Here is a 57,167-nt window from a genome sequence, read left to right on the forward strand (position 1 = left end):
TTGGTGCGTCGCGCCCGCATCATCCGCAGGCGCATCCACCAATGGATCGGCATCCCGACCTGCATCGGCATCGGCCCCACCAAGACCCTCGCCAAGCTGGCCAACGCCATCGCCAAGAGCGCCGAGCGCAAGCCCGGCAGCTACCCCCCGGAATTCGCCCAAATCTGCCACCTAGGCGCGTGCAAACCCGAAGAACTGGCCCAGCTGCTCCAAGCCACCGAAGTCGGTGACGTCTGGGGCGTGGGTCCGAGGATCGGCGCTCAGCTCAGAGCGCAAGGCGTGCACACCGCGCTGGACTTGCAGCGCATGGACCCGGCCGCAGCCAAAGCGGGCTGGTCAGTCGTGCTGGAAAAGACTGTGCGCGAACTCAACGGCGTGCCCTGCATCGAGTTTGAAGACGAGCCCCCGGCCAAACAACAAATCGCGTGCACCCGCAGCTTCGGCCACCCGGTCACAGAGCTGATTGAGCTGCAAGAAGCCATCACCGAATTCGCCTGCCGCGCTGCAGAAAAACTGCGCAAGCAAGACAGCCACACCGGCCACATCATGGCTTTCATCCGCACGAGCTCATTCAGAAAACAAGACCCGCAATACAGCCGCAGCGCAAGCATCCCCCTGCCCTCGCCTACCAGCGACAGCGCGCACATCACGCAAGCGGCCAACGCCATCATCCAACGCATCTACCGCCCCGGTTTCAAGTACGCCAAAGCGGGCGTGATGCTCATGGACCTGCAGCCGGCCACCCGTCACCAGCTGACGCTGGACTTTGACGAAGCCATGCCCGAAAACCGCATGCGCCTGATGACCGCCATGGACCAGCTCAACCAGCGCTATGGACGTGGCACCCTGAAGCTGGCCAGTGCGGGTGTACCGCGTGCACGCAAACTGTGGGCGATGAAGCAAGAGAGGATGTCGACGGGGTTTACGACGGATTGGGAAGGGTTGGCTGAGGCGACCTAGTCTCCGCTGCAAAGGTTTATGTTTCAAAAAATCCAACCTCTTTGCTAGCCTTATTAAGCTGCACTTGCCAAAAACGAACATCTGCAGCCAAAGAGTCAAGAACGTACTGAAGTTCTTCACGCTCATTTTTCCGAATCCTTGCTCGAGCGTACTGGCTTGCTCGACTGCGCAGCTCTTTGTTCTTCAGTTCAATTACCCTGACCAGGTCTTGGTGCTTCAATTCCAACTCTTGATAGTTTACTTGCAGCACACAGCTTGGATCAAACTCAGCTGAAGCAACGTAGGTGGCCGGATCAACACGAGCCCGCAAAGAATCGATCATTTCAAACGCTCGCTTTGGAAGATTATTGCAACCGCTAACCCCACCCTTAAAAGTAATTAAACCCCAATCGCTGGCGTAAGCTTCAGCAGTTCTTGCTGCCTCTTGTGCATGGTGTTTCATTAGTCTGATTGCTTCAGGGTCACCCCAACCTAAGTCAGTAGTGATATCAATTTCTTGAATTCGATGGCGAGTAATTGCAGCTGTCGTGGTATTGATCAGCTCTGGCGCACGCGGCTCGGGGAGCTCCTCCAATATGCGCGCCACCTTGGCTGCATTACGCTCTGCTTTATGTCTGGCGATTTCATCATCGGTGTGGTAATTGCGACGGAATAGTGAAGTCATTTTTTATCTCCTGAAAATCTCCAAAAGCGCTTGTTGCGGCCAGCAACAGTCCAGTCGCGGCAAGGTTGAAATCCCACGACTCGGAGTGCCTGAGCGATGTGATGGTGTGCGGCACGGCCACCGTTCTTGCCTTTGAGTCCGGCAAGACACTCGACCTCTTCGGTTGTGAACGAGCGCCTTTTCTGCTCTGGAGCCATTGTCTCGAGCCAGAATGCAATTTTTTCAACAAGTGGATTTACGCGCCCCGAATAACACTGCCTGGGTGTGTACTGTATGGTTGTTTGGACCTGTGCCTTAAGCAGTAAAAGTCGTTGTCTCAATGGTGTGTATGTGGCCATACCGTTTCCCCTAGGTTGGTGGCTGCAGCGGATGTTTTTCAATTGGTGCACTTGCGCAGTTTTACCCCCTGTTTCGGCAACTTTTCCTTATGAACTTCTCGCATGGAGAAGTTACATAAAAGGGGTGTCAAAGTGCGTAAGTGCACCAATTTCGTTAGTACGCCAGTGAGGCCTTAACACCTTCAGCATTGAGCTCAAATCCTTGGTAGCTCCTGCGCCCAAGGATTTGGTTGATGTTCGCTGTCTTCAGCCGACGCGTTAAGGTCGTCTTGGAAGGTTGCCCATGTCCGTTATCACGGCACCAGCGTTGGAAGGCCTTGTAGGCAGGAGTGCATTCGCATTTGAGTTCTGCACCAAGAGTGCAGTGGTCACTGATCCACTCGCCGACCATGTCCTGCTCCTCCCGGTATGCAGTTGTGGCGCCCTCAAGGGTGGACGAAATAGAAAGCCCAGACTCAAGGTACTTGGCCAGTCCAGCAAGCATCCAATTGAGGATACCGGAGCCCTCATTTTTGAGCTTGTCCAACAACTGACGATCACGCCGCTCCTTGGGTATGACCACGTCGAATGGGATCAGAACGATACGACTCCACATGCCACTTGAGGTATCGGTAATGACAGGCTTGTGGTTACCAACCAACATGAGCTTGTGTGTGGGGTCAAACGTTATGGCTGCCTTACCGTAGGGCACACGCCCGGTCAGTGTGTCACCGCCGGTAAGATCCTTAATGCGCGCATCAGCAAGGCGCTGACCTTCGCTGGTTTCATTGGCATACACCAAGCGCTTGCCTTGTAGAGCAACGATGTCCGGACTTGGCCCTTGAGGGCTACGTGGGTGGTTCATCAGCATTTCGGTATCGATCTTGGTGGCATATGACCCGAGCAGCCAATTCAAGACTTCTAGCAAGATTGACTTGCCGTTGTCGCCTACACCAAGAAGCATCACAAACTTTTTCTCGGACGAACGACCGGTTAGGCAGTAGCCCATCCAGCGCTGTACGAAGTCACGAACATCCCTGCAAGGCAACACCTCTTCCATAAACTGTTCAAACCGTGGGCAAGCAGCTTCCGAGTCGAACTTCACCGCACACCGCTTGGAAACGCGGATGTAGACCTGAGGTGACAACAACCGACCAGTTTTGAGATCCAATATGCCGTTCTGAACACCAAGTTGCATTGGGTCTGCATCAAACTCGTTTGCCGAAAGGCTCATGCCAGGCTCAGACTTACCCATCTCCACCATGGCACACATTGATTGCAGGTTACTTGCTTTCAATGCTCTTGACATGCGTTTGCTACGGCCGTTCCACTCTGGGTGTGACAGAACTTCCGCCGATGCCTCGTGCAACAGCTTGGCTACAACGTTTTTGGCTGCGCGCGCGATGTCGTTTTGTGTAGCATGTTTCCAACCGATGGCCGGATCAAACTGAAGCCACCGATCAGTCTCGATTAAGTAAACCGATCGCCCCCGATTTTCTTGAGCGAATGCATAGCCTGTGGCAATGTCGCCTTCGCGAAGCGTTATGTCGTCATCGTCTTTTTGTGTTGCACCAGCGTGTTGGTTATGCGTCGACTTGCGACCCAAAACCAGAGGGGCTTTGATCTTTCCCTTAACGGTACAGCCTTCGCAAACGCCAGTATTGCAGCCCTGGAAGAACTCGCAGGTTGTTGGGCCAGCGCCCCATGTGTCGTAGCGGATGTCCCAGTCAAGGCTAGAGTGGCCGGTGGATTCGCGCTCGGATGTCCACTCCTCGGCCAGCGCCCTACCGTTTTCGCAAAAAGTGAGCAAACCGATAACGCCGCGCCAGTGATCGTACCCAACGTCGCCTTTGCTGTCGCGCATAGCGGCTACCTGAGCGCACCTATTAGCCATGAGGTCGGCGTCTACGGGGATGTCCAGGTACTGCGGTAGGTGCCCCGTCAGGTCAGCGTTCAAGTCATTGGCCTGGTACTCGTTCGGGGGCGATTCCTTGACGACTTTGACACCGTGCGTAGTCGTGTATTCCTGTAGCAGTGCCGCAAGTTCTTCATAGTCTGTCGGAGTGCCTTCGGTCATGACCACGACTGGCTTGGCGGCGCTGTTCTTACGGTTGACTGAGCCAACAGGGCGCAGGATGGAAGCGAAGTCCGCGGTTCGTGTCGGGTCGGCCCGCACACCCTCGTGGGCCAGTGTGGCTTTGAGCGCGTTTGCGACTTTGCGCCATGCAGTGTGGGATATCTCCTTGGTCAGCGGCCAGTACAGGTGAATGCCGTTGCCAGAATCCACGATAAGGGGCTTGGGCCAGCCGATAGTGCCAGCGAACTTGTAGGCCGCCACGACAGCGTCCTTCTTGGTCAGGTAGCCCTGCCCCTTGTCGAACTTGTCTTGGCCGCAGTCAACGTCCACCCAGAACGCCTTGGCGCAGTCCCAGTTTTCCGGGATGCGGTACTTACGCTTGGGGTTGCCCTTGAAGTCCAGCTCGTCCAACTCGATGACGGCTTTTTGATAGGACGCACAGGCGTGGTACACCGACAACTGCTTGCTGTCAGCCATACCTTCAATGGCTTCGGCCATTGTCTCAAGATCGGTATAGACCTTGTGAGCTGGGAATTTGTAGCCCTCTTTGAACAGGGCTAGGTAATGGATGCCGAACTCCGGCAGTATTGTTTTGAGGAACTGATGCGTATTCATGGAGCGCGCTTTTTTTGTGAGTTGCTCGTACGCGTTTTCCACAGTAATTGAATTTGCTTCAAGATCAAGCATGGTCCCCCCTGCGCTTCGTTTCCAGCCATGAATCCAGTGCGTCCGCGTCAACGACGGTCACTCGCGCAGAAAGAGCAAAGGGTTTGGGGAAAGTTGGGTCGTTATTAATAGCCCGCCAAGCGGTGGCCTGGCTAAATGGCAGGTAACCCGGACGGTTCGGGCTGCTGCCCAGTCTACTAACTCGGATAAATCGAGCCATCGTGTACTCCTGAGATGTCGTTGCATTCACAGCAACGTCCCGGAGTACACCCCACTACCCATGTGGGGTTAAAAATGCGCGCTAATTCTTCTGGGAGTTTTTCAAAAACAATGACTGCTGCATTAACCAAGCCAAACCATCAGGGTCGATAGTGGCTTGAGCAATTTCTCCGGTAGCCATATCGATGACACCAAGAAAAGAGGGTGCAAGCTTAGGAGGGATCAAACCGCCCCAAATGTTGTTAATGGCCTCTTTGCTTTTCACCACCATTGTCCGTCTTTTATCAAGCCGGAGTTGCTTCCTTATGTTGTCAGAGGATTTCAAACCAAACATTTTGGTGGCTTCAAGCGCTGCTGACCTTTTAGAACGCCCCTGTATGTCAACTAGGTCTTGAGTGACAGCCAGCGCTCCTTGTGTTGGAGACGCAAGATTCCGCGGCCTACCTGGCTTGTAGCGCCCAGTGAACTCGGCTCTCGCATTGCGCTCCAGTTTATTGCGCGGTCGCGATGGTGCGGCACCTAAAGCCGCATAGAAAAATGCTTCGTCTTCACACACTGGAACTGGATACACACTTTTTCTGCCCATCTTATGCCCCCGGCTTCATCGCGTAATTGGCCCACGCATTCATCATGGAAAGCCGCTTGCCCAGCATGTCTCCGCGCCGATAAGCGGCTTCAACTTTATTGCCGACCGCGTGTGCAAGTGCCATTTCAGCAAGCTCATGCGGGTAGTTCGTTGCTTCGGCAGCCCAGTCCCTGAACGTTGACCGGAAGCCATGGGCTGTGATGTCGCCACGGTCCATTCGTCGCAGTACAGCAGTCAGCGTCATGTCCGACATGGGTCGCTTTGGCTTGGCCCCAGGAAATACAAAATCACAGTCATCAAGCCGTGGTAACGACTTGAGCAGGGCCACAGCAGCATCGGACAAAGCTACCCTGTGCTCCCGCTGCATCTTCATGCGCTCTGCCGGAACAGTCCAGATTTTTTCCTCAAGATCCATCTCGGCCCATACTGCCCCGCGTACTTCTCCAGAGCGTGCGGCGGTCAAGATCAGGAACTCAAGCGCGCGTGGACCAATACCCTCACGAGTTCGCAGGTCGGTCATGAAGTTGCCGATTTCTGTGTAGGTCAACGCCGGATGATGTACAACCTGTGTCACCTTGCTTGGTTTTGCGAGTGAGTGCTCAAGGTGACCCTTCCAGCGCGCTGGATTTTCACCAACTCTGTATTTATTGAAGGTCGCCCAGTCCAAGACAGTTTCAATGCGTCCCCTCAACCGTTTAGCTGTTTCAGTTTTTTCCTTCCAGATCGGCAACAGAACCTTCAACACCAACGCTTCGTCAACTTGCTCGACAATGAGATCACCCAGAACTGGGTACGCGTACACATCAAGGGTGTTTTCCCATTGTTGAACGTGCTTTTCGCTCTTCCACTCTGCGCGGTGTGCCTCGATGTAGGCTTCTGCGCAAGCTTTGAACGTCATACGCCGTCGAGCAGCCAATGTGGTTTCTTGACGGTGCATTTGGCGGGCCACCAGGGGATCCACTGGGGAGACCGGATGCCTGAGTTGTTCACGAAGCAGCCCAGCAGCTTTTCGTGCATCTGCTAATCCGACCGCATGCACAGGGCCCAGCCCCATGTTTTTGCGCCTGCCGTCTTCGCCCACATATCTGAAGACCCACGCTCGGCTGGTGCCGCGCACATGCAGGTAAAGATTGCCACCGTCCGCGTGCCATCCGTCTCGCAAGGATTTCAGGGCAACTGCTGCCAGCCGCCCCGGCTGTCGTCGATTCTTCAAAGTAGCCCCCATTCCCGTATGCCATGCCGTATGCCAACTTGGGGGAGATGTCCTGAAACTTCAAGACACCTTATGAAAACTTTATTACATAAAAACATGTGTTCAGCTAAGATGCCGTAACTACATGAAACGCCCTGAAACGATCTGATTCTGATTTGTGGATGACGCCTGCTCCGCCAAAACAAAAAAGCCTGCACAGTGTGCAGGCTTTTTTTCGTCTGTGGGTTTCAAGTACAGCGCTCTGCCGCCCTTGAAACCTGGCCCTCCACTCGGCAGGGCCAACAGATCAGCGAACCACAGCGATCTGTGAACGCTCGCCACCTTTGTAGGTGTACAAGGTCAAGGCACCATTTTTGATGTCGCCTTTTTCGTCAAACGCGATGTTGCCCGTCACGCCTTTGTAGTTGATGGCCTTCAGAGCTGGCAAGTACTTGGCTGGATCGGCAGAACCGGCCGTCACCATGGCCGTGGCCATGACTTTCACAGCGTCATAAACGTAAGGTGCATAGACCTGCACGTCGGCGTTGTACTTGGCTTTGAAGTCTGCACGGAACTTGTCCATGCCGGCTTTTTGCTCGCCTTCAACACCGCCAGCTTCGGCGCAGAACACCGACTCGTCCTTCATGGCGTCGCCAGCCAGCTTGGCCAGCTCGGAAGTGCAGATGCCGTCACCGCCCAGGAACTTGGCGTTGATGCCCAGAGACTTCATCTGGCGCAGCATGGGGCCGGCCACAGCGTCCATGCCACCGAAGAAGACGACGTCGGGCTTCTTGGCCTTCAGTGTGGTCAGGATGGCGTTGAAGTCAGAAGCTTTGTCGGTGGTGAACTCGTGACCCACGATGGTGCCGCCAGCAGCGGTAGCGCCCTTCTTGAACTCTTCAGCCACGCCCTGGCCGTAAGCGGTACGGTCATCGATGACAGCGATGTTTTTGCCTTTGAGGGTTTCCACAGCGTATTTGCCGAGGGTGCCGCCCAAGTGAACGTCGTCAGCCACCACGCGGAACGCGCCAGCGTAACCTTGACGGGTGTACTTGGGGTTGGTGGCCGAGGGAGAAATCTGGGGAATGCCAGCGCTGTTGTAGATCTGCGAGGCTGGAATGGTGGTGCCGGAGTTCAGGTGACCGATCACGCCATTGACTTTGGCGTCCACCAGCTTCTGGGCAGCAGCGGTACCTTGCTTGGGATCGGCGGCGTCGTCTTCGGCCAGCAATTCAAATTTGACGGGCTTGTCACCGATTTTCAGGCCAGCCGCATTCAGCTCTTCAATGGCCATGCGGCCACCGTTTTCATTGTCTTTACCCAAGTGGGCGATGGCACCGCTGACGGGACCCACGTGACCAATTTTGATCACTTGCACGTCAGAAGCGGCTTCTTTTTTGCCGCAAGCTGCCAAAACCACTGCAGCAACAGCCACAGACACCACGGTCAAAGTACGCGTACCAGAAAATTTCATGGAAACTCCGAAGAATAAATTGCTTCAATCAAGCAAGCCGCAAAGATACTGCAAAACAGACCCTTTGGGGCCTAGGGAAAACCAAAATTCTCGCAAACAGTCAGGGGGTATCCATACCGACGACACCCTCGCCAAGGCCTGAACGCGCACGCCAGGCCCGTTGCAGGCTTTTGTGCACCAGTTCGGCAGCCAAACGCTCCATTTCAGGGCGCAAAGCATGCAGCAACTCGTCCGACAAGGCCATGAATGCCGCTTTTTCTTGGGCACGGGCGTCCAGCGCAGCCCGCAAAGCCTCGGGGATGTCGGATTCGGGCATCGCCGCGCTCAAAACAGGCAAGACCGTATCCGGCACGCCGGATGTGGACTCTGAGCGGGGAAAACTCATGATGCAGCCGCCTTGGATAAATCGTGCTGCACCAGGGCATAGCCTTGCGCGGTGTAGTGCCGCCAGCGCTGCCTGGCCGTCATGCGGCCGTGGTCGTCGGTGGCCACGATCTCGATCAGACGTTTGAACGACTCAAACCCGGCGGGGACCTCATCCCCCAGGTTCACCAGCACATCCAGCCCGGAAAGCTGCAAGGGGTCAGGGTTCAGCCGGATCGGAGATGCGGCCTGAATCTGCGGGGCATCGGCCGCGGTGCTGTGCGGCAGAAAGTCAACCTCCGAAAAAGCCCACAAGGCGGCGTCGAGCTGGCGCAAGCTGGCCTCGGAGCCAACCACACCCACTCGCAAATAACGGCCATGGGCCTTGCGCAGCAGCCGACAAACGTATTGCAGCCGCTCCGTGGTGTTGAAGTGGAACTCGATTTGGGTCATCGCCCACCCGTCAGCGACGGCGGCTGGACGCGGCCTTGGCTGCGGCTGGACCCGCCTGGGCCAACAAATAGGCCAGCAGCAAGCCCACAGGCCTGCCTGTCGCGCCCTTGGCGGCACCACTGCGCCAGGCCGTCCCGGCGATGTCCAGGTGCGCCCACGGGTAACGCGACGCGAACCGCTGCAAGAACTTGGCCGCTGTGACCGAGCCCGCCTGACGCCCAGCCACGTTGGCCACATCGGCGTAGCGTGACTTCAGGCCTTCGGCATAGTCTTCGTCCAATGGCATCCGCCAGCAGGCGTCGCCAGAAGCATCTCCCGCCAACTGCAGGGCTTGCGCCAAAGCATCGTCGCTGGAGAACAGCCCGGACCGAACTCCGCCCAGTGCAATGACACAGGCGCCCGTCAAAGTGGCAATGTCAATCACCGCCCTGGGCTTGAAGCGCTCGGCATACGTCAAGGCATCGCACAGCACCAGCCGCCCTTCGGCATCGGTGTTCAGAATCTCAATGGTCTGCCCGCTCATGCTGGTGACCACATCACCCGGCTTGACCGCCTGGCCGTCAGGCATGTTCTCGGTGGCCGGAATCAAACCGACCACGTTGATGGCCGGCTTGAGCTCACCCAAAGCCTTGAAAACGCCCAGGACACTGGCCGCACCGCTCATGTCGTACTTCATCTCGTCCATTTCGGCGGCGGGCTTGATGGAAATGCCCCCGGTGTCAAACGTGATGCCCTTGCCCACCAGCACCACCGGGGCCTGAGCAGCAGGCGCGCCGCTGTAGCGCATGACGATGAAGCGCAAGGGCTCTGCGGCCCCACGCGCCACCGCCAAAAAAGCCCCCATGCCCAGTTTGGTCACTTCTTTGGGGCCCATCACCTCGCATTTGAAGGTGGACCCTTTGGCGATCGCCTTGGCCGCATCGGCCAGCAAGCTTGGCGTGGCATGGTTGGCCGGCCGATTGGCCCATTCTTTGGCCACCTCGATGCCGACCACCAAGGCCTGCGCGTGGGCCAAGGCGTCACGCAGCTCGGCGTTCACCGTCTCGGCACTGAAAACCACCTGTTTGAGCGTTCTGGGTTTGGGTTTGCTCAGGGTGCTGGTGTAGCTGTAACTGGCATCGGCCAGCGCGCAGGCCGCCACCTGCAGGGTTTTGCCTGAAATCTCGGTAGCGGCGTGCAGCCCCAAGCGTTTGATCTTGGCGGACTTGAGTGCGCCCCAAGCTGCATTGACGGCGCTTCGAACCTGGGCAGCACTGCCTTCGCAGATGCACGTAACCACCACATGGCGGGCTTGGATGCCCGGATGCGCATACAAAGTCAGCACCGCACCCGGCTTGTGCTCAAAGTCGCCATGCCCAGCGGCCGCTCGCACCACCACCGAAATCGGGTCTTTGTCGGAGCCCTCGACACCGCCCTGTGAAGGCCACAAGACCACCAGGGCATCCAGATCATCACGAATCACGCGGGACAGGGCACGTTTTTGGATTTCGAAGTTCATAATTCAGCTTTTCCTTCGCACCGATGTTATTCCATTCCTCTTTACGCAAAGACTTGGCCCGCAATTTCGGGGCTACGTTGGTGGTTTTGGTCACCATTGTGATCACCATCATCCTGATCCGGACGCTGGGTCAAGCCAGCCGGGGCAGCGTTAACCCGTCCGAGGTCTTGCTGGTCATGGGTTTCAGCGTGCTGAGCCAGCTCACCACCATCATCACCCTGAGCCTGTTCATCGCGGTGGTGGCTACCCTCTCGCGCATGTACGGCGACAGCGAAATGGTGATCTGGTTTTCAAGCGGACAGGGATTGGGGCAATTTGTGCGCCCTCTATTCCGGTTTGCCTGGCCCGTTTTGCTCGTTGTGACTTTGCTGGCCCTGTTCGCCTGGCCCTGGAGCAACCAGCAAATCCAGGACCTCAAGCAGCGTTTTGAAAAACGCAACGACATCGAGCGCGTGGCGCCCGGCCAGTTCCAGGAGTCGTCAGGCGGGCAGCGGGTCTTCTTCATTGACAAAGACACGCCCGACAACCGTTTTGGCCGCCATGTCTTCATCTCCAGCGTAGAAGGTTCCAAAGAAAGCGTGACCACGGCACAACAGGGCCGCATCGAGCTGACCGGTCATGAGCGCTTTTTGATCCTGGACAAAGGCCAACAATGGCTGACCAACCGGGAGACGGGTGAAACCCGGCTGACCCAGTTTGAGCACTACGAACTGCTGATCGACGACGACGTGAATCTCCCCTCTTCCGCCATGAACAGCCGCTACACCAGCACGTGGGATTTGCTGAAACAACCCAGCCGTGAAAACTGGGGCGAGCTATCTTGGCGTCTGGGCCTGGGCCTGGCGGGCATCAATTTGCTGTTGATCGCCTTGGCCGTCTCCGCCGTCAACCCCAGGGCGGGCCGCAGTTACCACCTGGGTCTGGCCTTGTTCGTCTTCATCGCTTACTACAACATGCTCAACGTGGGTCAAAGCTGGATCAGCACAGGGCGCTTTGACTTTCTGCCCTTCATGGTGGTCTTGCATGGCGGTGTCTTTTTGATGGCCATGCTGTGGCTCTCGGTTCGGCATTACAACTGGTCCTGGCGCTTTCTTTGGCCCACACGGACCCCGCAAAACAAAGGTGCGGCATGAAAACCGTTCGCAGCTTGCTGCATGGCGAAATCATCCGGGCTGTCAGCTTTGTGCTGGTGGGTTTTTTAGCGCTGTTCCTGTTCTTTGATCTGGTCGACGAGCTGCAGAACCTGAGCCGTCTGGCCAGCCAGGGCTACCAACTGCACCACGCCTTGCTGTATGTGGCCCTGAAAACGCCTTCTCATATTTATGAACTGCTGCCCATCTCGGTGCTGATCGGCTGTATTTTTGTGATGGCGCGGCTGGCACAAAGTTCGGAGTTCACCATTTTGCGCACGGGCGGTCTGGCCCCCTTGAAAGCCCTCTCCACCTTGCTGCAGCTGGGCCTGGTTTTTGTGGCCATGACCTTCTTGATGGGCGATTACGCTGCGCCTTGGGCCGATCGTCAGGGTGTGCTGATCAAGGCCCGGTTTCAGGGTAACCTGACGGTGGGACAGACCGGCGCCTGGCTCAAGGAGCGACAAGGGCAACGGCACTTTGCGGTCAATGTGCGCAGTTTCGATGGCATCCGCCAGATGCAAAACATCCGCATTCACGAGTTCAACGAAGCGGGCCAACTGCTCGCGATCACCCGCGCGCCACAGGCCGAGGTCGGGGACGGCGTTTGGCTGCTGCAGCAGGCTGAGGAAAAGTCAATTCAGACCCCGGATGCCAGCCAAACCCTGCAATACCGGTCGGTCCAGCACCTCAGCATGCCCTGGCCTACCGGCATCAGCGCGGACATGGTGGCCGCAGCCGTGCTCAGTCCGGACCGCATGCGGACCTGGGAGCTGTTCAATTACATGCGCCACTTGTCCACCAACAACCAGAATGCCCAGCGCTACGAAATCGAGTTCTGGCGCAAGGTGTTCTACCCCTTGAGCTGCCTGGTCATGTTGGTCATGGCTTTGCCCTTCGCCTACCTGCACTTTCGATCAGGCCAGATTGCCGGGTATGTGTTTGGTGGCGTGCTGGCGGGCATCAGTTTTTCATTGCTCAACAACCTGTTCAGCTTTGCGGGCAACTTGCAAAACTGGCAACCCTGGCTGACGGCGGCGGCCCCGGCCCTGATTTACAGCGCAATTTCCCTGCTCGGCTTTTGGTGGATGGTGTTACGGCGATGACAACTGACTTGACATCTCAAACGGGCGTGATTTTGTTTGCCCATGGTTCGCGCGACCCGCTTTGGCGCTTGCCCATCGATGCCGTGGCTGAGGACATGACCCGTCGCTGGCCGCACATGTCGGTGGCCTGCGCTTTTCTGGAGCTGACCACACCCGATTTGGCCACCACCGTCGAGGCCTTGATGATGCAGGGCAAAACCCATTTGCGCATCGTGCCCATGTTTCTCGGGGTGGGTCGACATGCCAGGGAAGACTTGCCGCAGCTGGTGTCCGAGCTGACCGAGGCCTACCCCCAGGTGCAGTTTGAATTGCTGCCTTCCATCGGAGAACACCCCGCGATGACCCGGCTCATGGCCGACATTGCCGCCAACGCAGCCAGCACGCCATAGACCCTTAAAGCATAATGATGCAAGTCAATATGATATTTACCGTATGAACCTGCACCAATTTCGCTTTGTACAAGAAGCGGCACGCCGCAACCTCAACCTGACGGAAACGGCCAAAGCCCTGCACACCTCCCAACCCGGTGTATCCAAAGCCATCATCGAGCTGGAAGAAGAGCTGGGCATCGAAATCTTTGCCCGCCATGGCAAGCGGCTCAAGCGGATCACCGAGCCCGGCCAGCACGTGTTGCAAAGCATTGAGGTCATCCTGCGTGAAGTCGGCAACCTGCGCAAAATCGGTGACCAATACAGCGCCCAGGACAATGGCACGCTCTCCATTGCCACCACGCACACCCAGGCCCGTTATGTGCTGCCGCTGCCTGTGGCCAAGCTGCGCGAAAAATACCCCAAGGTCAACATCAGCCTGCACCAAGGCGCTCCTGACCAAGTGGCCCAGATGCTGCTGCAGGATGTGGCCGAAATCGGCATCGCCACCGAGTCCCTGTCCGCTTACGAAGAGCTGGTGACCCTGCCCTGCTATGAATGGCAGCACGTCCTTGTCTTGCCGCTCGACCACCCCTTGGCCAGCAAAGCGCATTTGTCCCTGGAGGACATTGCCAACGAGCCCATCATCACCTACCACCCCTCATTCACCGGGCGCGGCCGTATCGATCAAGCCTTTGCCGCCAGAAAGTTGCACCCCCGCATCGCACTCGAAGCCATTGACTCGGATGTCATCAAGACCTACGTGCGTCTGGGCTTGGGCATTGGCATCGTGGCCGAAATGGCCGTCAACGACGACCCTGTGAAAGACCTGGCGGTTCGTCCGCTGGGTCAGTTGCTGGGCATGAATGTGGCCCGTGTGGCCTTCAAGCGGGGTGCTTACCTGCGCCACTTTGTCTACCACTTCGCCGAATTGCTGAGCGATCGCCTGACGGCACCCCTCATCACCAAGGCCATGAACGGCCACGTCAACGATTACGAACTTTGAGCCCTGTACTTTGAACGCCATGAACGCACGCACCCCCAACCTCACCTCCAAAGCGCCCCACATGGGCACCACCATTTTCACGGTCATGTCGGCACTGGCCACAGAAAAAAATGCGGTCAACCTGGGCCAAGGCTTTCCGGATTTCCCGTGTGATCCGCGACTGCTCGATCTGGTGAACGACGCCATGCGCGAAGGCCTGAACCAGTATCCCCCCATGACCGGCGTGGCACCGCTGCGTGAGGTGGTGTCGCGCAAAATTGAAGCCCTGTATGGCCGCCATTACGACCCGATCAGCGAAATCACCGTCACGGCCGGGGCCACCCAGGCCATCCTCACCATTGTGCTCGCCATCGTTCACCCCGGCGACGAGGTCATTGTGCTGGAGCCCTGCTATGACAGCTATGTCCCCAACATCGAACTGGCGGGCGGCGTGGTGGTGCGTGTGCCCCTCACCCCTGGCACCTTCCGCCCTGACTTTGACAAAATCCGCGCCGCCATCAGCCCCAAGACACGCGCCATCCTGATCAACTCACCGCACAACCCCAGCGGCATGATCTGGTCACGGCAAGACATGCTGACGCTGCAAGAGATTCTGGCCCCGACCAACATCGTGCTCATCAGTGACGAGGTCTACGAGCACATGGTCTACGCGCCCAACCAGCACTGGAGCGCTGCGCATTTTGATGGCCTGGCGGCACGCGCCTTCATCGTGTCCAGCTTTGGCAAGACCTTCCACGTCACCGGCTGGAAAATCGGCACCGTGGCGGCGCCTGCGGCCTACACCGCCGAATTCCGCAAGGTGCACCAGTTCAACGTGTTCACCGTGAACACGCCGATGCAGCATGCCCTCGCCCGTTTCATGGCCGATCCTGCCCCCTATCTGGAACTGCCCGCGTTTTACCAACGCAAGCGCGACCTGTTCCGCCAAGGCCTGGCACAAACCCATTTCAAACTGTTGCCCGGCGAAGGCACTTATTTCCAATGCGTGGACATTTCCGGCTTGAAAGTGCCCGAGAAAAACCTGAGCGAAGCCGACTTTTGCAAATGGCTGACCACCGACATCGGCGTGGCCGCCATCCCGCTCTCCGCTTTTTATGGCAACAGCTTTGACCAGAAAGTCATCCGGTTTTGCTTTGCCAAGAAGGATGAGACGCTGCTGCAGGCGCTGGAAAAACTCAAGGGGCTTTAACGCCCTCACGCCAGTCGCGAGCCCCGGCCGCGAACGATCGGACCTGCCCGCAGCGCAAAAGCTCAGTCGTCTTCAGCGGCACTGATCTCGGGGAACAACACCTCGGTGAACCCAAAGCGGGTGAAGTCGCGCACCCGCATGGGGTACAACTTGCCGATCAGGTGGTCGCATTCGTGTTGGACCACGCGGGCATGAAAACCGTCCACCGTGCGGTCGATCGGCTGGCCTTTTTCATCGAACCCGGTGTAACGGATGCGTGACCAGCGAGGCACCACGCCGCGCAAACCAGGCACCGACAAACAGCCCTCCCAATCCACCTCCTCATCGGCCCCCAAGGGCGTGATGACGGGGTTGATGAGCACGGTTTTGGGCACCACAGGCCGGTTGGGGTAGCGAGGATTGACCGCATCGCTGCCAAAAATGACCAATTGCAGGTTCACCCCAACCTGTGGCGCAGCCAAACCAGCACCGTTGACCGCAGCCATGGTTTCGCGCATGTCAGCAATCAAGGCATGCAACTGCGGGGTGTCAAACGCCTGCACAGGCTCTGCCACGCGCAAAAGGCGGGCATCGCCCATTTTGAGGATGTCACGCACGGTCATGGTTTTTCTCCGGCAAGCAGCAGCGCCAGCCCCGCATCGTCCAGCACGGGCACACCCAAGGCCTGCGCCTTGTCGAGCTTGCTGCCCGCCTCGGCACCCGCCACCACGTAGTGGGTTTTCTTGCTGACCGAGCCGGCCACTTTGGCCCCCAGCGCTTCGAGTTTTTCCTTGGCTTCGTCACGGCCCATGCTTTGCAAGGTACCGGTGAGCACCACGGTGATGCCCGCCAGGGGCATTTTGGTCGGGGCCAAGGCGTCGCCTTCGGCCCAGGTGATCCCCGCATCGCGCAAAGCCTGCACCACTTCGCGGTTGTGCGGCTGGTCAAAAAAGGTGTGGATGCTGTGCGCCACTACCGGGCCCACATCGGCCACTTGCAGCAGCGCGTCTTCGCTGGCGGCCATGATGGCGTCGAGCTGACCAAAGTGGCGGGCCAGTTCCTTGGCCGTGGCCTCGCCCACGTGGCGGATGCCCAGGCTGAACAAAAAGCGGCCCAGCGTGGTGTGTTTGGATTTTTCCAGAGCGTCGAGCAGGTTCACGGCCGATTTTTCGGCCATGCGGTCCATGTTGGCCAGCGTGTCCAGTTTCAAGTGGTACAGGTCGGCCAGGGTATTGACGTGCCCGGCATCGACCAGCTGGTCCACCAGTTTGTCGCCGAGGCCGTCCACGTCCATGGCGCGGCGGTGGGCAAAGTGCCAGATGGCCTGCTTGCGCTGGGCGCTGCAAAACAGCCCACCGGTGCAGCGGTGGTCGGCTTCGCCCTCTTCCCGCTCGGCCAGGCTCCCGCACACGGGGCAGTGCGTCACCATGGTGAACTGCGGCGCATCGGGTGGGCGGCGGTCCAGCACCACCGACACCACTTCGGGGATCACGTCGCCCGCACGGCGCACGATCACGGTGTCACCCACCCGCACATCCTTGCGACGGGCTTCCAGTTCGTTGTGCAGCGTGGCGTTGGTGACCGTGACACCGCCCACAAACACCGGGGCTAGCTTGACCACGGGCGTGAGTTTACCCGTGCGGCCTACCTGCACGTCAATGGCCAGCACGGTGGTCATCTCTTCTTGCGCCGGGTATTTGTGGGCCACGGCCCAGCGCGGCTCACGGGTCACAAAGCCCAAGCGGGCCTGCAGCACCAAGTCGTTGACCTTGTAAACCACGCCGTCGATGTCATAGGGCAAGGCGTCACGCTCGGCCGCGATGCGCTGGTGAAAAGCCACGAGGCCTGCCGCGCCCTGCACACACGCCGTTTGCTCGGCCACCGGAAAGCCCCAGGCCTTGAGCTGCATCAGCATGTCGTAATGGCTGGCCCACTGCGGGCCACCTTCGGCGGCTGGGGTGATGTCGCCCAGCCCGTAGGCAAAAAAGCTCAAGGGGCGCTCGGCGGCAATGCCCGAATCGAGTTGGCGCACCGCGCCAGCGGCAGCATTGCGGGGGTTGACAAAGGTCTTCTCGCCCTTGGCGCCTGCAGCGATGCGCTGGCGTTGGCGCTCATTCAGCGCTTCAAAGTCATCCCGGCGCATATAGACCTCGCCGCGCACTTCCAACACAGCGGGCGCATCGGGCGGCAAACGCAACGGGATCTGGCCAATGGTGCGGATGTTGGCGGTGACCTCTTCGCCCGTTTCGCCGTCACCCCGGGTGGCGGCCTGCACCAGCACACCGCCCTCGTAGCGCAAGCTCATGGCCAGGCCGTCAAATTTCAGTTCGCCCACATAGGCCACGGCCGGGTCGGCATCGCCCAAGCCCAGCTCTTTGCGGATGCGGGTGTCAAAAGCCTCGGCCCCGCTGGCTTCGGTGTCGGTTTCGGTGCGGATGCTGAGCATGGGCACGCGGTGCGTGACCTGCGCAAAAGCGTCCAGCACCGCCCCGCCCACCCGCTGGGTGGGCGAGTCGGGCGTCAGCAGTTCGGGGTGGGCCGACTCCAGAGCCTGCAGCTCGCGAAACAGGCGGTCGTATTCGGCATCGGGGATTTCGGGCGCGTCGAGCGTGTAGTAGGCGTGCGCGTGGTGGTGCAAAAGCGCTCGCAACTTTTCGGCTTTGTCGGCGGGCGAGGTCGCTGGGGTGCTGCCAGAGACCACGCTGACCTCGGCGGGTGGCAGGTCGCCAAACAGGTCCGGATGGGACATGGTTTGCAGCTAACGGTTCAGGAGAACAAACGACGGGCCTGAGGCGTGCCCGCCGACAACTCTCGCGCAGCCAAGGCGTCGTAGAGCTGTTGCAAATCTGTCGCTATTTGATCAAGCACGTCATCGCCGAGAATTTGGCCGTTGCCATCGGTCACCACGCCATCCATGTGCTCGGCCAGCAAGCGGGCCGCCTCGCGCAGGCGCTCAAAGGGCTGGTCTTCACGGGCAATTTGCGGCACATCCAGACTGAGCGAAAACTCCCGGATGGCCGACATGGCCGGGTCTTCGGCCATGGCAGCCTGGGTATCGAAAGTCAGCGACAGGATGGGCGGCAAGCCCGCCACGGCAGCCGGCAGCACCATGCGCCCCGGAATCACCCCTGCCACAAAGCCCATTCGCGCAGCATGCTGCTGGATGTAGCCCGGACTCCAGGCCGATGCCCGTGCACAGACCGTGAAGCTGAGCTGAGCATCGTGTGCACTGGCAAATTGATCGAGTTCACGCGCACGCGCCACTTCTTCGAGCATGTCGCTGAAACTGGCGCTGCCGCCCACGGCATCGGCAAAAGCCTGGGTTTTGACCACAAACTCCGAAAACTCGATGTTGTTGAGCGCCCCCACCCGGTTGGCCAGCTGAACACCCGCCTGAAAGGCCGAATAACGCCGCCCAGCCGCCAAAACTTCCCATTCGCCACTGAGTTCGCTGCAACCCTCCACATGAAAGGGCTTGGTGCCGACGCGGCGGGTCACAGGCAAAGCCGCCAATGCGGCGTCCCCGGAGACCGGGTGGTCCACTTCGATGGTGGCGATCGCATCGATCAAGGCGTCCAGTTGGGGCTTGCGCTCGGGCTGGGGCAGCGTGGCGAAGTCGTCGGTCAGAACCGGTTCACGGGGCTCGAACAAGGCAGGCTCGGTGTCTGGCGCGGCCAACTCGGGTTCTGTCTGGGGCTCGGCCTGGCGGGGTGCGCTCTTGCGCGAGGTCCAGTAGTTGTAGACCACCACGGCCCCCACTGTGAGCGCCCCGATGGCGGCCAGACTCAACTGCAATGAGCTCATCGATTCCAACATAACTTCCTCAGGCCACATCGGCCATTGACACTGCGGACTCCATGTCCACAGCCACGATGCGTGACACGCCCTGCTCCTGCATGGTCACGCCGATCAGCTGCTCGGCCATTTCCATGGCGATCTTGTTGTGGCTGATGAACAGGAACTGGGTTTCCTTGCCCATGCCCGCCACCAGCTTGGCGTAGCGCTCGGTGTTGGCGTCGTCCAGCGGCGCATCCACCTCGTCGAGCAAGCAAAACGGGGCCGGGTTGAGCTGAAAAATCGCAAACACCAGCGCGATCGCCGTGAGGGCCTTTTCGCCGCCCGAGAGCAGATGGATCGTCTGGTTTTTCTTGCCGGGCGGCTGCGCCAGCACCTGCACCCCGGCGTCCAGAATTTCGTCACCGGTCATGACCAGGCGCGCATTGCCGCCGCCAAACAACTCGGGGAACATGCGGCTGAAGTGCTCGTTCACGATCTTGAAGGTACCGCCCAGCAAATCTCGGGTTTCGGCATCGATCTTCTTGATCGCGTCTTCGAGCGTGTTCATGGCATCGGTCAGGTCGGCACACTGCGAGTCCAGGAACACCTTGCGCTCGCGCGAGGTGGTCAGCTCTTCCAGCGCGGCCAGGTTGACCGGGCCCAGCGCCGTGATTTCGCGGTGGATGCGGTCGATCTCGCCCTGCAGACCCGTCACGCGCACCTGGCCTGCCTCAATCGAAGCGGCCACGGCTTCCAGATCGGCTTGGGCATCGGCCAGCAGCTGGGTGTATTGCTCCAGGCCCAGGCGGGCGGCTTGCTCCTTGAGCTGCAAATCGGTGATGCGCTGGCGCAAGGGGTCGAGTTCCCGCTCGAAGCTCACGCGGCGTTCGTCGCTGGCGCGCAGTTTGGCCGTGAGGTCGTCGTAGGCGCTGCGGCAAGCGCCCAGGGCTTGCTCGCGCTCGAGCTTGACGGCCAGCACATTTTGCAAACCCGCTTGGGCAGCGGCATCGGTCAGGCGGCTGAGTTCGTCACGGGCCCGCTGCATTTCGGCGTCGATGCTGCTCACCTGCTGCTGCGCGGTCTCGATGGTGCGCTGCAACTCGGCGCGGCGGGCGTCCAGGCTGCGCTGCGAGAACTGCGCCTCTTGCGCTCGCCGCTCCAGGCTGCGCTGCTGCTCGCGGCATTCGGACAGCTTGCGCTCGGCTTCGATCACGCGCTCGTCCAGCTGGGCGTGGCGCTCTTGGGTGTCGGCCAGCTGCATGTCCAGTTCTTCAAAGCGGGCCTCGGCGGTGACGCGGCGCTCTTGCAGCTCGTCCAGCAAGGCCTCGACTTCGGCCAGGTCGTTGTTGATCTGCTCGCTGCGGGCGCGGGTTTGCGCCACCAGTTGCGACAGGCGCAGGGTCTCGACCTGCAGCTCGTGCGTGCGCGACTGGCTTTCGCTGGCATCGCGGCGCACGGTGATCAGGCGCTGCGAGGCGTCGGCATAGGCCGCTTCGGCCCGCACCAAGGCGCTGCGGCTTTCTTCGGCGATCAGGGTCTGGGCGCGCAGCTGCTTTTCGAGGTTCTCGATCTCCTGGGCACGGCCCAGCAAACCGGCTTGCTCGGAGTCTTGCGCGTAAAACACCACGCTGTTGAGATCCACCGCATGGCCGGCCTGCACAAAGAGGGTCTCACCCGCTTGCAGCTGGCTGCGCCAGGCCAGCGCGTCTTCGATGTTGGGGGCGGTGTAGCAGCCTTGCAGCCAGTCGGCCAACAGGGCCGACAAGCCGGCATCGTGCACGCGCAGCAACTCGGCCAGAGGCTTGCAGCCTGCGGGCAGGCCGCTGCGCGGCGCGGCTTTGGCGGCCAAAGGCGGGCTGAAAAAGCTGAGTTTGGCGGGCGGCGCGTCGTTGGCGAACGAGCGCACCATGTCGAGGCGCGAGACCTCGAGGGCCGACAGGCGCTCGCGCAGCGCAGATTCGAGGGCGTTTTCCCAACCCGGCTCGATGTGAATACGGCTCCACAGGCCTTCCAGGCCCTCCATGCCGTGCTTGGCCAGCCAGGGTTTGAGCTTGCCGTCGGTGCGAACTTTCTCTTGCAGGGCCTTGAGCGCCTCGATGCGGGCGCTCAGGTCGGCCAGCTTGGCCGACTCCTGGTTCACAGCGCTTTGGCGTGTGCGGCGGTCTTCGTCGAGCGCGGGCACCTGCTCTTGCAGGTCCTGCAGCCGGGCTTCGGCCTCGGCCGACAGGGCCTCGGCCTCGGCCAGTTGTTCTTGCAAGTGGCTCAGCCTGGCCTCGTCGGGCGCAGCCAGGGCGTTGCGGTCGGTCAGCAAGCGTTCGCGGCGCTGTTCCAGCTGGCGCGATTGTTCTTCCACGTTGCGCTGCTCAGCCGCCAGCACGCCAATTTGCTGCTGCACCTGAACCACGGTGGCGCGTTGGGCGGTGGCGTCGTTTTGGGCTTTGCGCAGGGCTTCTTCCAGGTCGGGCAGCGCCATGGCCTGGTCTTCCACCTGCGCGGCCAGCGTCATGCTCTGGTCTTCGGCCATGGCCGCTTGCTCGGCCAGGGTTTCCAGCTCGGCCTGGGCGTCTTGGCTGCGAGTGCCCCATTGCGCGGTTTGTTCCACCAGCTGCTGCAGGCGCTGCTCGGCGCGTTGGCGGCCTTCCACCACAAAGCGGATTTCAGCCTCCAGCCGACCGACTTCGGCGCTGGCTTCGTACAGCTTGCCTTGTGCCTGGTTGACCTGGTCACCCGCGGCGTAATGCGCCTGGCGGATGGTTTCTAGGTCTGCCTCGACGTGGCGCAGATCGGCCATACGCGATTCGAGCGCGTTCACGGCCTGGTCCACATCCGACTTCATGCGCCCTTGGTCGGCCTCGGCATCGCGGCGCTTTAAAAACCACAGCTGGTGCTGCTTGAGCGTGCTGTCGGCCTGCAGCTGGTTGTAGCGGGTGGCGACTTCGGCCTGCTTTTCCAGCTTTTCCAGGTTGGCATTCAGCTCGCGCAGGATGTCGTCGACCCGGGTCAGGTTTTCGCGGGTGTCCGACAGGCGGTTTTCGGTCTCGCGGCGGCGCTCTTTGTATTTGGACACCCCTGCGGCCTCTTCGAGGAACAGGCGCAGCTCTTCAGGACGCGACTCGATGATGCGGCTGATCGTCCCTTGGCCGATGATGGCGTAGGCGCGGGGCCCCAGGCCCGTGCCCAGAAACACGTCCTGCACGTCGCGGCGGCGCACCGGCTGGTTGTTGATGTAGTAACTGCTGTTGCCGTCGCGGGTGAGCACGCGCTTGACGGCGATTTCGGCAAATTGGCCCCACTGGCCGCCTGCGCGGTGGTCGGCGTTGTCAAACACCAGCTCCACACTGGCGCGGCTGGCCGGTTTGCGGGTGGTGGTGCCATTGAAAATGACGTCCTGCATGGACTCGCCACGCAATTCGGACGCTTTGGACTCGCCGAGCACCCAGCGCACCGCGTCCATGATGTTGGATTTGCCGCAACCGTTGGGCCCGACCACGCCCACCAGCTGCCCGGGCAGCAGGAAGTTGGTCGGCTCGGCAAACGATTTGAAGCCTGAAAGCTTGATGGAATTGAGGCGCACGACGGTATCAGATCGGGTAAAAGGGCCAGCCCAAACGGCCAACACGGTGCAAAACGGCAATGTTACCCGACAGGCATGGTGAAAAACGCGCTGACAAGCCCAAGTACCAACAGGTAGCCTCCATCCCGGATAATCGCGGGATGAATCCCCTCCTCGCCAAACTGCAACCCTATCCTTTTGAACGGCTCAAGCAGCTGTTCGCCAGCGTCACCCCCAACCCGACCCTCCAACCCATCAGCCTGGGCATTGGCGAGCCCAAGCACGCTACGCCAGCCTTCATTCAGGAAGCGCTCAAGGCAGCCGTGACGAACGGCTTGTCGGCCTACCCGGCCACGGCGGGCGAGCCTGGCCTGCGCAAAGCCTGCGCCGCCTGGCTGCACACCCGCTACCGCCTGGCCCTGGACCCGCTCACGCAGATCCTGCCCGTCAACGGTTCGCGCGAAGCGCTGTTTGCCCTGACGCAAACCGTGATCGACCCGACCTGCCCTGGCGCCACGGTGGTCAGCCCCAACCCCTTCTACCAAATCTACGAAGGCGCGGCCTTGCTGTCGGGGGCTGAGCCCTATTACGTGCCCAGCGACCCGACGCGCAACTTTGCCAACGACTGGGACAGCGTGCCCGCCGAAGTCTGGGCCCGCACCCAGCTTTTGTTCGTTTGCTCGCCCGGCAACCCCACGGGCGCGGTCATGCCGCTGTCCGAGTGGGAAAAACTCTTCGCCTTGTCCGACCAGCACGGTTTCGTGATCGCTTCCGACGAGTGCTACAGCGAGATTTATTTCCGTGAAGAAGCGCCTTTGGGCGGCCTGGAAGCCGCCCACCAACTGGGCCGCACCGATTTCAAGCGCCTGATCGCCTTCACCAGCCTCAGCAAACGCAGCAATGTGCCCGGCCTGCGCAGTGGCTTTGTGGCGGGTGACGCGGCCATCATCCAGCAGTTCCTGCTCTACCGCACTTACCACGGCAGCGCCATGAGCCCCGTGGTGCAAGCGGCCAGCGTGGCCGCCTGGGGCGACGAGGCCCATGTGGTGGACAACCGCAACCAGTACCGCACCAAGTTCGCCCAGGTCACCCCCGTGCTGGCGCAAGTGCTGGACGTGAAACTGCCCGATGCCAGCTTTTACCTCTGGGCCGGTGTGCCTGCGGGCTGGCAAGGCGACGACGCTGCGTTTGCCCAAGCGCTTTATGAGGCCGAACACGTCACCGTGTTGCCCGGCAGCTACCTGGCGCGGGACTTCAATGGCAGCAACCCCGGCCAGGGCCGCATCCGCATGGCGCTGGTGGCCGAAACCGCCGAATGCCTGGAAGCGGCCGAGCGCATCGCCCGCTTTGTGCGTACGCACCCCCACAAGGCCTGAACCATGAACACCACCACCCGCCCATCCGTTTGCCACGACACCCTGCGCCTGGCCGAGCAGCTGATTGCCCGCCCCTCCGTCACGCCTGAAGATGCGGGTTGCCTCGACCTGATCGCCGACGCCCTGAAGCCCCTGGGCTTCGTCTGCGAATTCATGGACTCCGGCCCCGAGACATTCCGCGTGCGCAACCTCTGGGCCAAACGCGCAGGCACTTCGGGCCAGACCCTGGCTTTTGCCGGACACACCGACGTGGTGCCGACCGGGCCGCTCGCGCAATGGGACAGCGACCCTTTCACCCCCACCCACAAGGACGGCAAGCTGTTCGGTCGCGGTGCCAGCGACATGAAAACCTCGCTCGCGGCCATGGTGGTGGCGGTACAGGAATTCCTGGCGGCCCACCCCAATCCGGCCTTGGGTATCGCCTTCTTGCTGACCAGCGACGAAGAAGGCCCGGCGCTCGACGGCACCGTGGTCGTGTGCGAACAACTCCAGGCCCGTGGCGACGCGCCGCAGTTTTGCATCGTGGGCGAACCCACTTCGGTGCAGCAAACGGGTGACATGATCAAGAACGGCCGACGCGGCACCCTGAGCGGCAAGCTGACCGTCAAAGGTGTGCAGGGCCACATCGCCTACCCGCACTTGGCCGACAACCCGATCCACCGCCTGGCCCCGGCACTGGCCGAATTGGTCAGCATCCGCTGGGACGAAGGCAATGCCTTTTTCCCGCCCACCAGCTGGCAGGTGAGCAACATCCACGCGGGCACGGGCGCGAGCAACGTGATCCCGGGGGACTGCGTGGTGGATTTCAACTTCCGCTTTTGCACCGAATCCACGCCTGAGAGCCTGCAGCAGCGGCTGCAAGCCGTTTTGGACCAGCACGGTCTGAAGTACGAGCTGACATGGACCCTGGGTGGTCGGCCATTTCTGACCACGCCCGGTACTTTGGTGGCGGCTATCCAGCAAGCCATCACGGACGAAACCGGCTTGAAGACCGAACTGTCCACCACGGGTGGCACCAGCGACGGCCGCTTCATCGCGCAGATTTGCCCACAGGTGATCGAGTTCGGCCCGCCCAACGCGACCATCCACAAGGTCAACGAACACGTGGCTTTGGCCGACATTGCGCCCCTGAAAAACATCTACCGCCGCACGCTGGAAAACCTCAATGCAGGTTTGTCGGCATGAGTGCCATGACCCTGCCCGCGCTGATCGCGCAATCTGCCCAGCGGCTGGATGCTGCGGGCGTGGCTTTTGGCCACGGCACCCAAAGCGCCTTTGACGAAGCCGTCTGGCTGGTCCTGTGGCGACTGGGCTTGCCGCTCGACACCGATCTGGACGAGGTGAGCCGCCAAGAGGTGACGCCTGAGCAGCAAGCGCAGGTGCAAGCCTTGATCGACGAGCGCATCGCCACCCGCAAGCCCGCGGCCTACCTGACCCGCGAAGCCTGGCTGCAAGGCGTGTCCTTTTACATTGACGAGCGAGCCATCGTGCCGCGCAGCCTGATCGCCGAGGTGCTGGCCGACGGCACGATTGACGCCTGGCTCAGCGATCAGACCCGGCAAGTGCTGGACCTGTGTACCGGCAACGGCAGCCTGGCCGTGCTGGCCGCGCTGGCCTGGCCCGAGGTGCAGGTGACCGGGGCCGATATTTCTGACGATGCGCTGGCCGTGGCCGCCATCAACGTGGAACGTCACGATCTGCAAGATCGCGTGCAAATGGTGCACAGCGACGGCTTGAGCGCATTGCCCGGCACCTTTGATTTGATCCTGTGCAACCCGCCTTATATTTGCCAGGCCAGCATGGACGCCCTGCCCGCCGAATACCGCGCCGAGCCCGAACTGGCTTTGGCGGGTGGCACCGACGGCATGGACTTTGTGCGCCAGCTGTTCCAGGATGCGCCAGCGCGGATGAGCGAGCACGCGGTGCTGGTGCTGGAAATTGGCAACGAGGTGGACCACTTCATTGCCGCTTTTCCCGAACTGGAAGTGGCTTGGCTGGACACCAGCGCGGGCGACGACCAGGTGCTGCTGGTCACCCGCGAAGCCCTGCTGCGGCACTGACCGCCATGCGCCACCGCTGTCAAAACATGCGCCATCGCCGAAAATCCATGCCCCAACACTGAGAATCCCCGCTGCCCCCTGAATGTCATCCCCGCGCAGGCGGGGATCCATGCCCGCCCATCCCGAACGCCCTGGATTCCCGCCTTCGCGGGAATGACAAACCATTTACCCCCGGAGCTCTTCCGGACACTGCTTTTTCATGATCAACCTCAAAAACGTCACCCTCCGCCGAGGCACCAAGGTGCTGCTGGACCAAGCTTCGGTCACCCTCAACCCCGGAGAAAAGGTCGGTCTGGTCGGGCGCAACGGCGCGGGCAAATCCACCCTGTTCGCCTTGCTCAACGGCACGCTGAACGAAGACGGTGGCGACTTTGACATGCCCAAAGCCTGGCGCATGGCCCAGGTGGCGCAAAACATGCCGGAGACCGACCAGCCCGCCAGCGAATTTGTGCTCGAAGGCGACACCCGACTGACCGAACTGCGCCAGCGCCTGGCTGCGGCCGAAGAAAGTGGCGACGGCATGGAGATGGCGCATGTGTACACCGACCTGGCCGACGCGGGTGACCACGACGCCCTGCCCCGCGCCGAAGCGCTGATCTTGGGTCTGGGCTTTCGGGTCGACGAACTCAACAACCCGGTGAACAGTTTTTCGGGCGGCTGGCGCATGCGCTTGCAGCTGGCCCGGGCGCTCATGTGCCCGTCGGACATTTTGTTGCTGGACGAGCCCACCAACCACCTGGACCTGGACGCTTTGGTCTGGCTGGAAGCCTGGCTGCAGCGCTATGCGGGCACGATGATCGTGATCAGCCACGACCGCGAATTTCTGGACGCGGTGACCAATGTCACGCTGCACATCGAGCACGCCAAGCTGACCCGCTACGGCAGCAACTACAGCGGCTTTGAAATCCTGCGGGCCCAGCAAATGGAGCTGCAACAGGCCTCGTTTGCCAAACAGCAGGACAAGATCGCCCATTTGCAAAAGTTCATCAACCGCTTCAAAGCCCAAGCCAGCAAGGCCAAGCAGGCGCAAAGCCGGGTCAAGGCCCTGGAGCGCATGGAAAAAGTGGCACCGTTGCTGGCCGAGGCCGAGTTCACCTTCGGCTTCAAGGAGCCCAACAACCTGCCCAACCCGATGCTGGCCATCAGCGAGGCGAGCTTTGGCTACATGGTCGACGGCGAGCCCAAGTCCATCTTGCAAGGCGTGAGCAAATCGGTGCTGGCCGGCCAGCGCATCGGCATTTTGGGGGCCAACGGCCAGGGCAAATCGACCTTGGTCAAGACGATTGCGCGCACCATGCCCCTGCTGGCGGGCACGCTCACCGAAGGCAAGGGCCTGAACATCGGCTACTTCGCCCAGCAAGAACTCGATGTGCTCCACCCGCAAGACAACCCGCTGGAACACATGACCCGCCTGGCCAAAGAGCTGGGTCCGAACAGCAGCGAACCCAGCCGCGAGCAGGACCTGCGCAACTACCTGGGCACCTTCAACTTCTCTGGTGACATGGTCAAACAAGCCGTGGGCACCATGAGCGGCGGCGAAAAAGCCCGCCTGGTGCTGGCCATGATCGTGTGGCAGCGCCCCAACCTCTTGCTGCTGGACGAGCCCACCAACCACCTGGACCTGGCCACCCGCGAAGCGCTGTCCATGGCGCTCAACGAGTTCGAAGGCACCGTCATGCTGGTCAGCCACGACCGGGCCTTGCTGCGTGCGGTGTGCGACGAGTTCTGGATGGTGGGCCGGGGCAAGGTCGAGCCCTTTGACGGCGACCTGGACGACTACCAGAAGTATTTGCTCGATGAATCCAAGCGTTTGCGCGAAGTGGCCAAAAATGCTGCGCGTGACGCGGTGGGCACGCAGACGGCGTCCACACATGATGCGGCATCGGCCAGCGCTGCACCCACAGCCCCTGTGGTGGCCCCCGCTGCTGCCTCCAGCCTGAGCAGTGCCGAACAGCGCAAACTCGACGCCCAAAAACGCCAGCAACTGGCGGCACAAACCCGCCCCCTCAAGCGCGAACTGGAACAAAACGAACAGCGCATGGCCAGCATCGAAGCTGAAAAGTCCCAACTGGAGCAGCTTCTGACGACGCCCATATCGCCCGCTGAAATGGCCGATGCCGGACGCCGCCTCAAAGCCCTGGCCGAGGAAGTCGCCACCTTGGAGGAGCGTTGGCTGGAATTGACGCAGCTGCTGGAAGTTTCGGCCTGAGCCTATTGGGGGCGCCCAAGGCTCAGACTGGATGACCGCAAGGCATCGGTCGCCCGATCGCTTCAGCCGCCGATCACCGCCCACCCGGCCTGCTGGTCGGCTTTGTTGTTCTCGTATTCCCAAGCTGTGCCGCAACGGTCGCAGCGATAGCGGGTGATGGTGACCGGACCCGACTCGCGCTGCTCCTTGCGGTTGGTGCCTTGCACCAACTCGGCATGACCGGGCGCACGCCGCCATTGGCGCTGAATGCCCGAGCAGGGCTCACACAGCACCATCTTGTTCAAGTCATCTTGGCGATTCGATTCGATGGTCATCTGCAAGCTCTTTCGGTGGGGTCGGGGCGCGCAGCGCACGCCCATGAAAAAAGCACTTTGTACCGAGATACAAAGTGCTTTTTTGCTTTTTCTGGTGGGACCAGCGGGGGTCGAACCCACGACAAACGGATTAAAAGTCCGCTGCTCTACCAACTGAGCTATGGTCCCTTTGCTAGAGTGTTTGTGCACTGTAGCAAGACTCAAATTATAGCGTTATTTTTTGGCCTTCTGAAAGCCAGCGGCCAAAAAGTTCAAAATTTCTGAGGCGGCGCACATGCCAAAGGTGGCCGTCACGCTGACCACCGAACCATAACCGTGGCAGTTGAGCGAGCCATCGCCTTCGATCGCGCACGAGGCATCGGGCGGTGCCACGGCTTCGCGGCTGAAAACACCCTGAATGCCGATCCGCTTGTCGCCCTTGGCCGCACCGTGGTGTTTGCGCAAGCGGTAGCGCACCTGGGCCAGCAAAGGATCGTGGGTGATTTTCGACAAGTCGTCCACGTCCACCTTGTGTGCCAAACGCTTGCCGCCCGCGGCCCCCACGGTGATGAAGCCCACTTGGCTTGCCAAGGCCCATTGGGCCATGGCCACCTTGGCTTTGACCTGGTCACACGCGTCAACCACGGCGTCGGGCTGTGCGGGCAAAACAGCAGGCCAGTTTTCCGGACTGACAAATTCATCGATCGCATCGACCTGGCAAGCCGGATGGATCGAGGCAATGCGCTCGCGCATGGCCTGCACCTTGGCCTGGCCCGTGGTGCTGGTCAAGGCATGGATCTGGCGGTTGATGTTGGACTCGGCGATGTGGTCCATGTCGATCAGGCTAAGCCGGGCCACGCCGCTGCGTGCCAAAGCTTCGGCGACCCAGGAGCCGACGCCGCCAATGCCCACAACGACCACATGCGCTCGGCGGATATGTTCTGCGCCCTGCACACCGTACAGCCGTTGCAAGCCTCCGAAGCGACGCGCCTCTTCGTCGGGTGCGAGCTGAACAGGGTTCATGCTGCGGCCTCGGCGCGGCGCAACTGCCACTGCAAGGTGAGCACGGCACCCAACACGATCCCCAGGACCGCGATGAAACTGCCCAAACTCAAGGTGGACAAACCTGACAGCCCCTGACCGATGGTGCAGCCCATGGCCATGACACCGCCCAAACCCATCAGGGCCCCACCGCACAAATGCCACGCCAAATCAGCGGTCTGCGTGAAGCCTTCCCACTGAAAAGTACCCTGCAGGCGAGCGCTGACAAAAGCGCCGACCAGCATACCCAAAGCCGTGGCCATGCCCAAGGTCACACGCTTGGTGCCGTCGCTGAAATACATGAAGGCGTCCCCCCAATAAGCCACAGGGGCGGTCAAACTCATGGACTCCATGCGTCCGCTGGCCGTGGTCAAAAACGTGGCGTCCAGCGTTTCGGGGTGCTCGGGCACAAAACCCATCACCCCACTGATCCACCACAGCGTCACCACCGCCGCACCCACGCCCACACCGGACAGAAGCGTCGACGTTGGCAACGCAGGGCCCGTTTTGAAAATCCATAGCAGCAGCAAGCCGCACACCACGCAGGCCGCGACCAGTCCAGCCTGCGGCAGAGTCCACCCCGTGCCACTGGCCAGCCACTGCCCGGCAAAAGGTCCGGGGCCTGTGGGCAGCTGTACCAGGTCCAGAGTGTTGGCTCGCCACACCGCCGTCAGGCCACGCATGGCGGCCAAGGCCGAGATGCCCATGGCCATCAAAACGACCAGCGACTTCAAATTGCCCGCCCCCAAGCGGATCAGTGACTTGCTGGCGCAACCCGAGCCCATCACCATGCCAGAGCCAAACAACAAGCCTCCGAACAGCAGGGACAACCAGGGCAGCTGTGCGCTGGCATAAATGGTGTTGAGCGGGCTGATCCAGCCCATCCAAGACATCAGCCCAAAACCCAGGATGGCCACTGCAATGGCCAGCGTCCACTGCTTGGCGCGGGTACGGTCCCCCATGATGACCCAGTCGCTGATGGCCCCCATGGTGCAGAAATGGCTGCGGTGAAACACCCACCCCGCCCAGCTGGCCACCAGGAGGGTCAGCCCCAGAACCCCATCGCTCTGGTGCTGGAGCTGCTCAAGCGTGATCTCCGCCATGACCGGCCACTCAGCGCAGGCGCGTGAGGCGCTCGCGGGCTGTGGCGGCTGTTTCAGAGGCCGGATAAGCCTTGATCAACTCGTCCAGCGTTCTGCGGGCCCCCTTCAAATCCTTCAATTCGACCTGGACATTGGAGATGGCCAGCATCGCTTCAGGCGCACGCGGATGGGTGGGCGCTGTTTTCAGCATTTGCTGGAAATTCGCCATCGACTCCTTGTAGTCCTTGACCGCGTATTGGGCATTGCCCAGCCAGAACAGGGCCGACGGGGTGTAACCACTCCTGCGGTAGCGCTGCACGAATTGACCGAGCGCCGACTGGGCCGCCGCAAAGTCGCCCTTGCGGAAAGTCTCCATGGCCGCGTCATAGTCACGTTTTTCAGCGGGCTCGGCAATGAACTCCTGGCCATCGAGCGTGACCTTCAAAGGCTCGAAACGGCGCAAGCGCTCGTCCATGCCCGTGACCACGTCCTTCTGACGCATTTGAAGTTCGGACAATTCGCGGGCCAGTTGCTCCTGGGCACCTCGGCCTTGCGACAGCTCGGCTTTGAGGCCCTCGATTTGCCCCTGCAAGTCCAGCAAGGCACGGCGCAACTGGGCATTTTCGTCGCCCAAGCCCTTGATGGCCGCGTTCGACTGCTCGACGCGCTGGCGCAAATCAAGAATGGCCTTACGGGCTTCGTCGTCTTCAAAAAGACCTGCGTGCGCCGTGCCCAGCAGACCAGACACCGCCCACACCAGAACCCAACGGGACAAGGCAAGACATGACACAGCGCGCGTGCTCATGGTGCTCAGTACCGGATTTCGACGCGGCGGTTTTTGGCCAGATCGGCTTCAGAAGAGCCTTGCGCAGCAGGTTTTTCCTTGCCGTAGCTGACCGCTTCGAGCTGGCTCTCGGGCACCCCCAAGAGGCTCAGGGCCTGGCGGACGGCTTCGGCACGTTTTTGGCCCAATGCCAGGTTGTATTCACGACCACCGCGCTCATCGGTGTGGCCTTCCAGATTGGCCTTGCGCTGTTTGTAGGCTTGCAGGAAACGGGCATGGCTCTCGATCACGGGGCGGGCTTCAGCACGCACCACAAAGCTGTCGTAATCGAAATAAACCACGTGCGCCACACCCGCAGGACCCATGCCCGAAGCCGATTTGTCGACCACCACACCCGCCACACCCGTTTGGGCGCTGCTCTGGTTGTTGCCAATGCCCTGTGTGGAAACGCCCGACGATGTGGCCGATTTGTCCTCCACCGGCACATCGTCCAGTTTCACACCGGATGCACAACCGGCCAGCAGGGCCGCCAACAACAAACTGCTCAAAAATGTCTTCGTCATGATCAACCTCGTCCATTAAAAAAGTGAATGTTCAAAAATCATTTGCGCACCGGGCCCCAATGGGGTTCCCGGATGTCGCCGCCCTGACCCGCCAGGCGGGCCTTGACGCGACCGTCCAGCGAGGTGGTCATCAAGGCTTCGCGGCCTTGAAAGACCGTGGCATAGACCAGCATGCGGCTGTTGGGGGCAAAACTGGGGCGCTCATCGGTCGATGTGTCGGTCAAAGCAGTGACCTGACCCGTGGCCAGCTCCATCAGGTGCAGGCGAAATGCACCACCCATGCGTGAAACATACGCCAGCCAACGGCCATCGGGGCTGACGGCAGGAGAGATATTGTAGGTGCCCGAAAACGTCACCCGCTCGGCTGGACCACCTTGGGCCGGCATGCGGTAAATCTGGGGGCTGCCGCCGCGGTCACTGACGAAAAACAGCGCACTGCCGTCGGGTGAGAAAGCAGGCTCGGTGTTGATGCTGCCCGACTGGGTCAGGCGCCGCGGCTCACCGCCTTGCAGATCGATGCGGAACAACTGGGAGCCGCCATCGCGGCTCAGGGTGGCCACCAGCGCCTTGCCATCGGCACTCCAGGCGGGGGCGCTGTTGGAGCCCTTGAAGTTGGCCACAGCCCGGCGCTGGCCTGTGGCCAGTTCGTGCACATACACCACGGGCTTGCGCTGCTCAAAGGACACATAGGCCAGGTGGGTGCCTCTGGGCGACCAGGAAGGCGAAATGATGGGCTCGGGACTGCTCAGGGCCGAGACCGCGTTTTCGCCATCGGAGTCGGCAATCCACAGGGCATAGCGTCCAGCCGACTTGGTGACATAACTGATGCGCGAGGCGAAGGCACCCGGCGTTCCGGTGAGCTGCAGGTATACCCAATCGGCGATGCGGTGCGCAGACAAGCGCAGCTCTGCGGCGCTGACCGTGTCCTTGAAATCGCCTTTGTCCTGGCCTTTGACCACATCCCACAAACGGGCACGCACGTCATAACGGCCGTCGGCCAGGCGGGTGACCGAGCCGGCCAGCAAGGCTTCGGCCGACAACTGACGCCAAGGGCTCCAGTCGGGCCGGCTGTTTTCATCCATCACGGCGCTGCCTGCGGCCAGGCCCTTGAACTGGCCACTGCGCTCCAGATCGGCTTGAACAATGCCCGCCAACTTTTGCGGGGCCGTGGCCTCGCCTTTGAAAGGCACCATCACCACGGGCAGTTGGGTCATGCCCACGCCCGTCACCTCAACGCGAAATTGGGCCCATGCAGGCAGGGCCAGGGCACTCAGAACCAACAGCTTCAACAGCCAGGACAACGGGCCCGTGCGCAAAAAAAGAAGATTCATGTGGACAGGGTGATTGTTCAATTCGGGGAAGCCGTGATCGTACACCGTAGAAACCGCTTTCTGCCTCTTATTGGCGGCTTCTCGGCGGCTGATCCCTGCCACCCTCCTTACAATCGACGCCATGAGCCAGCCCCCCCACCCTCCCACGCCTCCATCAAGCCTCTGGGCACGGCTACAACGGCTGGTGCCTTATTTCGGAAGCCAGCGGGGCATCTGGGCTGTGGCCATTTTGGGCACCTTGATGGCGGCCTTGACCGAGCCCATGATCCCGGCCTTGTTCCAGCCCCTGCTGGACAAGGGGTTTGCCGAAAACAAACTCCCACTTTGGGCCATTCCAGCGGCGGTGGTGGGCTTGTTCACCGTGCGCGGCATTGCCAACTTCATCTCACAGTACGCGCTGTCCAGGTTGACCAACGACGGCATGGAAAAACTCCGTTCGCAGTTGTTTGCCCAGCTCATGAAGGCCGATTTGTCCTTGTTTTCCAGACAGTCGGCCAGCGCCCTATCCAACACCATTGTTTACGAAGTCCAGAACGGCGCCTCGCAATTGGTGTCGGCCGTCATCGCCCTGGCACGTGACGGCTTCACACTCATCGCCTTGCTCGGCTACCTGATGTGGCTCAACTGGAAACTGACCTTGGTGGTGTTCACCGTGGCCCCGGGTTTGAGCTGGATCATCAAGGCCCTGACCCGACGCCTTTACAAACTGACCAAGGAAAGCCAGACCGCGACCGACAACCTCGCCTATGTGGTCGAGGAAAACGTGCTGGCGCACCGGGTGGTTCGGCTGCAAGGCGGCCAGGCACACCAGATGGCCCGTTTTGGCCAACTGGCCAAGGTGCTGCGCCGACTGGCCCTCAAAACCACGGTGGCCTCGGCCGCCATGACTCCGCTGACGCAAATCATGGCGGCTTTGTCCTTGTCCATGGTGCTGGTGATTGCGCTGTACCAAAGCCAGAATGGCGCATCGGGTGCGACCGTCGGCGGTTTTGTCGCCTTCATCACCGCCATGCTCATGCTGGTCGCCCCCATCAAGCGCCTGGCCGAAATCTCCAGCCCCATCACACGTGGCCTGGCTGCGCTCGAAAGGGGTCTGGCCCTGTTGCACGAGGCCCAAGAGGAAACCCAAGGCGTCTACAGCCGTGTCCGTGCGCAGGGGGCCATCGAGTGGCGCAATGTGCATTTGCAGTTCAACCCAGAGGGCCAACCTGCTTTGTCCAACATCCATCTGACGGTTCAGCCCGGGGAAACTGTGGCCCTGGTGGGCACGTCAGGCGCAGGCAAAACCACCTTGGTCCAGTTGTTGCCCCGCTTTGTGCAGCCCAGCGCGGGCGAAGTGCTCATCGATGGCGTGCCCATCCAGGATTGGTCCCTGGACAGTTTGCGACGTCAGATCGCCATGGTCAGCCAGGACGTGGTCATGCTCAACGACACCGTGGCGGCCAATGTCTGCCTGGGGCACGATGCCGATCCGCAGCGCATTCAGACCAGCCTGGAAGCGGCCAATCTGTGGAGTCATGTGTCGCAAATGCCGCAAGGCATGGACACGCTGCTGGGCCACAACGCCAACCAGTTGTCTGGTGGCCAGCGCCAGCGCCTGGCGATTGCCCGCGCCCTTTACAAGGACGCGCCGATTTTGATTCTGGACGAAGCCACCTCAGCGCTGGACAACGAGTCCGAGCGCCTGGTGCAGGACGCGCTGCAAAAACTCATGCAGGGCCGCACCACCTTGATCGTGGCGCACCGCCTGTCAACCATCGAGCACGCTGACCGGGTCATCGTGATGGAGCGCGGCAGGATTGTGGAGCAAGGTGCACCCGCCGAATTGCTGGCGCGGGGCGGCGCTTATACGCGGCTGCACCACCGCGGCGAATGGGCCGGCGAAGCGCCTGCCCAGGCCAGTCAGCCCACCTGAGGCACCTCAGAGCAGCACGATGTCGTACTGCTCCGGCCCCATCGAGGCCTCGACCTGCAGAGAAATCGGCTTGGCGATGAAGTCCGACAGGCCCGCCAAATGCTGGCTTTCTTCGTCCAGCAACAAATCGATGACCGCCGAAGTGGCGACGATGCGGAACTCGCGCGGATTAAACTGACGCGCTTCGCGCAGGATCTCGCGCAGGATGTCGTAGACCACCGAGCGCGGCGTCTTGACGATGCCCTTGCCCTGGCAGCTGGGGCAAGGCTCGCACAGCATGTGGGCCAAAGACTCACGGGTGCGTTTGCGCGTCATCTCCAGCAAACCCAACGACGAAAAGCCGCCCGCCATGGTCTTGACGCGGTCGCGCGCGAGCTGTTTGCGGAACTCGGCCAACACGGCTTCCTGGTGTTCGGGGCGGGCCATGTCGATGAAGTCGGCAATGATGATGCCGCCCAGGTTGCGCAGACGCAATTGCCGGGCAATGGCCTGCGCCGCCTCCAGGTTGGTCTTGAAGATCGTGTCCTCGAAATTGCGCGCCCCCACGTAGCCGCCCGTGTTCACGTCCACCGTGGTCAAGGCCTCGGTCTGGTCGATGATCAAATAGCCGCCCGATTTCAGGTCCACCCGGCGGCCCAGCCCCTTGGCGATTTCCTCATCAATGGCATACAGGTCAAAAATCGGCCGCTCGCCTTTGTAGTGCTGCAGTCGCTCGGCCGCTTTGGGCATGAACTCCTGGCCAAAGGCCTTGAGCTTGGCAAACTGCTCCTGCGAGTCGATGCGGATGCTTTGCGTGGCCTCGCCCACCAGGTCGCGCAGCACGCGCTGCAACAGCGTCAGGTCCTGGTGCAGCAAAGACGCGGGCGGCAGGCGCAGCGAGGCCTCCTTGATGCGGGCCCAGGTCTTGCGCAGGTAGTCGATGTCGTCTTGCAATTCTTCGTCGCTGGAGTCTTCGGCGTTGGTGCGCAAAATGAAGCCGCCCCCGGCCGGGCCGACCAGGGTCTGCAGCCTTTGTCGCAGCGCATCGCGCTGCTCAGCTGGTATTTTTTGCGACACACCAATGTGGTCGTCTTGCGGCAAGAACACCAGATGGCGGCCCGCAATGCTGATCTGCGTGGACAGGCGCGCGCCCTTGGTGCCCATGGGGTCCTTGATGACCTGCACCATGATGGCGCGGCCCTCGAACACCTGCTTTTCAATCGGCACCAGCGGCTGACCCGTGCGCGCAGCAGCAGCCTCGCCTTCGGCATGCTTTTGCCAGACATCGGCCACATGCAAAAAAGCTGCTTTGTCCAAACCAATGTCGATGAAGGCCGACTGCATGCCAGGCAAAACGCGGGCCACCTTGCCCAGGTACACATTGCCGACCAAACCGCGCTCGAGCGTGCGCTCGACATGCAGCTCCTGCACGGCGCCAAACTCCACGACCGCGACCCGGGTTTCCTGGGGCGACCAATTGACCAAAATATCTTGTTGCATGGTGGGCATCAGAGGAGGAAAAGTGAAAACAACTCGGGAAACGGCACCGCGCCATGGGTGCTCTGGCGGGCATGTACGCTCAACAGCCTACGCCCAGGGAGCGCAGCAAGGCGGCGGTCTCGAACAGCGGCAAGCCCATGATGCCTGAATAACTGCCCCGGATCTGTTCAATATGGGCAGCCGCCCTGCCCTGCACCCCGTAGGCGCCGGCTTTGCCCATGGGCTCACCCGTGGCCACGTAGGCACGGATTTGCGCGGTGGTCATGGGCGCAAAGCGCACCCAGGATTCGGACAGCGCCGAGAGGCGCTTGGCCCCTTTTTGCACCGCCACCGCCGTCAGGACCCGGTGCGACTGGCCTGCCAGCCGCTGGAGCATGCGCACGGCATCGGCGGGGTCAGCTGGTTTGCCCAAAATGTCCCGCCCCAGGCACACGGTGGTGTCCGCGCACAACACGGGCGCTGCAGGCAAACCCTGGCGCTTCATGCGTTGCATGGCGGCGTCGAGTTTCAAGCCCGTGACACGCGCCACATAACGCGCAGGCGCTTCCGCACCGTGCACGGCTTCCAAAGACTCGGCATCTTCATCGGATCCAGCCAGCAGCAATTGGTGGCGCACGCCAATCTGATCGAGCAGCTGGCTGCGTCGGGGGCTTTGAGAGGCGAGGTAGATGAAGTCGCTCATTCGCGGTGGTAAGGGTGGTTGGCGTTGATGGACCAGGCGCGGTACAGCTGCTCGATCAACAGCACCCGGGCCATGGCGTGGGGCAAGGTCAGGTCGGAGAGACGAATGCGCTCGTGTGCGGCTTGCCGGAATTCGGGCTCCAGACCGTCGGGGCCACCAATGACCAGGGCCACATCGTCTCCACCGAGCTGCCAGCTGGTCAAACGCGCAGCCAGAGCTTGGGTGGTCAAGTTGGTGCCGCGCTCGTCCAGCACCACGATGCGGGTGCCACGGGGGATCGCCGCTTCGATGCGCTGGCGCTCAGCGGCATACAGGTTGGGCAGGGTTTTGGAGCCCCGGGGCTCGGTTTTCACGGCCTTGAGCTCGACCTTGAGCTCAGGCGGAAAACGTTTGGCGTAGTCGTCCCAAGCCGACTGAGCCCAGTCGGGCACGCGCAGGCCGACCGCAACGATCAGCAGCTTCATGCAGGATCAATCGGCTTTGCGGCGGGTGGTGGCTTGCACCGCCTTGCGGGCCGGGGCCTTTTTAGCGGCAGATTGAGCGGCGGGTTTGGCCACTGATTTTGCAGCAGGCTTGGCCGTGGGCTTGCCCACCGTCTTCACCGTGGGCTTGCTGGTCGGGCTACTGGCTTTGGGCGCCGTTTTTGCAGCGGTTTTGGTCGCCGTTTTGGCGGGTGCTTTGGCTGTTTTGGTCGGCGCCTTCAAGGCGGGTTTGGCTTTGGCCGGAGTTTTAGCGGCAGACTTTTTGGCAGCCGGTGTTTTGGCTGCTGTGGATTTGGCTGACGCTTTGCCTGTGGCTTTTTTGGCCACCGAGTTCTGGATGTGACCCTTGACCTCGGCTGTGGCTGCCGGCTTGGGCGCACCGAACTTCAGGCGCACAGGGGTGCCGCCCCAGATTTCCTCGAGGTTGTAGTAAGTGCGGATGGTCGGCTGCATGATGTGCACCACGGCCGGGCCGCAGTCGACAATGATCCACTCGCCGTTGTCTTCGCCCTCGATGCGGGGCTTGGCAAAACCGGCATTGCGCACCTTGTCACGCACGCTGGCGGACAGCGCCTTGGTCTGGCGGTTCGAGGTGCCCGAGGCGATGATGACCCGCTCAAACAGCGAAGACAGGTGTTCGGTGTCAAACACCTGGATCTCTTGGGCCTTGACGTCTTCCAAAGCGTCCACAATGGCCCGCTGGAGTTTCTGGATGTCTTTTTTGGCGGCGTTTTCGGTCATCAATGGGGCCTGTAAAGGTGGTGTTCGTGAATATAGCGCTCAACAGCGGGGGATACCAGACCGGTCAGGGCCTGCTGTGTGGCCGCCAGCACACGGATGTCCGTGGCACTGTGGGGCATCAGCGGCATGTCGAGGGAGCGAATGCGCGCTTGCAGCGTGTCTGAAATGGGGGGGAGTGAATCAGGCGCATCCGAACGTTCGTTCCAGGCACGCACGGCCATATCACGACCTGCGGCGCAGATTATAGCGATGCGGCCGATTTCACCGATCTGGTGCCAGGCGGGCAAGGAGCGCCGCTGGTCATCGCCCAGCAGCAAATACAGCTGGGCCCCGGGGTATTCGGTCTGCAACTCGCGCAAGGTGTCCACCGTGTAGCTGGGGCCGGTGCGCAGAATTTCGCGCTCGTCCACCACCACCTGCGGCACATGCGCAAAGGCCAGACGCGTCATGGCCAGGCGGTGCATGGCATCGGTGAGTTGACGCGGCTTGTGCCAGGCCTGGCCCGTAGGCGAGACATGCACCTGATCGAGCTGAAGCTGGACGATGGCCGCCTCAACCAAGGCCACATGGGCCAGGTGCGGCGGGTCAAAGGCCCCGCCAAAAACACCCAGGCGCTGCACGCTGGCCTTGGCGTTGTCCGTGACAGGCGGCAGGCTCAAACCCAGTCCTTGGGCACCAGGAAGTGGCTGAGCAAACGTGCCTCGGGCGAACCAGGCGCGTCCTGGCGCTGATACGACCAGCGCACCTCGGGTGGCATGGACAGCAAGATCGACTCGGTGCGGCCACCGGACTGCAGACCGAAATGTGTGCCCCGGTCCCAGACCAGGTTGAACTCCACATAGCGGCCCCGGCGGTAGAGCTGAAAGTCTCGCTCGCGTTCGCCATAAGGCGTGTCCTTGCGGCGTTGCACGATCGGCATGTAGGCCGTCAACAAGGCATCGCCCACGCTTTGCAGCATGGCAAAACTCCGCTCCATGCCCAACTCGGAAAAGTCGTCAAAGAAAATGCCACCCACGCCGCGCTGTTCGTGGCGGTGCTTGTTACAAAAGTAATCGTCGCACCAGGCCTTGAAACGCGGGTGCAAAGCCTCTCCAAAAGGCGCCAGCGCGTCTTTGCAGGTCTGGTGGAAATGGACCGCGTCTTCGTCAAAGCCGTAATAAGGCGTGAGGTCCATGCCGCCACCAAACCAGGCCACGGGTGCCCTGCCCTCGGGCTTGGCCGCGATCATGCGCACGTTCATGTGCACCGTGGGCACATAGGGGTTACGCGGGTGGAACACCAGGGACACGCCCATGGCCTCGAAGGCCGAGCCGGCCAGTTCAGGGCGGTGCTGGGTGGCCGAGGGTGGCAACTGCGGCCCCGTGACGTGCGAAAAGCCGCAGCCAGCGCGTTCAAAAATGGGCCCGCCTTCCAGAATCTGGGTGATGCCATTGCCCTGGAGTTTTTCGCCCGGGTCTTTTTGCCAGGCATCGGTCAGGAAGGGTGTGCCATCCAGATCGGTCAAGGCCCCGGTGATGCGGGACTGCAAGCCCACCAGATAGTTTTTGACGGTACCGAGTTCAAAAGGGGTGCTCATGGTGGGTAGGAAAGTAGAAAGGTTTCAGGAAGTGGTCGTGGTGTCTGAAGGGGACGATGGCGTCGCCTGCGCAGGGCTCCACGGAAGGATCGGGCCCATCTGGTGCACATGAAAGCCCTGCACACCTTCGAACACCTGGGTCATGTGGGCGTAATCGCGCTCGACCTGGCCCGTCAGATCGTAAAAGTCGACCACACTGAAGCGGCGCTGACCCCAGTCGAGCTTGACGAGCGCCAGAGGCACTTTCGCGCCCAGAGCCAGCTGGTAAAAACCGCTGCGCCAGCCCGGGGTGTGGCTGCGCGTGCCCTCCGGGGCTAGGCCCAACCAGAGCAACTGGTCATTTTGTTTGTGCTGCTCGAAAACGTGCACCATCTGACCCACCACACCGCGAGAAGAGCTGCGGTCAATCGGGATGCCGCCCACCCAGCGCATCCAGGCGCCCACCAGCGGAAACTTGAACAGCGAATCCTTGCCCCAAAAATGCGCCGGAATCCCCAAGGCCCATTTGGCCAACATGCCGATCGGGAAATCCCAGTTGCTGGTGTGCGGATAAACAATAGCAACTCCCTGACGCGTGGGAAAGCCCTCAAAGTCCAGACGCCAGCCCAGCATTTTCAGAATCCAGCGGGCCAGGCGAGAGCCCTTGAAAATCACAGGATGGCGGGTCAAGGTGCTCATGAAGGGTCCCGGTGCTTCAGTTTTTGACGGCGCGGTAACCAATGTCCCGGCGCATTTGCATGCCATCAAAGGCAATCGGGCTGGCGGTTTGATAGGCCTTTTGCTGCGCCTGCTTGACCGAATCGGCCAGCGCCGTGACGCACAGCACGCGCCCACCCGAGGTGAGGATTTGGCCGTCTTTCTCGGTGGTACCCGCATGGAACACCATGGTATCCCTCTCGTCTTGAGGCAATCCGGTGATGGCATCGCCTTTGCGCGGGTTCATCGGGTAACCGTGTGCGGCCATGACCACGCCCAAAGCCACGCGGCGGTCCCATTCCATCTCCAGCTGGTCCAGACCCTCAGAGGTTGCGGCCAACAGGACTTCCAGCAAGTCCGTCTTCATACGCATCAGAATGGGCTGGGTTTCCGGATCACCCATGCGGCAGTTGAACTCCAGGGTCTTGATGCGGCCCTGTGGGTCGATCATCAAGCCTGCGTACAAAAAACCTGTGTAAGTGATGCCGTCCTTTTCCATGCCCCGGATAGTGGGCAGAATGACTTCGCGCATGGCGCGGGCATGGACCTCAGCCGTGACCACGGGTGCGGGGGAATAAGCCCCCATGCCGCCTGTGTTGGGGCCTTCATCGCCGTCCTGCAAGCGTTTGTGGTCCTGGCTGGTGGCCAGGGCTGCCACGTTCTTGCCGTCGCACAACACCATGAAGCTGGCTTCTTCGCCTTGCAGGAACTCTTCAATCACCACCCGCGCTCCGCCCGCGTTGTGGGCCACCCCCAAGGGGTTGTCGAGCAGCATGAAATCGATCGCCTCATGGGCTTCGGCGAGGGTCATGGCCACCACCACCCCTTTGCCTGCAGCCAGACCGTCGGCCTTGACCACAATGGGCGCGCCCTGGCGGTCCACATAGGCATGGGCCTGGGCCGCATCGGTGAAGGTTTCAAATTCGGCCGTGGGGATGCCGTGGCGCTGCATGAACGCCTTGGAAAACGCCTTGGAGCTCTCCAGTTGGGCCGCCGCTTGGGTGGGCCCAAAAATGCGCAGACCGTGCGCGCGAAAATCGTCCACGATACCTGCGGCCAAAGGGGCTTCAGGGCCCACCATGGTCAGGCCAATGCCGTTGTCGATAGCCCATTGGCGCAGCACGGCCAGGTCGGTGATCGGTACATTGACCAGGTTTTTGTCTTTGGCTGTACCACCATTGCCCGGTGCCACGTAAACCTGCTGGATTTTGGGCGACTGCGCCAGTTTCCACGCCATGGCGTGCTCACGGCCACCACTGCCGACTACCAATACTTTCATCAAACTTCCTTAGTTTTCAATTTCGGCGTTGTGGAAAACGTTTTGCACATCGTCCAGATCTTCCAGCACATCCAGCAATTTCTGCATTTTGACCGCATCATCGCCCGTGAGCGAAACGCTGTTTTCTGCCCGCATGGTCACTTCGGCCACATCGGCCACCAAACCGGCTGCCTCCAGCGCATTTTTCACGGCTTCAAAATCTGCGGGCGAAGTCAAGACCTCGATGGCGCCCTCCTCGTCCGTGATCACGTCCTCGGCGCCCACTTCCAGCGCCACTTCCATGACCTGGTCTTCGCTGGTGCCCGGGGCAAACACCAGCTGGCCACAGTGTTTGAACTGGAAAGCCACCGAGCCTTCGGTGCCCAGATTGCCTCCGTGTTTGCTCAGGGCATGACGCACCTCGGCCACCGTGCGCACCCGGTTGTCGGTCATGGTGTCCAAAATGATGGCCGCGCCGCCGATGCCGTAGCCTTCGTAGCGAATTTCCTCGTAGCTCACGCCTTCGAGGTTGCCCGTGGCCTTGTCCACATTGCGCTTGATGGTGTCGGCCGGCATGTTGGCCGCTTTGGCTTTTTCAATGGCCAGGCGCAGGCGGGGATTGGCGCTCACATCACCGCCACCGGTGCGGGCTGCCACCATGATTTCACGCACCACGCGGGTCCAGATCCGTTGTCTTTTTTCGTCTTGTCGGCCCTTGCGGTGCTGAATATTTGCCCATTTACTGTGGCCAGCCATCGGGAATTCCTTGAATGTTGATTTAACCTAGAGGCTGAATTTTACTTTTCACTCAAGGCAGGAGATTTTTGATGGCTGAACCCATGCTGATTGCTCAAAACGCCCAAACGCAATGCCAGCTTCTGCCAGGCTTGGCCAACCGCCACGGCCTGATCACAGGCGCCACCGGCACCGGCAAAACCGTGACCTTGCAGACCCTGGCCGAAAACTTTTCGCGACTGGGTGTGCCGGTCTTCATGGCCGACGTCAAAGGTGACCTGACCGGCATCAGCCAGAGTGGCAAGATCGGCGAGAAACTGGCCGCTGTCCTGCGCGACCGGGGCATTGAAGTGCCTGCGCCCATGGCCTGCCCCACCACCTTGTGGGACGTGTTTGGCGAGCAGGGCCACCCGGTGCGGGCCACCATCTCGGACATGGGGCCTTTGTTGCTGACCCGCATGCTGGGCCTGAACGACACACAGGCCGGGGTGCTGAACCTGGTGTTCAAGATCGCCGATGACCAGGGTTTGCTGTTGCTGGACATGAAAGACCTGCGGGCCATGCTGCAGTATGTGGGTGACAGCGCCAAACAGTTCACCACCGAATACGGCAACATCAGCGCCGCCAGCATTGGGGCCATCCAGCGGGGCCTGCTGCAAATCGAAAGCCAGGGCGGCGACCAGTTCTTTGGTGAGCCGATGCTCAACATCGAAGACTTCATGCAGACCGATGCCCAGGGCCTGGGGGTGGTGAACATCCTGGCGGCGGACAAACTGATGAACTCGCCACGTCTGTACGCCACTTTTTTGCTGTGGATGCTGTCCGAGTTGTTCGAGGTGCTGCCCGAAATTGGCGACCCGGAAAAACCCAAACTGGTGTTCTTTTTTGACGAGGCCCACTTGCTGTTCAAGGACGCGCCTGCGGCCCTGGTCGAGCGCATCGAGTTGGTGGTGCGCCTGGTGCGGTCCAAGGGTGTGGGCGTGTATTTCGTGACACAGAACCCGCTGGACATCCCCGACAGCGTTTTGGGCCAGCTGGGCAACCGGGTGCAACACGCCCTGCGCGCCTACACCCCGCGCGACCAGAAAGCGGTGGCCGCGACAGCCCAGACCATGCGCCCCAAAGCGGGCCTGGACATTGAAGCGGCCATCACCGAATTGGCCGTTGGCGAGGCCTTGGTGAGCTTTCTGGATGCCAAGGGACGCCCTTGCGAAACCGAGCGGGTGTTTGTGTTGCCACCCGCCAGCCAATTGGGTCCCATCACGCCTGCGCAGCGCCAAGCCCTGATCCAGAACTCCTTGGTGGCCGGCGTTTACGAAGCCCACCACGACCGGGACTCGGCCTACGAAAAGATCAAGGCAGGCGCGCCGCAGGGCCAGGGCAGCAACGCCTCGGCGCTGCCCGGACAAGCGACAGCCACGGCCGAAAAAGAAGGCGGCCTGATGGGCGGGCTGTCCGACATGCTGTTTGGCAGCACAGGTCCCCGAGGCGGGCAACGCGATGGTGTGGCCCAAATGGTGGTCAAGAGTGCGGTGCGCACGGTGGGATCGGCCATTGGCCGGGAAATCGTGCGCGGCGTGCTGGGCGGTTTGTTGGGTTCGAGCCGTCGCCGCTGATCGTCGCCGCTGTTCTTTGCCGCTGATGGCGGACGAAAAAAAAACCGCCGGGTGAGATACCCGGCGGTTTTTTCGGAAGGTCTGTTGACGATCAGGCTGTTTCGCCCAACACAGTCACCGTCACGTCCACCACCACATCGGTGTGCAAAGCCACGGCCACAGTGGACTCGCTCACGGTTTTGATGGGGCCATGAGGCATGCGGATCTGGGACTTGACCAACTTGTAGCCTTGCTTGTTCAGCTCTTCGCAGATGTCGTGGTTAGTCACGGAACCAAACAAACGGCCATCAACGCCGGCTTTTTGCGACAGCTTCACGACCAAACCAGACAATTTCTCGCCTTGGGCTTGGGCTTCAGCCAGCTTGGCCGCAGCGGCTTTTTCGAGTTCAACGCGGCGAGCTTCGAACTCGGCCTTGTTGGTCTCGGTGGCGCGACGGGCGCGGCCTTGAGGGATCAGAAAGTTACGGGCGTAGCCGTCTTTGACCTTGACGATATCGCCCAGGTTACCCAGGTTCACAACCTTTTCGAGCAGGATGATTTGCATGGTTGGACTCCTTAGACTTTGTGCTGGTCGGTGTAGGGCAACATGGCCAAAAAGCGTGCGCGCTTGATGGCGGTGTTGAGCTGACGCTGGAAGATGGCACGGGTGCCAGTCAGGCGCGCAGGGATGATCTTGCCGTTTTCGGCGATGAAGTCACGCAGGGTGTCCACATCTTTGTAGTCGATTTCTTCGACGCCGGTCACGGTGAAGCGGCAGAAACGCTTGCGCTTGAACAGCAGCGACTGGGTGTTGCGCTTGGGGCGCTTGTCTTTGTTGAATTTTTTGAACGTGGCCATGGGGCCTCCTGAAATTAATCTTGCTGAAACTCTTGAATGTGCAACACGACACTTTTGCCTTGTCGAGGGGTGGCCAAAAAGCCTTTGAACGTCCAAACGCTGCCTACCGCTTGCTTGACCAGTCTTTCAGCCAGTGACCCGAAGGCCAAGGCACGAAGTTTCAACTGGACTTGGCGTATTTGCCCGGCCTCTTGAACTTCAGAGGCGTGCTCCAGAATCAAATCGAGAGCAGGCAAACCAGCGGGGGTGTATCGCAAAGCGGCTTGCTCGGCAATACAGGCGGTCAGTTCGGTGCGGTTCACTCCTCAGCAGGCACGTGTCAAGCGGCGAATTCGGCTTGTTGTGACTTGCGGGCTTCTTCGCGCTCGACCGTCTTCATCATGGACGAAGGTGCGGTTTCGGCTTTCTTCTTGAGCACAGTCAGGTGACGCAGCACGGCGTCGTTGAACTTGAAGGCGTGCTCCAGTTCGGCCATGACGGCTTGGTCGGCTTCGATGTTCACGCACAGGTAGTGGGCCTTGCCCAGCTTGTTGATCTGGTAAGCCAGTTGACGGCGGCCCCAGTCTTCAACACGGTGGATATTGCCACCGCCGGCAGTGATCATGCCTTTGTAGCGCTCCAGCATGGCTGGAACTTGTTCGGACTGATCGGGATGGATCAGCAAAATGATTTCATAATGACGCATTGAGACTCCTTGCGGTTAACCCAAAAGGTTGGAAAAGCCGCCCCCAGCGTCTGTCGGGGTGCGGCAAGGCGAAGCCTGCAATTATAGCTTGAAATCAGAGGCCGCGGTAGCCGCCTTCTGCACCCCCGCCGGGGCTGGCAAGGGTTGGCGCGGGCTGACCCAACGAGCCGGCAGCAAAAGGGTCAGCAGCAGCATCACGCCAAAGCCCGTGGGCACCCCAAAAACACCCGCCGACAGCGGCTGAATGCCAAACCACAGCCCCGCGCTGGGGTCCAGGCCCCAGAAGTGGCGAAATCCTGGGGCATTGACCACCATGTAATACAGCGTGACACCCAAGCCCGACAACATGCCTGCCACCACGGCCGGGCGGTGGACTTTGCGCCAGACCATGCCCAAGACCATGCCCGGGAAGAACGCGGCCGCCGCCAGTGAAAAAGAGGTCGAGACCAAGGCCAGGATTTCAGCCGGCTTGAATGCCGCCACCACGGCGGCCAGCATGGCCACCGCGAGCAGCGCAAATTTGGAGAGGATGACGCGCCCTTCGGCCGATTTGGGCTTGCGCTCCCTGCCGGGGCCAATGTCGTGCACCAGGGCATTGCTGATGGTCAAGAGCAGGCCATCGGCTGTTGACAAGGCCGCGGCCAGGCCACCGGCAGCCACCAGACCCGACACCACAAAAGGCATGCCTCCCATCTCCGGGGTGGCCAGCATGATCATGTCGGCCCCCAGCTTCAACTCCCCCAGTTGCAGCACGCGGTCACCATTGACATCGGAAAACTCCAGCAGCGCGGAATCCAGCCGCGCCCATTGCGCCATCCAGCTGGGCAAATCTTCAAAACTGCTGCCCACCAGGTTGTTCATGACCTCGAACTTCACCAGCACCGCCAAGGCCGGCACACTCAGGTAGAGCAAACCAATGAAAAAAAGCGACCAGGCCACCGAACTGCGCGCCTGGGCCACCGACGGGACGGTGTAAAAACGTGTCAGCAAATGCGGCAAACCCGCCGTCCCGACCATCAGGCAAAACACCAGGGCCAGGAAGTTGAGCCGGGATTCGCCAAACAGCTTGACCTCTTCGGGACTGCCCTGCGGGTTGCCGGCAAAGGCCTGGGCATGCGGGGGCATGCCGCCCAAAGGCTTGGCCCGTTCCCGGTTCTCCAGCATGGCCCGGGTCCACTGCTCGCGGGCCGCAGCGGCATCGCGGGGCACGGCCAACAACTCACGCCGGGCTTGGGCGATGGCGGCGTAATCGGCCGATTGGGCCTTGAGCACACGGATTTTTTCTTCCAGCTCCTGTCGCAGCGACACCATCGCGCCTTCGACATTTTTCAGCCGCGCCTCGTACACCTGGGCGCGGCGGGCAAACTCCTGGCGGACTTCGATCTCACCGGGGTCGTTGATCAGCTTCTTTTCAATCGCCTCGATTTGCGCCAACTGCTGACCGTAGACCAGGGGTGCCAAAGGGCTGCCGAGTTGCTTGTAAGCCAGCCACGACACAGGGATCATGAACGCCAGCAAGAGCATGATGTACTGGGCCACCTGCGTCCAAGTGATGGCCCGCATGCCCCCCAGGAAAGAACACAACAAGACCCCGCCCAAACCGAGCAAGATGCCAATCTCGAACTGAACGCCGGTCAAGCGTGAAGCGATCAGGCCAATGCCGTAGATCTGGGCCACCACATAAGTGAACGAACACAAGACCGAAGCCAGCGCAGCGATGATGCGCGGCCAGCGCCCGCCGTAGCGCTGGTCAAAATAGTCAGGCAAGGTGTAGAGTTTCATCGCGCGCAACTGGGGCGCGATCAGCAAGGCGACCAGACAAAAACCGCCTGTCCAGCCCATCACATAAGCCAGGCCCCCGGGCTGCTGGCCGCTGCCAGAAAAGCCCTGCAGGTACAGCGCCCCGGCCAGACTGATGAAAGACGCCGCGCTCATCCAGTCGGCGGCCGTGGCCATGCCGTTGTACATGGCCGGGATGCGACGGCCCGCCACGTAGTACTCGTCCTCGTCGGTGGTCCGGCTCGAAATGCCGATCAAGGCATAAATCATCACCGTGCTGAACAGGAAGATGGGACCAATCAGGTTGCGCGACAAACCCCAGCGTTCAGCCCAGGCCATCGCGCCCATCAAACCGATCAGGATGGCGACATAAATCAGCACATTGCGGTGAAGCCGCCATGGGTTGGCCGCGTGGGGACGAACTGCCATGGTTGGGGTCAACGCAAAGTCTGAAACGCCGGCATCAACGACCCAGATTGGTCCAGGTTTCGATGACGGTGTCGGGGTTCAGCGAAATCGAGCTGATGCCCTGGTCCATCAGCCAATGCGCAAAGTCGGGATGGTCCGAGGGGCCTTGACCGCAAATGCCGATGTACTTGCCCTGCGCCAGACAGGCTTTGATGGCCTGCGAAATCAGCGCCGTCACGGCCGGATCACGTTCATCAAAGTCCACCGCCAGCAACTCCATGCCCGAGTCGCGGTCCAGACCCAAGGTCAGCTGGGTCAGGTCGTTGGAGCCGATCGAGAAGCCATCAAAGAATTCCAGGAACTGCTCCGCCAGAATGGCGTTGCTGGGCACCTCACACATCATGATGAGCTTGAGGCCGTCTTCGCCACGGCGCAAACCCTGGCTGGCCAGCAGCTGGGTGACCTTTTCGGCCTGGCCCAGGGTGCGCACAAAAGGCACCATGATCTGCACATTGGTCAGGCCCATCTCGCCACGCACCCGCTTGAGGGCCTCGCATTCCATGGCAAAGGCCTCGCCAAAATCTTCGCTGATGTACCGCGCAGCGCCCCGGAAACCCAGCATCGGGTTTTCTTCTTCCGGCTCGTAACGGCTGCCGCCAATGAGCTTGCAGTACTCGTTGCTTTTAAAGTCCGACAAACGCACGATGACCGGCTTGGGCCAGAAAGCGGCGGCAATGCTGGCCACACCTTCGGCCACCTTGTCGACGTAAAACGCGCGGGGGGACGCATGGCCACGAGCCACCGATTCCACCGCTTTTTTCAGGTCGGCATCGATGGCGGGGTAATCCAGGATGGCCTTGGGGTGCACGCCGATGTTGTTGTTGATGATGAACTCCAGACGCGCCAGGCCCACGCCAGCATTGGGCAGCTGGGCAAAATCAAACGCCAGCTGGGGGTTGCCCACGTTCATCATGATCTTGGTCTTGATCTCGGGCAGCACACCGCGCTGGATCTCGCTGATTTCGGTCTCCAGCAAGCCGTCGTAAATGTGGCCGGTATCGCCCTCGGCGCAGCTGACGGTGACCAGGGTGCCTTCGGCCAGTTGCTCGGTGGCGTTGCCGCAACCGACCACCGCCGGAATGCCCAGCTCGCGGGCAATGATGGCGGCATGGCAGGTGCGTCCGCCCCGGTTGGTGACGATGGCGCTGGCGCGTTTCATCACGGGCTCCCAGTTCGGGTCGGTCATGTCGGTCACCAGCACGTCACCCGGCTGGACCTTGTCCATCTCACTGATGTCTGCTACCCGCCGCACGGGGCCCGTGCCGATCTTTTGACCGATCGCGCGGCCTTCAGCCAGGATGGTGCTTTTGCCTTTGAGTTTGTAGCGCAGCTCGGGGGCACCCTTGGCCTGGCTTTTCACGGTTTCGGGACGTGCCTGCAGGATGTAGAGCAAGCCGTCGGTGCCGTCTTTGCCCCATTCGATGTCCATCGGGCGGCCGTAATGCTGCTCGATCACCACCGCGTAGCGAGCCAGTTGCTCGACCTCGTCATCGGTCAAGCTGTAACGGTTGCGCAGCTCGGTGGGCACATCGGTGGTTTTGACCAGCTTGCCCGAGGCGGATTTTTCCTCTGGCGTTGCGAACACCATCTCGATCAGCTTGGAGCCCAGGTTGCGGCGGATCACACTGCGCTTGCCTGCGGCCAACATGGGCTTGTGCACATAAAACTCGTCCGGGTTCACAGCGCCTTGCACCACCGTTTCGCCCAGGCCGTAGCTGGAGGTGATAAAGACCACATCTTCAAAGCCCGACTCGGTGTCGATGGTGAACATGACGCCTGCCGCACCCAGATCGGAGCGCACCATGCGCTGCACACCCGCCGACAAGGCCACGTCGGCATGGGCAAAGCCCTTGTGCACGCGGTAGCTGATGGCGCGGTCGTTGTAGAGTGAGGCGAACACCTCTTTCATCTTGTGCAGCACGTCGTCGATGCCCACCACGTTCAAAAAGGTTTCCTGTTGGCCGGCAAAAGAAGCGTCTGGCAGGTCTTCGGCCGTGGCGGATGAACGCACGGCAAACGAGGCTTCGGGGTTGCTGCCCTGCAGGCGAACAAATTCTTCACGAATGGCCTTTTCCAGATCGGCCGGAAAAGGCTGGGCTTCGACCATGGCGCGGATCTCGGTGCCTGCGGCGGCCAAGGCACGCACGTCCTCGGTGTCCAGCGCGTCCAGACGGGCGTTGATGCGATCGCTCAGGCCATCAAAAGCCAGGAACTGGCGAAACGCGTGGGCGGTGGTGGCAAAGCCCGTTGGCACACGTACACCGGAAGGCAGCTGGGAAATCATCTCCCCCAGGCTGGCGTTTTTGCCACCGACCGACTCGACGTCGGTCATGCGCAATTGTTCAAAGGGGACGACCAGGGCGGTCTCACTGAAAAGATCAGACATGCAAAGCTCCAAAGTTAAAACCGGGTGCCATGGAGCCGGGAAGGGCTGTGTTGTTCTTGTGGTTCGCGCGCCGACCGGGGCCATGGATAATCGAATCATTTTAGGGGGCTTGGTGCCCCTGCCCTTTGAAATTTTTGCACGCATGTCCAAACGCACTGTTTTTTTCGTGTCTGACGGCACCGGCATCACGGCCGAGACTTTTGGCAACGCCATCCTGGCGCAGTTCGACATGAAAACGCGGCATGTGCGGCTGCCCTTCACCGACACCATCGACAAGGCGCACCAGGCGGTACGCCAAATCAACCACACGGCCGACACCGAAGGCAGCAAACCCATCGTCTTCACCACCCTGGTGAACATGGATGTCCTCAAAGTCCTGCAAGAGCACTGCCAGGGCATGCTGCTGGACATGTTCGGCACCTTCGTGAACCCGCTGGAAAACGAGCTGGGCATCAAGTCGCACCACCGGGTGGGCCGTTTTTCGGACGTGAGCAAAAGCAAGGAATACCACGACCGGATCGAGGCCATCAATTTTTCCCTGGCCCACGACGATGGCCAGTCGAACCGGGATCTGGAATCGGCCGATGTGATTTTGGTGGGTGTGAGCCGCAGCGGCAAAACCCCGACCAGCCTGTACCTGGCCATGCAGCATGGCCTCAAAGCGGCCAACTACCCCTTGATTCCGGAAGACTTTGAACGCAAGCAGCTGCCCCCTGCCCTGGTGCCGCACCGCAAAAAAATCTTCGGCCTGAGCATCCACCCCGACCGCCTGGCAGAGATCCGTGCAGAACGCAGACCCAATTCGCGTTATGCCAGCATTGAAAACTGCCGCATGGAAGTGTCTGAAGCCGAGGCGATGATGCGCCGCTCAGGCATCCGCTGGCTGTCCACCACGACCAAATCGATCGAAGAAATCGCGACCACCATCCTGCAGGAAATCAAACCGGAGCGGCTGATTTATTGAACACCGGCTTCAGGCCAGGGTGGCGGCGATGCGCTCGGCGCATTGGCGGGCCTGATCGGCATCACGGGCTTCGACCATGACGCGCACCAAAGGCTCTGTGCCGCTGGCGCGGATCAGAACCCGCCCCGAATCGCCCAGCTGCGCCTCGGCAGCGCGGGTGGCGTCCCACAAAGGCCGATGGCCTTCCCAGTCAAAACCCGGCTTCAGGCGCACATTGATCAGCGTCTGTGGGAACAGTGTGATGCCCTCCAGCAACTGCGCCATGGTCTGCCCACTGCCCACACATGCTTGCAACACCTGCAAGGCGCTGACCAACCCGTCACCCGTGGTGTGCTTGTCCAGGGCCAGCAAATGGCCTGAACCTTCACCGCCGAGCAACCAGCCCTTGTCGTGCAAGACCTCCAGCACATAACGGTCGCCCACTTTGGCCCGCACAAATTGCACGCCTCGCTGCTTGAGGGCCACTTCCACCGCCAGATTGGTCATCAAGGTGCCCACCGCGCCGGGCACGGCTTCATCCCGGGCCAGGCGGTCTGCGACCATCAAATACAACAGCTCATCGCCATTGAACAGGCGACCACTGGCGTCCACGACTTGCAGGCGATCGGCATCGCCATCGAGCGCAATGCCGTAATCGGCCCGGTGGTCCTTGACCGCTTGCACCAGCGCCTGGGGGTGGGTCGCGCCCACGCCTTTGTTGATGTTCAGGCCGTCGGGCGAGCAGCCGATGGCCACCACTTCGGCACCCAACTCATGGAACACCTTGGGCGCGATCTGGTAGGCGGCCCCGTGGGCGGCGTCCACCACAATCTTCAGGCCCTTGAGGGTCAGGTCGTTGGAGAAGGTGCTCTTGCAAAATTCGATGTAGCGACCTGCCGCATCGTCCAGACGCCGGGTTTTGCCCAGCGCGGCCGAATCCACCCAGACCGGGTCCTCAAGCAAGGTCGCTTCCACGGTCTCCTCCCAGGCGTCAGACAATTTCTTGCCTTGGGCGCTGAAGAACTTGATGCCGTTATCTGCAAAGGGGTTGTGGCTCGCACTGATCACAACCCCCAAAGAAGCGCGTTGCGCGCGGGTCAGATAAGCGACGGCCGGAGTGGGCACCGGGCCCAGCAAGACGACATCGACCCCGGCCGAGTTGAAGCCCGACTCCAGGGCGCTTTCCAGCATGTACCCCGAAATGCGGGTGTCTTTGCCGATCAACACCGTTGGGTGCGCCTCTTGCGACTTCAAAACACGGCCCACGGCATGCGCCAGGCGCAAGATGAAATCGGGCGTGATCGGGCTTTGGCCCACCGTGCCGCGAATGCCGTCTGTGCCGAAATATTGACGTGCCATCTGAACAATCCTGATTTTTGTAATGACTGAGAGAATTTTAGTCGTCCAGACACACCGGAAAACTGACGGATACAAACGCTGAGCGCGTCAATGCGGCCTGGCGTTCTGGTTCATGGCCTGCCAGATCTTGAGCGCGTCCACCGTGTCCTTGACATCGTGCACCCGGACCACCGAAGCCCCCCGCTGCACCGCCAGCAAAGCCGCGGCCACACTGGCCGCTTGTCTTTGGGCAGGTTCCGGCACTTGCCCATCGTGGGCCAGTGCAGCGCCCAACGCTGATTTCCGGGACCAGCCCGCCAGGACAGGCCGTCCCAGGTGCAACAAGTCAGCCTGCTGCGCCAACAGCTGAAAATTCTGCGCCACCGTCTTGCCAAAGCCGATACCCGGGTCCAGCACCAGCCGGGCAGCGCCCACCCCAGCATCCAGCAAGGCGTGCATGCGGGCATGCAAAAAGTTTTCCACCTCGCGCAGCACATCGCCCGCCATGGTCTCGATTTGCATGGTTTGCGGGTCACGGTGCATGTGCATCAGACACACACCGCAGCTTGGATGGGCAGCCACCACCTGCTCGGCCCCCGGCTGACGCAGCGCCCAGATGTCGTTGATGATGTCCACCCCCGCATCGAGCACCGCCTGCATCACCTCGGGCTTGTAAGTGTCCACCGATATGGGCACTTGCCAGCGAACCGCTTCGCGCAAAAAAGGAGCCAGCCGCGCCAACTCCTGCGCCATGGGCACCACCACAGCGCCTGGGCGGGTGGATTCCGCGCCGATGTCCAGAATGTCAGCCCCATCGCGCAACAGTTGCTCGGCGTGGCGCAAGGCTTGGGCGGTTTCGGCATGTAGTCCGCCGTCCGAAAAAGAATCGGGCGTGAGATTGACAATGCCCATGACTTTGGGCTGCGACAGGTCCAGCTCAAATCGGGTGGTTTGCCAGTGCAAGGCGCTGTTCGGTCGGGTCAGGGGGGTGTCCATCGAGGTGACTCCATGAAAAACGGGGCCCGAAGGCCCCGCTGTGGTCAGGCGCTGCCTGAGCCATCAAGCCGCAGTGGTAGCCGGCTCGGTTTGAACCGCAGGGGTTCCACCGCCATTGCCGCCACCCGATGGGGGCGTGCGGGGCGTCCAGTCCTTGGGTGGCAAAGGATCGCGCCCGGCCATGATGTCGTCGATCTGGTCCTTGTCGATGGTTTCCCACTCCAGCAAGGCTTTGGCCATGGCGTGCATCTGGGCGCTGTGCTCCTCGATCAGGCGACGGGCCAGTTTGTACTGCTCGTCGATGATGCGGCGCACTTCCATGTCCACCTTTTGCATGGTGGACTCGCTCATGTTGGTGGTCTTGGTGACCGAACGACCCAAAAACACTTCGCCTTCGTTCTCGGCATAGACCATCGGGCCCAGCGCGTCGGTCATACCATAACGCATCACCATGTCGCGGGCAATCGATGTGGCACGCTCGAAATCGTTGCTGGCGCCCGTGGTCATCTGGTTCATGAACACTTCTTCCGCAATGCGGCCACCGAACAGCATGCTGATCTGGTTCAGCATGAACTCCTTGTCGTAGCTGTAGCGGTCTTGCTCGGGCAGGCTCATGGTCACACCCAAGGCGCGGCCACGGGGAATGATGGTGACCTTGTGCACCGGATCGCACTTGGGCAGCAGCTTGCCAATCAAGGCGTGGCCCGCTTCGTGGTAGGCCGTGTTGCGACGCTCGTGCTCGGGCATGACCATGCTCTTGCGCTCGGGGCCCATGAGGATTTTGTCCTTGGCTTTTTCGAAGTCCTGCATCTCGACCACACGGGCGTTGCGGCGTGCGGCCATCAGGGCGGCTTCGTTGCACAGGTTGGCCAGATCGGCACCACTCATGCCAGGTGTGCCACGGGCAATCACTTCAGCCTTCACATCCTGACCAATCGGCACCTTGCGCATGTGCACGTTCAGGATCTGCTCACGGCCGCGGATGTCGGGCAAAGTCACATACACCTGACGGTCAAAGCGGCCCGGGCGCAGCAAAGCGGCGTCCAGAATGTCAGGGCGGTTGGTGGCGGCCACCACGATCACACCCAGGTTGGTCTCGAAACCGTCCATCTCGACCAGCATCTGGTTGAGGGTCTGCTCGCGCTCGTCGTTACCACCGCCCAGGCCTGCGCCACGCTGGCGACCCACCGCATCAATTTCGTCGATGAAGATGATGCAAGGCGCGTTCTTTTTGGCGTTTTCGAACATGTCACGGACACGGGCCGCACCCACGCCGACGAACATTTCCACAAAGTCGGAGCCCGAAATGCTGAAAAACGGCACCTTGGCTTCTCCGGCGATGCCCTTGGCCAGCAAGGTCTTACCGGTTCCCGGTGGGCCCACAAGCAACAAGCCACGGGGAATGCGCCCGCCCAATTTCTGGAATTTCTGCGGGTCTTTCAGGAAGTCCACCACTTCCTTGACTTCCTCTTTGGCTTCGTCACAACCGGCCACGTCCGCGAAGGTGACCTGGTTGTTGTTTTCATCGAGCATGCGGGCCTTGGACTTGCCAAAGCTGAACGCGCCGCCCTTGCCACCGCCCTGCATCTGGCGCATGAAGTACACCCAGACGCCGATCAGCAGCAGCATGGGTCCCCAACTGACCAGCAGGGTCATGAGCAGTGAGCCTTCCTCGCGGGGCTTGACGTCGAACTTCACGCCGCTGTTGATCAGGTCACCCACCAGACCGCGGTCCAGGTAGGTGGCGGTGGTCTTGATGCGGCGGTCATCGTTGGTGATGGCCAGAATTTCGGTTCCGCCAGGGCTCTCGGAAATGGTGGCGCTCTTGATCCGGTTACCGCGAACCTCTTCCAGAAAATCTGAATAGCCAATGGCACTCGCACCAGCGACACCACGGTTGTCAAATTGCTTGAACAAGGTGAACAGCACCATGGCAATCACCATCCAGACGGCAATTTTGGAAAACCAGGGGTTATTCAAGAGGGGCTCCAATCGAAAAAAATGACTGTTCTCATTCTAGGCCTGTAGAAGGCGGCCATGGCACCCGAATCGGGTTTTGGCCCTCTAAAAGGCAGGAATTACGACATCAAACACCGTGAATCAGGCCCATGCCCACCAAAAAAGTCTCCGCGGACTTGTCCCGGGAGGATTTGGGCTTGATCGGCTTGACCACCTTGAAGGTCTCCTTGAACATCTTGACGATCTGGCTGTAGCCACTGCCGTGGAAGACCTTGACCACCAAGGCGCCCTGCGGTTTCATGTGGTTTTGGGCGAATTCCACCGCCAACTCGATCAAATGCTGGACACGCGCCGCGTCCGAAGACTCGATGCCCGACAAATTGGGGGCCATGTCGGAGACCACCACATCGGCCTGGCGGCCTTCAAGCGCGGCTTCGAGCAAGGCGGCGACCTCGTTTTCACGGAAATCTCCCTGAATGAAGTGCACACCTTCCACCGGAGCCATGGGCAAAATGTCCAGCGCGATGATGCGGCCGTTGAGTTCGCCCACCGCCGCGCCGTCCGGCGACAAACGGCGGCGCAGGTACTGGCTCCAGGCGCCCGGGGCCGAGCCCAGGTCCACCACCAGATCGCCCGGCCGGATCAAGCCCAGGGTTTCGTCGATTTCCTTGAGTTTGTAAGCCGCCCGCGCCCGGTAACCCTCTTTCAAGGCCAGTTTCACATAGGTGTCGTTGACGTGGTCGTTCAACCACGCTTTGTTCACCTTTTTACTTTTGGTTTTGACTTTCATTCTTTTGCGTCCTTGCGGGGATAATACGGGGATGCCCCAAATACAACTCACACCTGCCGAGCGCAAAGTCTTTCGCGCCGATGCCCACCACCTCGATCCCGTCGTCATGATCGGCGGCGATGGGCTGACCCCTGCCGTCATCAAGGAAACCGAAGCCGCCCTGAATGCCCACGGCCTGATCAAAATCCGTGTGCTGGGCGATGACCGCGCCGCACGTGAAGCCATGTTCGCCCAACTGGCTGAGCAGCTCAGCGCCGCGCCCATCCAGCACATCGGCAAACTGCTGATCCTGTGGCGGCCTCAGCCCGAGAAAATCAAGGAGCACGACGAGGACCGCAAAGCGGGCCCACGCGACTTCAAGATCCTCAAATACAGCTCACGCGGCGGCCAGCGCCCCGAAGTCAAAACTGTTCGCGTCCTGGGCAACCAGCGCCTGGCCGCTGGCGGCCAGATCAAGCGGGCCAAGCCCAAGCAAAAGTCGGTCAAAAAA

Annotated in this window: 51 protein-coding genes and 1 tRNA gene (2 of these 52 only partly in view); 14 read left to right on the forward strand and 38 right to left on the reverse strand. The window is 60.9% G+C overall.

From position 1 onward, the window contains the following. On the forward strand, positions 1-960 hold the 3' portion of the coding sequence (locus B9Z34_RS02120) for a Y-family DNA polymerase (RefSeq protein WP_108426444.1). 339 nt of this gene lie to the left of the window's left edge; the window shows 960 of its 1,299 coding nt (coding positions 340-1,299); its start codon lies off the left edge, out of view; it ends in the stop codon at positions 958-960. A gap of 16 nt (positions 961-976) precedes the next feature. Here B9Z34_RS02120 and B9Z34_RS02125 read toward each other — a convergent pair whose 3' ends face one another. The 8 genes from B9Z34_RS02125 to B9Z34_RS02165 all read right to left on the reverse strand — a co-directional run bounded on the left by B9Z34_RS02125 (position 977) and on the right by B9Z34_RS02165 (position 10,469). Beyond that, positions 977-1,624, reverse strand: a complete 648-nt coding sequence (locus B9Z34_RS02125; protein ID WP_108426445.1) for a hypothetical protein — start codon at positions 1,622-1,624, stop codon at positions 977-979. 492 nt (positions 1,625-2,116) lie between these two features. Continuing rightward, positions 2,117-4,705 carry a phage/plasmid primase, P4 family gene (locus B9Z34_RS02130; protein ID WP_108426446.1) on the reverse strand — a complete coding sequence of 863 codons (2,589 nt, stop codon included), beginning with the start codon at positions 4,703-4,705 and terminating at the stop codon, positions 2,117-2,119. A gap of 280 nt (positions 4,706-4,985) precedes the next feature. Further along, entirely contained in the window at positions 4,986-5,237 is a 252-nt protein-coding gene (locus B9Z34_RS14670) for a hypothetical protein (protein WP_108426448.1), read from the reverse strand. A gap of 253 nt (positions 5,238-5,490) precedes the next feature. Continuing rightward, the gene (locus tag B9Z34_RS02145; protein WP_233249377.1) at positions 5,491-6,702 is read right to left on the reverse strand and encodes a site-specific integrase; all 1,212 of its coding nucleotides are present in this window, start codon (positions 6,700-6,702) and stop codon (positions 5,491-5,493) included. 286 nt (positions 6,703-6,988) lie between these two features. Further along, entirely contained in the window at positions 6,989-8,155 is a 1,167-nt protein-coding gene (locus tag B9Z34_RS02150; RefSeq protein ID WP_108426450.1) for a branched-chain amino acid ABC transporter substrate-binding protein, read from the reverse strand. 100 nt (positions 8,156-8,255) lie between these two features. Further along, positions 8,256-8,540, reverse strand: coding sequence for a hypothetical protein (locus B9Z34_RS02155; protein ID WP_146179611.1), 285 nt, complete (start codon positions 8,538-8,540; stop codon positions 8,256-8,258). After that, on the reverse strand, positions 8,537-8,971 hold the full coding sequence (locus tag B9Z34_RS02160; protein WP_108426452.1) for a DNA polymerase III subunit chi: 435 nt from the start codon (positions 8,969-8,971) through the stop codon (positions 8,537-8,539). Before B9Z34_RS02160 ends, B9Z34_RS02155 begins: the two co-directional genes overlap by 4 nt. A 10-nt stretch (positions 8,972-8,981) precedes the next feature. Continuing rightward, complete coding sequence (locus tag B9Z34_RS02165; RefSeq protein WP_108426453.1) at positions 8,982-10,469, reverse strand: leucyl aminopeptidase; 1,488 nt, start codon at positions 10,467-10,469, stop codon at positions 8,982-8,984. A 23-nt stretch (positions 10,470-10,492) separates the two neighbouring features. Between B9Z34_RS02165 and lptF the strand changes: the two genes are divergently transcribed. Genes lptF through B9Z34_RS02190 form a run of 5 tightly spaced genes read left to right on the forward strand, consistent with a single transcriptional unit; the run spans position 10,493 to position 15,268 of the window. Then, positions 10,493-11,602 (forward strand): LPS export ABC transporter permease LptF, encoded by a 1,110-nt coding sequence (gene lptF / locus B9Z34_RS02170; RefSeq protein ID WP_108426454.1) that lies wholly within the window; start codon positions 10,493-10,495, stop codon positions 11,600-11,602. Further along, positions 11,599-12,705: an LPS export ABC transporter permease LptG gene (gene lptG, locus B9Z34_RS02175; protein ID WP_108426455.1), complete on the forward strand. Its 1,107-nt coding sequence runs from the start codon at positions 11,599-11,601 to the stop codon at positions 12,703-12,705. The genes lptF and lptG overlap by 4 nt, the downstream gene beginning before the upstream one ends. An 8-nt stretch (positions 12,706-12,713) precedes the next feature. Beyond that, the gene (locus tag B9Z34_RS02180) at positions 12,714-13,094 is read left to right on the forward strand and encodes a sirohydrochlorin chelatase (protein WP_369907505.1); all 381 of its coding nucleotides are present in this window, start codon (positions 12,714-12,716) and stop codon (positions 13,092-13,094) included. A gap of 43 nt (positions 13,095-13,137) precedes the next feature. After that, on the forward strand, positions 13,138-14,079 hold the full coding sequence (locus B9Z34_RS02185) for a CysB family HTH-type transcriptional regulator (protein WP_108426457.1): 942 nt from the start codon (positions 13,138-13,140) through the stop codon (positions 14,077-14,079). 19 nt (positions 14,080-14,098) lie between these two features. After that, positions 14,099-15,268: a pyridoxal phosphate-dependent aminotransferase gene (locus B9Z34_RS02190; RefSeq protein ID WP_108426458.1), complete on the forward strand. Its 1,170-nt coding sequence runs from the start codon at positions 14,099-14,101 to the stop codon at positions 15,266-15,268. Between the two features lie 62 nt (positions 15,269-15,330). On the opposite strand, the gene def is transcribed toward B9Z34_RS02190, so the two are convergent. The 4 genes from def to smc are packed head-to-tail and all read right to left on the reverse strand — an operon-like array spanning position 15,331 to position 22,598. Continuing rightward, entirely contained in the window at positions 15,331-15,870 is a 540-nt protein-coding gene (gene def / locus B9Z34_RS02195; protein ID WP_108426459.1) for a peptide deformylase, read from the reverse strand. Beyond that, positions 15,867-17,996, reverse strand: a complete 2,130-nt coding sequence (gene ligA / locus B9Z34_RS02200; protein ID WP_108426460.1) for an NAD-dependent DNA ligase LigA — start codon at positions 17,994-17,996, stop codon at positions 15,867-15,869. Before ligA ends, def begins: the two co-directional genes overlap by 4 nt. A 17-nt stretch (positions 17,997-18,013) precedes the next feature. After that, positions 18,014-19,051 carry a cell division protein ZipA C-terminal FtsZ-binding domain-containing protein gene (locus B9Z34_RS02205; RefSeq protein WP_108426861.1) on the reverse strand — a complete coding sequence of 346 codons (1,038 nt, stop codon included), beginning with the start codon at positions 19,049-19,051 and terminating at the stop codon, positions 18,014-18,016. A gap of 19 nt (positions 19,052-19,070) precedes the next feature. Further along, positions 19,071-22,598 carry a chromosome segregation protein SMC gene (gene smc / locus B9Z34_RS02210; RefSeq protein ID WP_108426862.1) on the reverse strand — a complete coding sequence of 1,176 codons (3,528 nt, stop codon included), beginning with the start codon at positions 22,596-22,598 and terminating at the stop codon, positions 19,071-19,073. Between the two features lie 140 nt (positions 22,599-22,738). Between smc and dapC the strand changes: the two genes are divergently transcribed. The 4 genes from dapC (at position 22,739) to B9Z34_RS02230 (ending at position 28,222) form a co-directional block, all read left to right on the forward strand. Then, on the forward strand, positions 22,739-23,953 hold the full coding sequence (dapC, locus tag B9Z34_RS02215) for a succinyldiaminopimelate transaminase (protein WP_108426461.1): 1,215 nt from the start codon (positions 22,739-22,741) through the stop codon (positions 23,951-23,953). A gap of 3 nt (positions 23,954-23,956) precedes the next feature. Then, positions 23,957-25,138, forward strand: a complete 1,182-nt coding sequence (gene dapE / locus B9Z34_RS02220) for a succinyl-diaminopimelate desuccinylase (RefSeq protein WP_108426462.1) — start codon at positions 23,957-23,959, stop codon at positions 25,136-25,138. Further along, complete coding sequence (prmB, locus tag B9Z34_RS02225; RefSeq protein WP_108426463.1) at positions 25,135-26,013, forward strand: 50S ribosomal protein L3 N(5)-glutamine methyltransferase; 879 nt, start codon at positions 25,135-25,137, stop codon at positions 26,011-26,013. The genes dapE and prmB overlap by 4 nt, the downstream gene beginning before the upstream one ends. A 199-nt stretch (positions 26,014-26,212) precedes the next feature. Continuing rightward, complete coding sequence (locus B9Z34_RS02230; RefSeq protein ID WP_108426464.1) at positions 26,213-28,222, forward strand: ABC-F family ATP-binding cassette domain-containing protein; 2,010 nt, start codon at positions 26,213-26,215, stop codon at positions 28,220-28,222. Between the two features lie 62 nt (positions 28,223-28,284). On the opposite strand, the gene B9Z34_RS02235 is transcribed toward B9Z34_RS02230, so the two are convergent. The 7 genes from B9Z34_RS02235 to tolB form a co-directional block, all read right to left on the reverse strand. Continuing rightward, on the reverse strand, positions 28,285-28,536 hold the full coding sequence (locus tag B9Z34_RS02235) for a hypothetical protein (protein WP_146179612.1): 252 nt from the start codon (positions 28,534-28,536) through the stop codon (positions 28,285-28,287). 92 nt (positions 28,537-28,628) lie between these two features. Then, a tRNA-Lys gene (locus B9Z34_RS02240) sits at positions 28,629-28,704 on the reverse strand. 45 nt (positions 28,705-28,749) lie between these two features. Further along, on the reverse strand, positions 28,750-29,538 hold the full coding sequence (locus tag B9Z34_RS02245; RefSeq protein ID WP_108426466.1) for a ThiF family adenylyltransferase: 789 nt from the start codon (positions 29,536-29,538) through the stop codon (positions 28,750-28,752). Next, a complete protein-coding gene (locus B9Z34_RS02250) occupies positions 29,535-30,659 on the reverse strand; it encodes a YeeE/YedE family protein (RefSeq protein WP_233249378.1) in 1,125 nt (374 codons plus the stop codon). The genes B9Z34_RS02245 and B9Z34_RS02250 overlap by 4 nt, the downstream gene beginning before the upstream one ends. Positions 30,660-30,669: 10 nt before the next feature. Next, positions 30,670-31,443: a tol-pal system protein YbgF gene (gene ybgF, locus B9Z34_RS02255; protein ID WP_108426467.1), complete on the reverse strand. Its 774-nt coding sequence runs from the start codon at positions 31,441-31,443 to the stop codon at positions 30,670-30,672. Positions 31,444-31,448: 5 nt separating this feature from the next. Further along, complete coding sequence (gene pal, locus B9Z34_RS02260) at positions 31,449-31,985, reverse strand: peptidoglycan-associated lipoprotein Pal (protein ID WP_108426468.1); 537 nt, start codon at positions 31,983-31,985, stop codon at positions 31,449-31,451. Positions 31,986-32,023: 38 nt separating this feature from the next. Next, positions 32,024-33,316 carry a Tol-Pal system beta propeller repeat protein TolB gene (tolB, locus tag B9Z34_RS02265; protein ID WP_108426469.1) on the reverse strand — a complete coding sequence of 431 codons (1,293 nt, stop codon included), beginning with the start codon at positions 33,314-33,316 and terminating at the stop codon, positions 32,024-32,026. Positions 33,317-33,437: 121 nt separating this feature from the next. Between tolB and msbA the strand changes: the two genes are divergently transcribed. Next, complete coding sequence (gene msbA / locus B9Z34_RS02270) at positions 33,438-35,231, forward strand: lipid A export permease/ATP-binding protein MsbA (protein WP_108426470.1); 1,794 nt, start codon at positions 33,438-33,440, stop codon at positions 35,229-35,231. 6 nt (positions 35,232-35,237) lie between these two features. Here the strand turns inward: msbA and rng are convergent, their stop codons facing one another. The 9 genes from rng to B9Z34_RS02315 form a co-directional block, all read right to left on the reverse strand. Next, on the reverse strand, positions 35,238-36,710 hold the full coding sequence (rng, locus tag B9Z34_RS02275; protein WP_108426864.1) for a ribonuclease G: 1,473 nt from the start codon (positions 36,708-36,710) through the stop codon (positions 35,238-35,240). Between the two features lie 79 nt (positions 36,711-36,789). Beyond that, a complete protein-coding gene (locus tag B9Z34_RS02280; protein ID WP_108426471.1) occupies positions 36,790-37,392 on the reverse strand; it encodes a nucleoside triphosphate pyrophosphatase in 603 nt (200 codons plus the stop codon). Further along, positions 37,389-37,856: a 23S rRNA (pseudouridine(1915)-N(3))-methyltransferase RlmH gene (rlmH, locus tag B9Z34_RS02285; protein ID WP_108426472.1), complete on the reverse strand. Its 468-nt coding sequence runs from the start codon at positions 37,854-37,856 to the stop codon at positions 37,389-37,391. Before rlmH ends, B9Z34_RS02280 begins: the two co-directional genes overlap by 4 nt. Positions 37,857-37,862: 6 nt before the next feature. Further along, entirely contained in the window at positions 37,863-38,615 is a 753-nt protein-coding gene (rsfS, locus tag B9Z34_RS02290) for a ribosome silencing factor (protein ID WP_108426473.1), read from the reverse strand. Beyond that, on the reverse strand, positions 38,615-39,274 hold the full coding sequence (nadD, locus tag B9Z34_RS02295) for a nicotinate (nicotinamide) nucleotide adenylyltransferase (RefSeq protein ID WP_108426474.1): 660 nt from the start codon (positions 39,272-39,274) through the stop codon (positions 38,615-38,617). Before nadD ends, rsfS begins: the two co-directional genes overlap by 1 nt. Further along, on the reverse strand, positions 39,271-40,191 hold the full coding sequence (gene hemF, locus B9Z34_RS02300) for an oxygen-dependent coproporphyrinogen oxidase (protein ID WP_108426475.1): 921 nt from the start codon (positions 40,189-40,191) through the stop codon (positions 39,271-39,273). Before hemF ends, nadD begins: the two co-directional genes overlap by 4 nt. Positions 40,192-40,215: 24 nt before the next feature. Beyond that, the gene (locus B9Z34_RS02305) at positions 40,216-40,869 is read right to left on the reverse strand and encodes a 1-acyl-sn-glycerol-3-phosphate acyltransferase (RefSeq protein ID WP_108426476.1); all 654 of its coding nucleotides are present in this window, start codon (positions 40,867-40,869) and stop codon (positions 40,216-40,218) included. Positions 40,870-40,885: 16 nt separating this feature from the next. Beyond that, positions 40,886-42,166 carry a phosphoribosylamine--glycine ligase gene (gene purD, locus B9Z34_RS02310; protein ID WP_108426477.1) on the reverse strand — a complete coding sequence of 427 codons (1,281 nt, stop codon included), beginning with the start codon at positions 42,164-42,166 and terminating at the stop codon, positions 40,886-40,888. Positions 42,167-42,175: 9 nt separating this feature from the next. Continuing rightward, entirely contained in the window at positions 42,176-42,901 is a 726-nt protein-coding gene (locus tag B9Z34_RS02315; protein ID WP_108426478.1) for a YebC/PmpR family DNA-binding transcriptional regulator, read from the reverse strand. A 71-nt stretch (positions 42,902-42,972) separates the two neighbouring features. Between B9Z34_RS02315 and B9Z34_RS02320 the strand changes: the two genes are divergently transcribed. Further along, positions 42,973-44,496, forward strand: coding sequence for a helicase HerA-like C-terminal domain-containing protein (locus tag B9Z34_RS02320; protein ID WP_108426479.1), 1,524 nt, complete (start codon positions 42,973-42,975; stop codon positions 44,494-44,496). A gap of 91 nt (positions 44,497-44,587) precedes the next feature. On the opposite strand, the gene rplI is transcribed toward B9Z34_RS02320, so the two are convergent. The 6 genes from rplI to ppsA form a co-directional block, all read right to left on the reverse strand. Further along, the gene (gene rplI / locus B9Z34_RS02325) at positions 44,588-45,040 is read right to left on the reverse strand and encodes a 50S ribosomal protein L9 (RefSeq protein WP_108426480.1); all 453 of its coding nucleotides are present in this window, start codon (positions 45,038-45,040) and stop codon (positions 44,588-44,590) included. 11 nt (positions 45,041-45,051) lie between these two features. After that, the gene (gene rpsR / locus B9Z34_RS02330) at positions 45,052-45,333 is read right to left on the reverse strand and encodes a 30S ribosomal protein S18 (protein WP_019427495.1); all 282 of its coding nucleotides are present in this window, start codon (positions 45,331-45,333) and stop codon (positions 45,052-45,054) included. Positions 45,334-45,347: 14 nt separating this feature from the next. Beyond that, positions 45,348-45,635 carry a primosomal replication protein N gene (gene priB, locus B9Z34_RS02335; protein WP_108426481.1) on the reverse strand — a complete coding sequence of 96 codons (288 nt, stop codon included), beginning with the start codon at positions 45,633-45,635 and terminating at the stop codon, positions 45,348-45,350. Positions 45,636-45,652: 17 nt separating this feature from the next. Beyond that, complete coding sequence (gene rpsF / locus B9Z34_RS02340; RefSeq protein WP_108426482.1) at positions 45,653-46,018, reverse strand: 30S ribosomal protein S6; 366 nt, start codon at positions 46,016-46,018, stop codon at positions 45,653-45,655. 81 nt (positions 46,019-46,099) lie between these two features. Beyond that, positions 46,100-48,226 carry a VC_2705 family sodium/solute symporter gene (locus B9Z34_RS02345; protein WP_108426483.1) on the reverse strand — a complete coding sequence of 709 codons (2,127 nt, stop codon included), beginning with the start codon at positions 48,224-48,226 and terminating at the stop codon, positions 46,100-46,102. A 34-nt stretch (positions 48,227-48,260) separates the two neighbouring features. Next, positions 48,261-50,651 carry a phosphoenolpyruvate synthase gene (ppsA, locus tag B9Z34_RS02350; RefSeq protein ID WP_108426484.1) on the reverse strand — a complete coding sequence of 797 codons (2,391 nt, stop codon included), beginning with the start codon at positions 50,649-50,651 and terminating at the stop codon, positions 48,261-48,263. 142 nt (positions 50,652-50,793) lie between these two features. Between ppsA and B9Z34_RS02355 the strand changes: the two genes are divergently transcribed. Next, positions 50,794-51,615 carry a pyruvate, water dikinase regulatory protein gene (locus B9Z34_RS02355; protein WP_108426865.1) on the forward strand — a complete coding sequence of 274 codons (822 nt, stop codon included), beginning with the start codon at positions 50,794-50,796 and terminating at the stop codon, positions 51,613-51,615. Positions 51,616-51,624: 9 nt separating this feature from the next. Here the strand turns inward: B9Z34_RS02355 and glmM are convergent, their stop codons facing one another. The 4 genes from glmM to B9Z34_RS02375 form a co-directional block, all read right to left on the reverse strand. Further along, positions 51,625-52,953 carry a phosphoglucosamine mutase gene (gene glmM, locus B9Z34_RS02360; RefSeq protein ID WP_108426485.1) on the reverse strand — a complete coding sequence of 443 codons (1,329 nt, stop codon included), beginning with the start codon at positions 52,951-52,953 and terminating at the stop codon, positions 51,625-51,627. Between the two features lie 87 nt (positions 52,954-53,040). Further along, a complete protein-coding gene (gene folP / locus B9Z34_RS02365; RefSeq protein ID WP_199220043.1) occupies positions 53,041-53,928 on the reverse strand; it encodes a dihydropteroate synthase in 888 nt (295 codons plus the stop codon). A gap of 63 nt (positions 53,929-53,991) precedes the next feature. Next, positions 53,992-55,908: an ATP-dependent zinc metalloprotease FtsH gene (ftsH, locus tag B9Z34_RS02370; protein ID WP_108426486.1), complete on the reverse strand. Its 1,917-nt coding sequence runs from the start codon at positions 55,906-55,908 to the stop codon at positions 53,992-53,994. Positions 55,909-56,014: 106 nt separating this feature from the next. Beyond that, complete coding sequence (locus tag B9Z34_RS02375) at positions 56,015-56,677, reverse strand: RlmE family RNA methyltransferase (RefSeq protein ID WP_108426487.1); 663 nt, start codon at positions 56,675-56,677, stop codon at positions 56,015-56,017. Positions 56,678-56,708: 31 nt separating this feature from the next. On the opposite strand from B9Z34_RS02375, the gene B9Z34_RS02380 reads away from it, so the two are divergent. Continuing rightward, positions 56,709-57,167 carry the 5' portion of a YhbY family RNA-binding protein gene (locus B9Z34_RS02380; RefSeq protein WP_108426488.1) on the forward strand. It continues 15 nt past the right edge of the window, so the window shows 459 of its 474 coding nt (coding positions 1-459); it begins with the start codon at positions 56,709-56,711; its stop codon lies beyond the right edge, outside the window.

This window comes from Limnohabitans sp. Hippo3 (genome assembly GCF_003063665.1).
Taxonomy (GTDB): Bacteria; Pseudomonadota; Gammaproteobacteria; order Burkholderiales; family Burkholderiaceae_C; genus Limnohabitans_A.

Bases quoted from the DNA above. Each gene is read 5' to 3' on its own strand.
- B9Z34_RS02125 (WP_108426445.1), bottom strand. From the start codon at position 1,624: ATGACTTCACTATTCCGTCGCAATTACCACACCGATGATGAAATCGCC.
- B9Z34_RS02130 (WP_108426446.1), bottom strand. From the start codon at position 4,705: ATGCTTGATCTTGAAGCAAATTCAATTACTGTGGAAAACGCGTACGAG.
- B9Z34_RS14670 (WP_108426448.1), bottom strand. From the start codon at position 5,237: ATGTTTGGTTTGAAATCCTCTGACAACATAAGGAAGCAACTCCGGCTT.
- B9Z34_RS02150 (WP_108426450.1), bottom strand. From the start codon at position 8,155: ATGAAATTTTCTGGTACGCGTACTTTGACCGTGGTGTCTGTGGCTGTT.
- B9Z34_RS02155 (WP_146179611.1), bottom strand. From the start codon at position 8,540: ATGAGTTTTCCCCGCTCAGAGTCCACATCCGGCGTGCCGGATACGGTC.
- B9Z34_RS02160 (WP_108426452.1), bottom strand. From the start codon at position 8,971: ATGACCCAAATCGAGTTCCACTTCAACACCACGGAGCGGCTGCAATAC.
- B9Z34_RS02165 (WP_108426453.1), bottom strand. From the start codon at position 10,469: ATGAACTTCGAAATCCAAAAACGTGCCCTGTCCCGCGTGATTCGTGAT.
- lptF (WP_108426454.1), top strand. From the start codon at position 10,493: ATGTTATTCCATTCCTCTTTACGCAAAGACTTGGCCCGCAATTTCGGG.
- lptG (WP_108426455.1), top strand. From the start codon at position 11,599: ATGAAAACCGTTCGCAGCTTGCTGCATGGCGAAATCATCCGGGCTGTC.
- B9Z34_RS02185 (WP_108426457.1), top strand. From the start codon at position 13,138: ATGAACCTGCACCAATTTCGCTTTGTACAAGAAGCGGCACGCCGCAAC.
- B9Z34_RS02190 (WP_108426458.1), top strand. From the start codon at position 14,099: ATGAACGCACGCACCCCCAACCTCACCTCCAAAGCGCCCCACATGGGC.
- def (WP_108426459.1), bottom strand. From the start codon at position 15,870: ATGACCGTGCGTGACATCCTCAAAATGGGCGATGCCCGCCTTTTGCGC.
- ligA (WP_108426460.1), bottom strand. From the start codon at position 17,996: ATGTCCCATCCGGACCTGTTTGGCGACCTGCCACCCGCCGAGGTCAGC.
- B9Z34_RS02205 (WP_108426861.1), bottom strand. From the start codon at position 19,051: ATGAGCTCATTGCAGTTGAGTCTGGCCGCCATCGGGGCGCTCACAGTG.
- dapC (WP_108426461.1), top strand. From the start codon at position 22,739: ATGAATCCCCTCCTCGCCAAACTGCAACCCTATCCTTTTGAACGGCTC.
- dapE (WP_108426462.1), top strand. From the start codon at position 23,957: ATGAACACCACCACCCGCCCATCCGTTTGCCACGACACCCTGCGCCTG.
- prmB (WP_108426463.1), top strand. From the start codon at position 25,135: ATGAGTGCCATGACCCTGCCCGCGCTGATCGCGCAATCTGCCCAGCGG.
- B9Z34_RS02230 (WP_108426464.1), top strand. From the start codon at position 26,213: ATGATCAACCTCAAAAACGTCACCCTCCGCCGAGGCACCAAGGTGCTG.
- B9Z34_RS02235 (WP_146179612.1), bottom strand. From the start codon at position 28,536: ATGACCATCGAATCGAATCGCCAAGATGACTTGAACAAGATGGTGCTG.
- B9Z34_RS02245 (WP_108426466.1), bottom strand. From the start codon at position 29,538: ATGAACCCTGTTCAGCTCGCACCCGACGAAGAGGCGCGTCGCTTCGGA.
- B9Z34_RS02250 (WP_233249378.1), bottom strand. From the start codon at position 30,659: ATGGCGGAGATCACGCTTGAGCAGCTCCAGCACCAGAGCGATGGGGTT.
- ybgF (WP_108426467.1), bottom strand. From the start codon at position 31,443: ATGAGCACGCGCGCTGTGTCATGTCTTGCCTTGTCCCGTTGGGTTCTG.
- pal (WP_108426468.1), bottom strand. From the start codon at position 31,985: ATGACGAAGACATTTTTGAGCAGTTTGTTGTTGGCGGCCCTGCTGGCC.
- tolB (WP_108426469.1), bottom strand. From the start codon at position 33,316: ATGAATCTTCTTTTTTTGCGCACGGGCCCGTTGTCCTGGCTGTTGAAG.
- msbA (WP_108426470.1), top strand. From the start codon at position 33,438: ATGAGCCAGCCCCCCCACCCTCCCACGCCTCCATCAAGCCTCTGGGCA.
- rng (WP_108426864.1), bottom strand. From the start codon at position 36,710: ATGCAACAAGATATTTTGGTCAATTGGTCGCCCCAGGAAACCCGGGTC.
- B9Z34_RS02280 (WP_108426471.1), bottom strand. From the start codon at position 37,392: ATGAGCGACTTCATCTACCTCGCCTCTCAAAGCCCCCGACGCAGCCAG.
- rlmH (WP_108426472.1), bottom strand. From the start codon at position 37,856: ATGAAGCTGCTGATCGTTGCGGTCGGCCTGCGCGTGCCCGACTGGGCT.
- rsfS (WP_108426473.1), bottom strand. From the start codon at position 38,615: ATGACCGAAAACGCCGCCAAAAAAGACATCCAGAAACTCCAGCGGGCC.
- hemF (WP_108426475.1), bottom strand. From the start codon at position 40,191: ATGAGCACCCCTTTTGAACTCGGTACCGTCAAAAACTATCTGGTGGGC.
- B9Z34_RS02305 (WP_108426476.1), bottom strand. From the start codon at position 40,869: ATGAGCACCTTGACCCGCCATCCTGTGATTTTCAAGGGCTCTCGCCTG.
- purD (WP_108426477.1), bottom strand. From the start codon at position 42,166: ATGAAAGTATTGGTAGTCGGCAGTGGTGGCCGTGAGCACGCCATGGCG.
- B9Z34_RS02315 (WP_108426478.1), bottom strand. From the start codon at position 42,901: ATGGCTGGCCACAGTAAATGGGCAAATATTCAGCACCGCAAGGGCCGA.
- B9Z34_RS02320 (WP_108426479.1), top strand. From the start codon at position 42,973: ATGGCTGAACCCATGCTGATTGCTCAAAACGCCCAAACGCAATGCCAG.
- rplI (WP_108426480.1), bottom strand. From the start codon at position 45,040: ATGCAAATCATCCTGCTCGAAAAGGTTGTGAACCTGGGTAACCTGGGC.
- rpsR (WP_019427495.1), bottom strand. From the start codon at position 45,333: ATGGCCACGTTCAAAAAATTCAACAAAGACAAGCGCCCCAAGCGCAAC.
- rpsF (WP_108426482.1), bottom strand. From the start codon at position 46,018: ATGCGTCATTATGAAATCATTTTGCTGATCCATCCCGATCAGTCCGAA.
- B9Z34_RS02345 (WP_108426483.1), bottom strand. From the start codon at position 48,226: ATGGCAGTTCGTCCCCACGCGGCCAACCCATGGCGGCTTCACCGCAAT.
- ppsA (WP_108426484.1), bottom strand. From the start codon at position 50,651: ATGTCTGATCTTTTCAGTGAGACCGCCCTGGTCGTCCCCTTTGAACAA.
- B9Z34_RS02355 (WP_108426865.1), top strand. From the start codon at position 50,794: ATGTCCAAACGCACTGTTTTTTTCGTGTCTGACGGCACCGGCATCACG.
- glmM (WP_108426485.1), bottom strand. From the start codon at position 52,953: ATGGCACGTCAATATTTCGGCACAGACGGCATTCGCGGCACGGTGGGC.
- folP (WP_199220043.1), bottom strand. From the start codon at position 53,928: ATGGACACCCCCCTGACCCGACCGAACAGCGCCTTGCACTGGCAAACC.
- B9Z34_RS02375 (WP_108426487.1), bottom strand. From the start codon at position 56,677: ATGAAAGTCAAAACCAAAAGTAAAAAGGTGAACAAAGCGTGGTTGAAC.